The sequence below is a fragment of the Paracraurococcus lichenis genome (assembly GCF_030657435.1).
Classification (GTDB): Bacteria; Pseudomonadota; Alphaproteobacteria; order Acetobacterales; family Acetobacteraceae; genus Paracraurococcus; species Paracraurococcus lichenis.
Genome location: NZ_JAUTWS010000006.1, coordinates 166,983 through 222,098, shown reverse-complemented (window position 1 = coordinate 222,098; position 55,116 = coordinate 166,983). Strand labels below are relative to the sequence as shown.

The 55,116-nt window shown below is 71.9% G+C and carries 51 protein-coding genes (1 of these 51 cut by a window edge); 24 read left to right on the top strand and 27 right to left on the bottom strand.

The window, feature by feature from the left end:
* Window positions 1-2 precede the first annotated feature (2 nt).
* The 3 genes from recQ to Q7A36_RS08635 form a co-directional block, all read right to left on the bottom strand.
* Window positions 3-1,856, bottom strand: coding sequence for a DNA helicase RecQ (recQ, locus tag Q7A36_RS08645; protein WP_305103279.1), 1,854 nt, complete (start codon window positions 1,854-1,856; stop codon window positions 3-5).
* Window positions 1,857-1,907: 51 nt separating this feature from the next.
* Complete coding sequence (locus tag Q7A36_RS08640; RefSeq protein WP_305103278.1) at window positions 1,908-2,309, bottom strand: OmpA family protein; 402 nt, start codon at window positions 2,307-2,309, stop codon at window positions 1,908-1,910.
* A gap of 90 nt (window positions 2,310-2,399) precedes the next feature.
* On the bottom strand, window positions 2,400-3,359 hold the full coding sequence (locus Q7A36_RS08635; RefSeq protein ID WP_305103277.1) for a radical SAM protein: 960 nt from the start codon (window positions 3,357-3,359) through the stop codon (window positions 2,400-2,402).
* A 188-nt stretch (window positions 3,360-3,547) separates the two neighbouring features.
* Here Q7A36_RS08635 and Q7A36_RS08630 point away from each other — a divergent pair, with 188 nt between their 5' ends.
* The gene (locus tag Q7A36_RS08630; RefSeq protein ID WP_305103276.1) at window positions 3,548-4,072 is read left to right on the top strand and encodes an Hsp20/alpha crystallin family protein; all 525 of its coding nucleotides are present in this window, start codon (window positions 3,548-3,550) and stop codon (window positions 4,070-4,072) included.
* Between the two features lie 12 nt (window positions 4,073-4,084).
* On the opposite strand, the gene Q7A36_RS08625 is transcribed toward Q7A36_RS08630, so the two are convergent.
* Window positions 4,085-5,689, bottom strand: a complete 1,605-nt coding sequence (locus tag Q7A36_RS08625; protein WP_305103275.1) for a hypothetical protein — start codon at window positions 5,687-5,689, stop codon at window positions 4,085-4,087.
* 96 nt (window positions 5,690-5,785) lie between these two features.
* On the opposite strand from Q7A36_RS08625, the gene Q7A36_RS08620 reads away from it, so the two are divergent.
* Window positions 5,786-7,624, top strand: a complete 1,839-nt coding sequence (locus Q7A36_RS08620; RefSeq protein ID WP_305103274.1) for an adenylate/guanylate cyclase domain-containing protein — start codon at window positions 5,786-5,788, stop codon at window positions 7,622-7,624.
* Here Q7A36_RS08620 and Q7A36_RS08615 read toward each other — a convergent pair.
* The 6 genes from Q7A36_RS08615 to cydD all read right to left on the bottom strand — a co-directional run bounded on the left by Q7A36_RS08615 (window position 7,599) and on the right by cydD (window position 14,162).
* Entirely contained in the window at window positions 7,599-9,224 is a 1,626-nt protein-coding gene (locus Q7A36_RS08615) for an FAD-dependent oxidoreductase (protein WP_305103273.1), read from the bottom strand. The genes Q7A36_RS08620 and Q7A36_RS08615 overlap by 26 nt on opposite strands.
* Window positions 9,221-9,667, bottom strand: a complete 447-nt coding sequence (locus tag Q7A36_RS08610) for a hypothetical protein (RefSeq protein ID WP_305103272.1) — start codon at window positions 9,665-9,667, stop codon at window positions 9,221-9,223. Before Q7A36_RS08610 ends, Q7A36_RS08615 begins: the two co-directional genes overlap by 4 nt.
* The gene (locus Q7A36_RS08605; protein WP_305103271.1) at window positions 9,667-10,356 is read right to left on the bottom strand and encodes a phytochelatin synthase family protein; all 690 of its coding nucleotides are present in this window, start codon (window positions 10,354-10,356) and stop codon (window positions 9,667-9,669) included. Before Q7A36_RS08605 ends, Q7A36_RS08610 begins: the two co-directional genes overlap by 1 nt.
* Entirely contained in the window at window positions 10,356-10,697 is a 342-nt protein-coding gene (locus Q7A36_RS08600) for a c-type cytochrome (RefSeq protein WP_305103270.1), read from the bottom strand. The genes Q7A36_RS08605 and Q7A36_RS08600 overlap by 1 nt, the downstream gene beginning before the upstream one ends.
* 96 nt (window positions 10,698-10,793) lie before the next feature.
* A complete protein-coding gene (cydC, locus tag Q7A36_RS08595; protein WP_305103269.1) occupies window positions 10,794-12,440 on the bottom strand; it encodes a thiol reductant ABC exporter subunit CydC in 1,647 nt (548 codons plus the stop codon).
* Between the two features lie 45 nt (window positions 12,441-12,485).
* Window positions 12,486-14,162 carry a thiol reductant ABC exporter subunit CydD gene (gene cydD / locus Q7A36_RS08590; protein WP_305103268.1) on the bottom strand — a complete coding sequence of 559 codons (1,677 nt, stop codon included), beginning with the start codon at window positions 14,160-14,162 and terminating at the stop codon, window positions 12,486-12,488.
* A gap of 104 nt (window positions 14,163-14,266) precedes the next feature.
* Here cydD and Q7A36_RS08585 point away from each other — a divergent pair, with 104 nt between their 5' ends.
* The 3 genes from Q7A36_RS08585 (at window position 14,267) to Q7A36_RS08575 (ending at window position 16,027) form a co-directional block, all read left to right on the top strand.
* A complete protein-coding gene (locus Q7A36_RS08585) occupies window positions 14,267-15,172 on the top strand; it encodes a polysaccharide deacetylase family protein (RefSeq protein WP_305103267.1) in 906 nt (301 codons plus the stop codon).
* Entirely contained in the window at window positions 15,169-15,705 is a 537-nt protein-coding gene (locus tag Q7A36_RS08580; RefSeq protein WP_305103266.1) for a lipocalin family protein, read from the top strand. Before Q7A36_RS08585 ends, Q7A36_RS08580 begins: the two co-directional genes overlap by 4 nt.
* A 79-nt stretch (window positions 15,706-15,784) precedes the next feature.
* Window positions 15,785-16,027 (top strand): hypothetical protein, encoded by a 243-nt coding sequence (locus Q7A36_RS08575; RefSeq protein WP_305103265.1) that lies wholly within the window; start codon window positions 15,785-15,787, stop codon window positions 16,025-16,027.
* 8 nt (window positions 16,028-16,035) lie between these two features.
* Here Q7A36_RS08575 and Q7A36_RS08570 read toward each other — a convergent pair whose 3' ends face one another.
* On the bottom strand, window positions 16,036-16,848 hold the full coding sequence (locus Q7A36_RS08570; protein ID WP_305103264.1) for an enoyl-CoA hydratase-related protein: 813 nt from the start codon (window positions 16,846-16,848) through the stop codon (window positions 16,036-16,038).
* A gap of 126 nt (window positions 16,849-16,974) precedes the next feature.
* Between Q7A36_RS08570 and Q7A36_RS08565 the strand changes: the two genes are divergently transcribed.
* Window positions 16,975-18,672: an N-acyl-D-amino-acid deacylase family protein gene (locus tag Q7A36_RS08565; protein WP_305103263.1), complete on the top strand. Its 1,698-nt coding sequence runs from the start codon at window positions 16,975-16,977 to the stop codon at window positions 18,670-18,672.
* Between the two features lie 10 nt (window positions 18,673-18,682).
* Window positions 18,683-19,912: an MFS transporter gene (locus Q7A36_RS08560; RefSeq protein ID WP_305103262.1), complete on the top strand. Its 1,230-nt coding sequence runs from the start codon at window positions 18,683-18,685 to the stop codon at window positions 19,910-19,912.
* Here Q7A36_RS08560 and Q7A36_RS08555 read toward each other — a convergent pair.
* Window positions 19,894-20,397, bottom strand: a complete 504-nt coding sequence (locus tag Q7A36_RS08555) for a cupin domain-containing protein (protein WP_305103261.1) — start codon at window positions 20,395-20,397, stop codon at window positions 19,894-19,896. The two genes, Q7A36_RS08560 and Q7A36_RS08555, sit on opposite strands and share 19 nt — an antisense overlap.
* Window positions 20,398-20,480: 83 nt before the next feature.
* Here Q7A36_RS08555 and Q7A36_RS08550 point away from each other — a divergent pair, with 83 nt between their 5' ends.
* Window positions 20,481-21,473 carry an NADPH:quinone reductase gene (locus tag Q7A36_RS08550; protein WP_305103260.1) on the top strand — a complete coding sequence of 331 codons (993 nt, stop codon included), beginning with the start codon at window positions 20,481-20,483 and terminating at the stop codon, window positions 21,471-21,473.
* A gap of 3 nt (window positions 21,474-21,476) precedes the next feature.
* Here the strand turns inward: Q7A36_RS08550 and Q7A36_RS08545 are convergent, their stop codons facing one another.
* The 3 genes from Q7A36_RS08545 to Q7A36_RS08535 are packed head-to-tail and all read right to left on the bottom strand — an operon-like array spanning window position 21,477 to window position 24,594.
* Complete coding sequence (locus Q7A36_RS08545) at window positions 21,477-22,610, bottom strand: zinc-binding dehydrogenase (RefSeq protein WP_305103259.1); 1,134 nt, start codon at window positions 22,608-22,610, stop codon at window positions 21,477-21,479.
* Window positions 22,611-22,622: 12 nt separating this feature from the next.
* Entirely contained in the window at window positions 22,623-23,591 is a 969-nt protein-coding gene (locus tag Q7A36_RS08540) for a tripartite tricarboxylate transporter substrate binding protein (protein WP_305103258.1), read from the bottom strand.
* Between the two features lie 13 nt (window positions 23,592-23,604).
* Complete coding sequence (locus Q7A36_RS08535) at window positions 23,605-24,594, bottom strand: Bug family tripartite tricarboxylate transporter substrate binding protein (RefSeq protein ID WP_305103257.1); 990 nt, start codon at window positions 24,592-24,594, stop codon at window positions 23,605-23,607.
* Window positions 24,595-24,789: 195 nt separating this feature from the next.
* Here Q7A36_RS08535 and Q7A36_RS08530 point away from each other — a divergent pair, with 195 nt between their 5' ends.
* Window positions 24,790-25,356 (top strand): type 1 glutamine amidotransferase domain-containing protein, encoded by a 567-nt coding sequence (locus Q7A36_RS08530; protein WP_305103256.1) that lies wholly within the window; start codon window positions 24,790-24,792, stop codon window positions 25,354-25,356.
* A gap of 57 nt (window positions 25,357-25,413) precedes the next feature.
* Entirely contained in the window at window positions 25,414-27,018 is a 1,605-nt protein-coding gene (ggt, locus tag Q7A36_RS08525) for a gamma-glutamyltransferase (RefSeq protein ID WP_305103255.1), read from the top strand.
* A gap of 159 nt (window positions 27,019-27,177) precedes the next feature.
* On the opposite strand, the gene Q7A36_RS08520 is transcribed toward ggt, so the two are convergent.
* Window positions 27,178-27,822 (bottom strand): MBL fold metallo-hydrolase, encoded by a 645-nt coding sequence (locus Q7A36_RS08520; RefSeq protein WP_305103254.1) that lies wholly within the window; start codon window positions 27,820-27,822, stop codon window positions 27,178-27,180.
* A 110-nt stretch (window positions 27,823-27,932) separates the two neighbouring features.
* Between Q7A36_RS08520 and Q7A36_RS08515 the strand changes: the two genes are divergently transcribed.
* From Q7A36_RS08515 to urtE, 6 genes are all read left to right on the top strand, one after another.
* Complete coding sequence (locus Q7A36_RS08515) at window positions 27,933-28,850, top strand: DMT family transporter (protein ID WP_305103253.1); 918 nt, start codon at window positions 27,933-27,935, stop codon at window positions 28,848-28,850.
* Between the two features lie 229 nt (window positions 28,851-29,079).
* Window positions 29,080-30,324, top strand: coding sequence for an urea ABC transporter substrate-binding protein (urtA, locus tag Q7A36_RS08510; protein WP_305103252.1), 1,245 nt, complete (start codon window positions 29,080-29,082; stop codon window positions 30,322-30,324).
* A 56-nt stretch (window positions 30,325-30,380) separates the two neighbouring features.
* Window positions 30,381-31,949 (top strand): urea ABC transporter permease subunit UrtB, encoded by a 1,569-nt coding sequence (gene urtB / locus Q7A36_RS08505; RefSeq protein ID WP_305103251.1) that lies wholly within the window; start codon window positions 30,381-30,383, stop codon window positions 31,947-31,949.
* Window positions 31,946-33,040: an urea ABC transporter permease subunit UrtC gene (gene urtC / locus Q7A36_RS08500; protein ID WP_305103250.1), complete on the top strand. Its 1,095-nt coding sequence runs from the start codon at window positions 31,946-31,948 to the stop codon at window positions 33,038-33,040. The genes urtB and urtC overlap by 4 nt, the downstream gene beginning before the upstream one ends.
* Complete coding sequence (gene urtD / locus Q7A36_RS08495) at window positions 33,037-33,813, top strand: urea ABC transporter ATP-binding protein UrtD (RefSeq protein WP_305103249.1); 777 nt, start codon at window positions 33,037-33,039, stop codon at window positions 33,811-33,813. The genes urtC and urtD overlap by 4 nt, the downstream gene beginning before the upstream one ends.
* Before the next feature lie 3 nt (window positions 33,814-33,816).
* Complete coding sequence (gene urtE / locus Q7A36_RS08490) at window positions 33,817-34,509, top strand: urea ABC transporter ATP-binding subunit UrtE (protein ID WP_305103248.1); 693 nt, start codon at window positions 33,817-33,819, stop codon at window positions 34,507-34,509.
* A 14-nt stretch (window positions 34,510-34,523) separates the two neighbouring features.
* On the opposite strand, the gene Q7A36_RS08485 is transcribed toward urtE, so the two are convergent.
* From Q7A36_RS08485 to Q7A36_RS08465, 5 genes are all read right to left on the bottom strand, one after another.
* On the bottom strand, window positions 34,524-35,423 hold the full coding sequence (locus Q7A36_RS08485; RefSeq protein WP_305103247.1) for an MBL fold metallo-hydrolase: 900 nt from the start codon (window positions 35,421-35,423) through the stop codon (window positions 34,524-34,526).
* Window positions 35,424-35,495: 72 nt separating this feature from the next.
* Window positions 35,496-36,032: a GNAT family N-acetyltransferase gene (locus tag Q7A36_RS08480; protein ID WP_305103246.1), complete on the bottom strand. Its 537-nt coding sequence runs from the start codon at window positions 36,030-36,032 to the stop codon at window positions 35,496-35,498.
* An 83-nt stretch (window positions 36,033-36,115) separates the two neighbouring features.
* A complete protein-coding gene (locus Q7A36_RS08475; protein ID WP_305103245.1) occupies window positions 36,116-37,336 on the bottom strand; it encodes an amidase in 1,221 nt (406 codons plus the stop codon).
* Window positions 37,337-37,416: 80 nt separating this feature from the next.
* Entirely contained in the window at window positions 37,417-38,787 is a 1,371-nt protein-coding gene (locus Q7A36_RS08470) for an esterase-like activity of phytase family protein (RefSeq protein WP_305103244.1), read from the bottom strand.
* 83 nt (window positions 38,788-38,870) lie between these two features.
* On the bottom strand, window positions 38,871-39,026 hold the full coding sequence (locus Q7A36_RS08465) for a hypothetical protein (protein WP_305103243.1): 156 nt from the start codon (window positions 39,024-39,026) through the stop codon (window positions 38,871-38,873).
* A gap of 160 nt (window positions 39,027-39,186) precedes the next feature.
* Between Q7A36_RS08465 and Q7A36_RS08460 the strand changes: the two genes are divergently transcribed.
* The 3 genes from Q7A36_RS08460 (at window position 39,187) to Q7A36_RS08450 (ending at window position 43,334) form a co-directional block, all read left to right on the top strand.
* On the top strand, window positions 39,187-39,999 hold the full coding sequence (locus Q7A36_RS08460; protein ID WP_305103242.1) for a ferredoxin--NADP reductase: 813 nt from the start codon (window positions 39,187-39,189) through the stop codon (window positions 39,997-39,999).
* A 494-nt stretch (window positions 40,000-40,493) separates the two neighbouring features.
* Window positions 40,494-41,198, top strand: a complete 705-nt coding sequence (locus Q7A36_RS08455; RefSeq protein WP_305103241.1) for a hypothetical protein — start codon at window positions 40,494-40,496, stop codon at window positions 41,196-41,198.
* 468 nt (window positions 41,199-41,666) lie between these two features.
* Window positions 41,667-43,334, top strand: a complete 1,668-nt coding sequence (locus tag Q7A36_RS08450; RefSeq protein WP_305103240.1) for an MFS transporter — start codon at window positions 41,667-41,669, stop codon at window positions 43,332-43,334.
* Between the two features lie 38 nt (window positions 43,335-43,372).
* Here Q7A36_RS08450 and Q7A36_RS08445 read toward each other — a convergent pair whose 3' ends face one another.
* From Q7A36_RS08445 to Q7A36_RS08430, 4 genes are all read right to left on the bottom strand, one after another.
* Window positions 43,373-44,050: a 3'-5' exonuclease gene (locus tag Q7A36_RS08445; protein WP_305103239.1), complete on the bottom strand. Its 678-nt coding sequence runs from the start codon at window positions 44,048-44,050 to the stop codon at window positions 43,373-43,375.
* A gap of 55 nt (window positions 44,051-44,105) precedes the next feature.
* A complete protein-coding gene (locus Q7A36_RS08440) occupies window positions 44,106-45,926 on the bottom strand; it encodes a DUF294 nucleotidyltransferase-like domain-containing protein (protein WP_305103238.1) in 1,821 nt (606 codons plus the stop codon).
* 86 nt (window positions 45,927-46,012) lie between these two features.
* Window positions 46,013-47,707, bottom strand: coding sequence for a cation acetate symporter (locus tag Q7A36_RS08435; protein WP_305103237.1), 1,695 nt, complete (start codon window positions 47,705-47,707; stop codon window positions 46,013-46,015).
* Complete coding sequence (locus tag Q7A36_RS08430; protein WP_305103236.1) at window positions 47,707-48,012, bottom strand: DUF485 domain-containing protein; 306 nt, start codon at window positions 48,010-48,012, stop codon at window positions 47,707-47,709. Before Q7A36_RS08430 ends, Q7A36_RS08435 begins: the two co-directional genes overlap by 1 nt.
* Before the next feature lie 226 nt (window positions 48,013-48,238).
* Here Q7A36_RS08430 and Q7A36_RS08425 point away from each other — a divergent pair, with 226 nt between their 5' ends.
* The 3 genes from Q7A36_RS08425 to Q7A36_RS08415 all read left to right on the top strand — a co-directional run bounded on the left by Q7A36_RS08425 (window position 48,239) and on the right by Q7A36_RS08415 (window position 50,852).
* The gene (locus Q7A36_RS08425; RefSeq protein ID WP_305103235.1) at window positions 48,239-50,131 is read left to right on the top strand and encodes an AMP-binding protein; all 1,893 of its coding nucleotides are present in this window, start codon (window positions 48,239-48,241) and stop codon (window positions 50,129-50,131) included.
* 65 nt (window positions 50,132-50,196) lie between these two features.
* On the top strand, window positions 50,197-50,445 hold the full coding sequence (locus Q7A36_RS08420) for a hypothetical protein (RefSeq protein WP_305103234.1): 249 nt from the start codon (window positions 50,197-50,199) through the stop codon (window positions 50,443-50,445).
* Window positions 50,442-50,852, top strand: a complete 411-nt coding sequence (locus Q7A36_RS08415; RefSeq protein ID WP_305103233.1) for a putative toxin-antitoxin system toxin component, PIN family — start codon at window positions 50,442-50,444, stop codon at window positions 50,850-50,852. Before Q7A36_RS08420 ends, Q7A36_RS08415 begins: the two co-directional genes overlap by 4 nt.
* Before the next feature lie 3 nt (window positions 50,853-50,855).
* On the opposite strand, the gene Q7A36_RS08410 is transcribed toward Q7A36_RS08415, so the two are convergent.
* On the bottom strand, window positions 50,856-51,842 hold the full coding sequence (locus Q7A36_RS08410; protein WP_305103232.1) for a tripartite tricarboxylate transporter substrate-binding protein: 987 nt from the start codon (window positions 51,840-51,842) through the stop codon (window positions 50,856-50,858).
* A 70-nt stretch (window positions 51,843-51,912) separates the two neighbouring features.
* A complete protein-coding gene (locus tag Q7A36_RS08405; protein WP_305103231.1) occupies window positions 51,913-52,986 on the bottom strand; it encodes a tartrate dehydrogenase in 1,074 nt (357 codons plus the stop codon).
* Window positions 52,987-53,020: 34 nt separating this feature from the next.
* On the opposite strand from Q7A36_RS08405, the gene Q7A36_RS08400 reads away from it, so the two are divergent.
* On the top strand, window positions 53,021-53,716 hold the full coding sequence (locus Q7A36_RS08400) for a GntR family transcriptional regulator (RefSeq protein ID WP_305103230.1): 696 nt from the start codon (window positions 53,021-53,023) through the stop codon (window positions 53,714-53,716).
* A gap of 192 nt (window positions 53,717-53,908) precedes the next feature.
* Window positions 53,909-55,116, top strand: partial view of a glycerate kinase type-2 family protein gene (locus Q7A36_RS08395; protein ID WP_305103229.1) — the 5' portion only. It continues 91 nt past the right edge of the window; 1,208 of the gene's 1,299 nt are visible here — the first part of the coding sequence; the start codon lies at window positions 53,909-53,911; the stop codon falls past the right edge of the window.

The window sequence follows — 55,116 nt, the reverse complement described above, 5'->3', positions numbered from 1 at the left end:
GGTCAGTCGACCTCGTGGACGATCCGCAGCACGTCCTCGGCATAGCGCTCCAGCTTGCTCCGCCCGACGCCCGGGATCATCGCCAGGTCCTCGGCATCCTGCGGCCGCATCCGCGCGATGGAGGCCAGCGTCTCGTTCGAGAAGATCATATAGGCGGGCAGGCCCTGCACCTCGGCCTCCCGCTTGCGCCAGGTGCGCAGCGCATCGAAGAGCGGATCGCCCGCCATGGCCGGCGGGCTGCCGCGGCCGGCGCGCTCGCGCGGCGTCGCGGCGCTCACCGTCTCCTCGCGCAGCAGCACCTTCTCCTCGCCCTTCAGGATCGGCCGGGCCGCCTCGGTCGGCACCAGCTCGCCATGGTTCTCGATGGCGACGTCGAGCGCCCCACGCGCGACGAGCTGCCGCGCCACGCCGCGCCAGGCGGCATCCGAGAGATCGGCGCCGATGCCGAAGGTCTTGACCTTGTCATGCGCGAATTGCGCGACCTTCGGCGTCACCCGACCGCGCAGGACGTCCACCACATGGCCGAGGCCGAAATGCATCCCTGAGGGCAGGCGCGTGCGCAGCACCGCGCTCAGCAGCTTCTGCGCCGGCACCGTGCCGTCGAAGAGCCGCGGCGGATCGCGGCAGACATCGCAGGCGCCGCAGTTCTCTGGATCGCCCGGTCCCAGGGCTTCCCCGAAGCAGCGCAGCAGGATGCGGCGGCGGCAGGTGGCGGCCTCGGCGATGGAGACCATGGCTTCCAGCCGCGCCCGCTCGATCCGCTTCTGCTCGTCCAGCGCCGGGCTTTCCTGGATGCGGTGGCGGGCGAGCGCGATGTCGCCGGCGCCGTAGAGCAGCAGCGCCCGCGCCGGCAGCCCGTCGCGGCCGGCGCGGCCGATCTCCTGGTACCAGCTTTCCGGGCTGCGCGGCAGATCGAGGTGGCAGACCCAGCGCACGTCGGGCCGGTCGATGCCCATGCCGAAGGCGATGGTCGCGGCCATGATCACCGCATCGCCACGGGCGAAGCGGCGATGCGACTGCCGCTTCGCCTCCGGGTCCATGCCGGCGTGGAAGCAGAGCGCGTCATGCCCGTCGCCGCGTAGCCATTCAGCGGTCTGCTCGGTCTTCGCCCGCGTGCCGCAATAGACGATCCCGGCGCCGGTGCCGTCCGAGGCCGCCTTGACGAAGGCCCGCAACTGGCTGCGCTCGCTCTCCCGCGGGGCGGCACTGATGAAGATGTTCGGTCGGTCGAAGCCGCCGCGGAAGACCGGGCTCTCGGAGAGGCCGAGCTGCGCGCGGATGTCCTCGACGGTGCGCGGATCGGCGGTCGCGGTCAGCGCGAGGCGCGGGACGCTCGGGAAGCGCTCCGCCAGCAGGCCGAGGCCGCGGTATTCCGGCCGGAAATGGTGGCCCCACTGGCTGACGCAATGCGCCTCGTCGATCGCGAAGAGCGCGAGGTCCCGCCGCGAGAGGAAATCCAGCGTGCCGTCGAGCGTCAGCCGCTCCGGCGAGATATAGAGCAGCTTGACCTGGCCACGGCCGAGGTCGCGCCTGACCTCCCGTGCCTGCTCCTCCGGCAGGTCGGAATGCAGCGCCGCCGCCGCGACGCCCTGCTGGCGCAGCGCCGCGACCTGATCCTCCATCAGGGCGATCAGCGGCGAGACGACGATGCCGAGCCCCGGCCGGCAGAGCGCCGGCACCTGGTAGCAGAGCGACTTGCCGCCGCCCGTGGGCATGAGCACGAGGCCGGAACCGCCCGCCATGACGTGGCGGACGATCTCCTCCTGGCGGCCGCGGAAGGCGGGATGGCCGAAGACGCGGTGCAGGATCTCCTCGGGCGCCTCGCCCGCGATGTCCTGCCTCGGCTGGTCGAGCATCCCGCGCCTATAGCACGGCGCGGCCGATTCCCAGTGGGCAAGCGCCCGGGATCAGCCGCCGATCAGGATCTCGACGCGCCGCGCCTCGGTCGGGAAGGACGGGTCGCTCGGCGCGAGGGCGCCGCGCGGCTCGATGCGGATGCGGGAGCGCTCGACGCCGGCCTCGGCGAGGTGGTCGGCGACATGCTGCGCCCGGGCATTCGCGAGCGCCTGGTTGAAGCCCGGCGTGCCGGCGGTGCTGGCGGCGAAGCCGCGGACCCGCACGGCTTGGCCCGGCCGCTCCTTCGCCAGGGCGGCGGCCTGCGCCACCACGGCGGCGCCGCTCTCGTCCAGCGCCGCGCTGTCCTGGTTGAAGAAGACCACGCTCGCCGGCGCGGCACCGACCGCGGCGGGCTGCTGGCAGGCGGCGAGCGCGAGCAGCGGCAGGGCGAGAAGGGCGAGGCGACGGCGCATGGCGCAACTCCGGATCCGGCAATCCGCCGATTGGTCCGGCAATCGCCCGGCCCCGTCAACCGCATCCCGGACGGGAACGGCGAGCGCCGGTCAGCGTGAACAGGCGGCGCCGCCGAGGACACAGAATCTGGCGCAATGCGGATGGTTGAGCGGTACCGGCCGGGAGGCCTCGGCCAGCGTCGCGCCGAGCTCGAATTGCGGGTCGTAGGGCAGCAGGGTGCAGGCCAGCACCGCGGGCCGCTCGGCGCCCCTGCGCTTCACGACCATGCGGGCGGAGGCGCACATCAGGCTGTCCGGGCTCTTCTTCAGGATGCCCCAGCAGGCCGTCGTGATCTCCGGCACGTCGGCCGCCGCGTCCATCTCGGGGAAGAGCATCAGCGCGACCGGGTCCCGCGCATCGACCGGGATGCCGCGTTCGGCGAAGAGGCGCGCGAAGCCCTCGCGCATCGCCGCCTCGCCCTCCGCGCCGAAGGCGGCGCGGCCGGCGACATGGACGCGGAAGCCCTGCCGCGCCAGCCAGTCCAGCCCCTCCAGCGCCTGGGCGAAGCTGCCCTCCTGCCGCTCCAGGTCGTGGATCAGCGGCTCGTGGTGGTCGAGGCTGACACGGAGCGTCAGCCGCTCGCCGAACTCGCGCTGCAGCGCCAGCAGCGCGGCGGCATGGTTGCGCATCGGCTTCATGGCGTTGGTCAGCACCAGGGCCCGCAGCCCGCGGGAGAGGACGTCGCGCAGCATTTCCGGCAGCTCGCGGTTCAGGAAGGGCTCGCCGCCAGTGAAGCCGACCTCCTCCACCGGCAGCGCGTCCCGCGCGATCTCCTCGAGGTACCCCCGCAGCTCGGCGGCCGTGAGGTAGGCCAGCGCATCGTTGCGCGGGCTGCTCTCGATGTAGCAATTGCGGCAGGTGATGTTGCAGAGCGTGCCGGTGTTCACCCAGAGCGTGCGGAGGCCAGTGAGCGCGACGGTCGCCCGCGTTTCCCCCTTCGCCGTCACCAGGGGGTCACGGAATTTCAGCGGGTCGAGCGGGCGGGTCGCGGGGGCGGCGATGACGGACACGCGGCTTGGCTCCTGGCGGCTGAGGACCGGTACGCGGGGCCGGTACCGGCGGTTACGGGTCAAACCCTGTCACAGATGATTGTCGGTGCATCGCCGCCTTCCGCAAGGCGCTTGATCCGACGCAAGGCACGGGCGGCCGTGCCCTGCGACCCTGGCAACGGGGCCCAAGGCGCCCCGCCGATTCCACGATGACGGAGAAGTCCATGCTCTCCCGCTTCCTGGCATCCCGCAACGACCTCACGCGCGGCGACGACCCCTTCTTCCAGCTCCAGCGCGAGCTGAGCCGCGCGGTGGACGACGTGTTCCGCGGCGTCGCCGCGCCGCGCGCTCCCTTCGGCACCGGCTTCGCCCCCAGCCTCGACGTGAAGGAGACGCCGCAGGGGCTGGAGCTGACGGCCGAGCTGCCGGGCGTCGCCGAGACCGACATCGACCTGTCGCTCGAGGGCGACATGCTGACGCTGCGCGGCGAGAAGAAGGCGGAGACGACGACCGAGGAGAAGGGCGTGCACGTGCAGGAGCGCAGCTACGGCAGCTTCCAGCGCAGCCTGCGCCTGCCCTTCGCGCCGGAGCCCGGCAGCGTCTCCGCCAGCTTCGACAAGGGCGTGCTGCATGTGACGCTGCCGAGGCCGGCACAGGCGCAGGCGAAGGAGAACCGCATCCCGATCAAGGGCACGCCGCCCGGGGCGACGACCGGCAACGCCGCGACGGGCTGAGCGGCCCTCCCCCTACCTTGCCGTGGCGAGGACACCTCTGGCCGCGACGATCTCCGGGCGGTCCGCATCCGCATCGCCGGCGATCGCCAGCAGCAGGCGGTAGCGCGCTATGGCGAGTGGCGGCCTGCCCGCCGCGGCGGCCGCGCCGGCGAGCGAGCGGAACCGCTTCGGCTCGCTCGCCAACACGCGAACGAAGGCCGCTTCGGCCTCCGCGGGACGGCCGAGGGAAAGCAGCGCCTCGCCCAGAAGTTCGCGCAGCGGGGCGACGGGGCCGGGTATGACGACATCCTTCGGCACGGCCTCCTCGGCCTCCGCCGCGGCCCGGAGCTCGGCGAGCCCGGCCTCGACCTCGCCCTGCGCGATGCGCGCGAGCCCGGAGGCGCCGGCGGCCTGCGCCGCCAGCCGCGCCGCCCATTCGGGTTCGGACCCGGCCCGCAGCGCCGCCTCGTGCTGCCGGAGCGCGGCGATCTCTGGCGCTGCCTCGCCCGTGCGGCCGCTGCGGATCAGGCCGATCGCGCGGGCGAAGCGCGGCAGCGCCGCCACCTCCGGCCGGTCGGACCCGACCAGCGGCAGCGCGGCCGCGGCTGCCCAGTCACCGGCTTCCAGCGCCAGCCGCGCCGGCATGGCGGCGGCGGCATAGGGCCCGCCGAGATGCGCCCGGTTCATCCGCGGCAGCAGCGGCTGCGCCTCCTGCCACACGGCCTGGGCATCCCGCATCCGGCCGAGTTGCAGGAGGGCGTAGACGAGGTAGTCCCGCGCATGCAGTTCGTCGTTCACCAGGCCGGAGCGGCGGGCGAGGTCGGCCGAGCGGCGATTGGCACCGACGGAGTCCTGCCATTCGCCGAGACGCGTGAAGATGTGCGAGGGCATGTGCAGCGCATGCGGCGAATCCGCTGCGACCGCGGCATAGCGGCGGGCGGCCGGCAGCCCGCGCGGCGCCAGCGCCGGCACGTCATAGGCATGGATGAGGTAGTGCATCACACCGGGATGCTCGGGCTGGCGCATCCAGATCGGCTCCAGGATCGCCGCTGCCTCCTGCTGCGCGGCAGCGAGGGCATCGTCGGCAGGCGCCGCCATCAGCAACGCCAGGGCGTGGAAGACCTGCGCTTCCTCATCCCGTGGGTTCGCCAGGGCGTTGTCGCGCATCGCCGCGGCGAAGCGCGGCAGGCGCTCCGGCCAGGGCCTGCCGGGCGCGACGAGATCGGCGAGCGCGGCGATCCAGGCATTGCGCGCCGCAGGCGGTATGGCCGCATCCGTCAGCAGCGCGCGCGCCTCGGCCTGCGCGCCCTCGTCCGGCGTGGCGAAGAGGTTGTCGAGCCGGGCGAGCGCCATGCCCCAGCGCGCCATGGCGCAGGCAGGCTCGGCCTGCAGCGCGGCCCGGAACCTCTCCGTCGCCGCGTCATGGCCGAAGGAATGCTGGTGCAGCAACCCTTCGTCGAACAACGCCTGCGCCGCTTCGCTGCATGGTATCGGCATATGCACCTTGCCGAGCGCAGGGCCATGCGCGGCATGCTGCGCCGTGACCGGCCCGGCGAGCAGCGCGCCGAGCAGGAGCGCCGGAAGGCGATGCGGCGCGCATCGCCCCGGCTTCGATCCGGCAGTCCGACATGGCATCATCGGCACACCCTTCTGCACCGTCGCCTTGCGGCGGCCTTGTTGCTTGGCACGGCCCGCTGCACTGCGGTAGCCTGCATCGGAAGTTCCCGGACCACAATGATCGAACGCCGCTGCGCCGCGATCCTGGCCGCCGATGTGGTAGGCTACACAGCCTTGATGCAGGCGGACGAGGAATGGACGTTCCGGCGGCTGACCGGAGCGATGGAGGAAGCTTTCGCCCTCGTGCACGCGCATGGCGGCGAGGTGGTCAGCCGTGCCGGCGACGGCATCCTCTGCGTCCTGCCGAACAGCCTCGCCGCGCTGCGCGCCGGGCTCGACATGCAGCTCCGCATGGCCGAGGCGGCGCGCGGCGAGCAGGAGGACCGCCGCCTGCTCTTCCGCATCGGGCTGAATGCGGGCGAATTCCTGGTCAGCGGCACGGATGTCTTCGGCAGCGTGGTGAACGTCGCCGCAAGGCTGCAGAACCTTGCACCGCCCGGCGGCGTCCTCATCTCCGGCGCGGTGCACGAGGCAGTGCGCGGCGTGGTCGCCTGCGGCTTCGAGGATCTCGGCGGGCTCGAGGTCAGGGGCCTCGAGCAGCGCGTGCGCTGCTTTCGCGTCATCGGCGATGACTGCGCGAAGCCGCGGCCGCATCCGCCACTGCCCGCCCGCCCCTCCCTCGCCGTGCTGCCCTTCGCCAATCTGAGCGGCAATCCCGAACACGACTTCTTCGCCGACGGCATCGCGGAGGACGTCATCAACGCCCTGTCGCAGGTGCGGTCCTTCTTCGTCATCGCGCGCAGTTCCTCCTTCACCTATCGCGGTCGCGCCGTGCCGGTCAGCCAGGTGGGACGCGAGCTCGGGGTGCGCTACGTGCTGGAAGGCACGGTGCGGCGCGCCGCCGACCACCTGCGCATCACCGGCAGCCTGGTGGAGGCGGAGACGGGCCACCAGCTCTGGGCCGGCCGCTTCGACGGCAGCATCGGCGAGGTCTTCGAGCTGCAGGACCGCGTGACCGAGAGCGTGGTGGCTGCGATCGAGCCGCGGCTGCTCTTCGCCGAGGTCGAGCGCGCGACGCGCGCCCCGCCCGAGAGCATCCAGGCCTACGACCTGTTCCTGCGCGCGACCGGCCATTTCTACCGCATGACGCGCGACGACATCGAGCGGGCGAAGGAGCTGACCGACCGCGCGCTGCGGCTCGACCCGGATAGCGCGCGCAACCTCGCCCTCGGCGCGCGCTGCCGGCTGCACCGCAAGGTCCAGGGCTGGGTTCCGCCAACGCATCCCAGCATCGCCGAGGGCGCGCGCATGGGCCGCCGCGCGGCGGAACTGGCCAAGGACGATCCGGAAGTGCTCTGGATGGCCGGCATCACCGTCGCGCTCGCGGGTGGCGATGTCGCCGGCGGCGTGGCATTGATCGACCGCTCGCTCCGGCTCAATCCCAACTCCGCCGATGCGCTGACCTATAGCGGCATGGCCCGCGCCTATCTCGGCGAGGCCGATGTCGCGCTCGCGCATCTCGAGCGCGCGCATCGCCTGAGCCCGCTGGATGCGCAGACCTACAACAAATTCCTCGCCGCCGCCTTCGCCACCTTCGCCGCCGGCCGCTACGAGGAGAGCCTGGGCTGGAGCAGCCGCGCGCTGAACGAGAAGGCCGACTATGTCCCGGCTTGGCGCATCCGCGCCGCCTGCTTCGGCCTGCTCGACCGGGCGGAGGAAGGGCGGGAGGCGGTGCTGCGCCTGCTCGCGCTCAGCCCGAAGGAGACGCAGGCGAGCCTGCGGATCTACTACGGCGTTTCCTTCAAGGCGGCGGGCGCGGTGGACCGGCTCGTCGCCGGCCTCGCGCGCTCCGGCCTGCCGGAGGCGGAGAGCGAGCGGCCGCCGCCGCCGCGCTGGACGCGGGACGAGACCAACCTGCCGGAGGCCGCCGTCAGCTCATACCGCCAGGGGCCGTGAGCCGATCTGCGAGCCGATAGGCCAGCGCGGCGATGGTCAGGCTCGGCGCATTCACCGGCGCCGTCACATGCGTCGAGGCGCCGAGGATCGAGAGATTGGCGTGCTCATGCGTCCTGAGATCGGGCGCGACGACCGAGTGGCGCGGATCGCGCCCCATGCGCGTGGTGCCGGCGATGATGGCGTTGGAGAGGTAGGGCGGTTTCGCGGTGACCTCCGTCGCCCCCATGGCCCGGAAGATCCGGCGATTGATGTCGAGCGCCTTAGCCAGGCCGTGCCTCGTGTAGTCGTCGAGCGCGAAGGTGACGCGCGGCCGCGGGATGCCGGCGGCGTCGCGCAGCACCGGGTCGAGCTCTACCCGGTTCTCGCGCCGCGGCAGCGTCTCGGCCGAGGAATTCAGGCGGAGGTGGCGCGAGACGCGGTCGTTCAGCGCCCGGACCAGCGCCGCGCCCTTCAGGCCGCGGCCGATCAGCGCCTTGGCTTCCTCCGTGGCGTCGCTGTTGCCGGACCAGCCGCTGTTCATGAAGGAGGTGCCGACCGCCGCCTCGCTGCGCCGGAACGGACCATCGCGCAGCTCCTGGATGCCGCTGGTCTGCTGCGGACCGCGATAGGGCAGCACCGGCTTCGGCGTCAGGCCCTGCGTGTCCTGGTTCGCCTGGGTCAGCAGCCAGCGGCCGACATTGTCGCTGCCATTGGCGACGCCATGCGGCGCCAGGGGCTGCTTGCTCGCCAGCAGCAGGCGCGGCGTCTCGATGGCATGGCAGCACAGCACGTAGTGCCGCGCCGTCACCGCCAGGACGCTGCCATCCGGCCGGCGCGCCAGCAGCCGCGCGACGCGGCGGTCGGGACCGAGCTCGACGAAATCCACCCGCGCCCGCTCGATCAGCCGCGCGCCCGCCGCCTCGGCCTTCGCGACATGCACCGAGGCATCGTATTTCGCGCCGATCGGACAGATCGGCACGCAACTGTTGTTGCCGCAGCAGGCGGGGCGGCCGTCGAAGGGCTTCGAATTGCGGGCATGCGAGAAGAGCCCGGCGCTGAGCCCGAGCGAGGCGAGCGCCGGGGCGAGCGCGCGGTCGAGCGTGGTCGCCGGGATCGGCGGCAGCGGAAAACAACTCCGGCGCGGCGCGCCCCAGGTGAAGTGCAGGTCACCGGCGACGCCCCATTCCCGCTCGGCGACCTCATAATAGGGCTCGAGGTCCTCGTAGGTGACGGGCCAGTCCTCGGCCACGCCATAGGTGCTGCGCATGCGGAAATCCACCGGGCGCAGACGGTCGGCGAAGCCGGTCCAGTGCCAGGAGGTACCGCCGACGAGGCGGAGATAGGCGCCGATGAACTTCATCGCGCCGCCCTGGACATAGAATTCGTCGTAGTGGTCGTCGTCCGGGAAGGGCGCGAAGGGATCGGGCGGATAGGCGGATTGCGGGCCCTTCGACGGATTGTCGTAGAAGGTCCGCGTCAGCTCGGCGCGGGTCCGCCTCTGTCCCGCCTCCAGCACCAGGACGCGCGAGCCCTTCCGCGCCAGCGCATAGGCGAGATGCGCCCCGGCGACGCCGGAGCCGACGATGGCGACGTCGCAGTCCTCGGTCGCGGCGGTGGTCATGTCCGGTTCCACTGTCCGAAGCCGGGGCCGCAGATGCCCGGCGCCTTGGCGAAGCCGAGCTGCTGCCAGGCGAGCGCCCATGGATAATGGCCAGCGCGCGTCCGCGGGTCGGGGCCGTCCGTCTCCCCGGTATAGAGGATGACGAGCAGCCGCTGCGCGATCGGCTCGATTGCGCGCGGCAGCGGTTCGCCCGGGCGCCAGGCCGCGACCGCCTTGACCAGCGCGTCGATGCTGCCGAAGCCGAACTGCGTCTCGATCATCCGGCGTGCATTGGCCAGGACGAAGTCCGGCACTTCGCCGCCGCCGGCCAAGGCGAAGGCGGCGCGCAGGAAGGGATCGTCGGAGACGGGTGCCGGCGCGCCGAGCGGCGCCGCGCCGGCCGGCCGGGCCAGCGTCGCGGCGGGCGCGGCCGCGGCGCCGGCCAGCAGGTCGCGGCGGCGCATCACGGCACCGTCAGCAGCAGCAGGCCGCGCGCCTTGCCGGCATCGGTGTCCACCGTCTGCATGGCCTGCAGCAGCTCCGGCACCGGCACCCAGACCGGCGGATACTTGTAGCGGGCGACGTCGAGGATCAGCACGCTGTCGCTCGCCGCGTCGAAGGCGCCGATGGGGGAGAAATGCCCCTCCCCCTCCTGCCCGATCGCGCGCCGCGAGTAGTTGGCGATGACGCGCTGCCTGCTGTCGGCCTGCGCGCGCTGCAGCAGGCCGCGGAGATCCGCCTCGGTCAGCACGTCGCCATGCAGCGCCTTCGCCTCCGCGCCGAGGTTGTGCGCGAAGTCGAGGAGCTGCTCGAGCGTCATGCCCGCGCCCTGCACCTGCGCCAGGCTCTTCACCGCCAGATTCTTGGGCGTGAAGACCGAGGCCTGGGTGACGCGGTGATAGGGGTAGAATTCCGGCGGCGAGGGATCGCGGATGCCGAGCGAGTTCAAGGCGGTGGCGAGCGCGGCGGGCCCGCAGAAGGTCAGGTACATCTCGGTCTCGAGATGCGCCATCAGGCCGAAGCCCTGCGGGCCGACCCCGGCCTGCAGCAGCCGCTCCGACCCCGCCTCGGTGTCGAGGGCGAGGGTCTCGGCGCGCAGTGGCGTGGCGAGGAGCAGGGCGGAGAGGAGGAGAACCGGTCGCAGCCCGCGCATCATCGTGCTCCTTTCACCCCGGCGAAGAAGGCGGCGAGCGCCTCGGCGGCCGCGTCCGTCATCCCCCGCATCGGCTCGACCATCATCTTGGACGGGTCGCCGCCGCGCAGCCCGTCGCGATAGGCCTTCATGGCGCCGGAGAGATATCGCGCGTTCTGCCCGGCGATGATGGGGATGAGGGGCGAGGTGGAGACGCCGAGCGGCCCGTGGCAGGTGAAGCAGGACTTGGCCATGTCCTGCACCGCATCCTGCGCCGAGGCAGGCGCCCCCGCCGCCAGCAGGGCCAGCATGGCCAGTGCGGCGGGCGTCCGATTGTCTGCGAGGCGTCCCGCTCCCGTCACCGCAAGCCTCCTCCCGCGCCATGGCGGAAGTATGAGGGTCGATGCGGGGACATTCCAACGACGCCGTGCGTGCCCGCTATGCGCGGGCGCACAGACTCAGCCGGCGGCCGGCAGCGCCCGCCCGCCCGCCAACCGCAAGATGCGCGTCGGCTTCTCCACCCCGACCAGCCGGTGCGTGATCAGGATCACCGTGCGACCCGGCGTCACCTGCTCCAGCGTCTCGAGAAAGGCGCGCTCGGTCTCGGCATCCAGCCCGGCCGTCGGTTCGTCCAGCACCAGCACCGGCGCGGCCGAGAGCAGCACGCGGGCCAGTGCGAGCCGCCGCGCCTGCCCGCCGGAGAAGCGCGCGCCGCCCTCGCCGCAGCGGGTCTCGAGACCTTCCGGCAAGGCGCGCACCAGCTCGCCGATCCCGGCGCGGTCCAGCGCCCGCCAGAGCGCGGCCTCGGGCGCGCGCGGCGCGGCGATGCGCAGGTTGGCGGCGATGCTGTCGTCGAAGAGCCGCGCATCCTGCGTCAGGCAGGCGATGCGCCGGCGCAGCACCTCGGCCGGGAGGTCGGCGATGTCCACGCCGCCGAGGGTGATCCGGCCGGCCTGCGGCGCGGCCAGCTTCAGCAGCAGCGCGGCGAAGCTCGACTTGCCGATGCCGGAGGGACCGAGCAGCGCCAGCCGCGTGCCTTCCGGGATGTCGAGATCGAGATCCTCGAAGACCGGGGCGCGGTCCGCGCTCCAGGCGAAACGAAGCCCCTCGACGCGGATGGCGTGGCCGGCCGGTTCCCCGGCGGGCTGGGCGGGCTCGGCGACCGGCGGCGGGGCATCGGCGAGTTCGAAGAGCCGCCGCGCGCCGGCGGCGGCGCCGGCCAGCGCGATGCCGGCGCGCGGCAGCAGGCCGAGGGATTCCGCGGCGGCGACGGCGAGGAAGAGGCCGAGCACGGCCAGCGCCGCGCCGCCGGCGCCCGTCGCCAGCCCCCAGGCGAGTGCGCCGAGCAGTGCCACCTGCACCAGCAGCGTCCCGGTCGCGCCCGCCCAGGCCGCGCGCAGACCAAGGCCGCGCTGGGCCCGCGCCAGGGCCTCGCCGTCGCGGGCCAGGGCATCGCGCGCGGCCGCCTCGGCATTCGCCGCCAGCACGTCCTCGACGCCGAGCAGCGGGTCGATGGCGGCGGCGCGCAGCCTTCCCTGCGCGGTCGCGGCGCGCGATGCCGACCGCGCCGCGCCGGGGGCGAGGAGCAGCGGCAGCAGCAGCGCGACAGCGAGCGGCAGGGCGACGGCGGCGGCCAGCAGCGGCGCGCCGGCCAGCAGCGCGGCCGCCACGGCGACCACGGCCAGCGCCGAGAGCGCCGGGACCATGGCGCGCAGGTAGAGCCCGTCCAGCGCATCCACGTCCGAGACCAACCGCCCCAGCAGGTCGCCCGAGCGGCCGAGGCCGATGCCGGCGGGCAGGCGCTCGGCCAGGCGACGGAAGAACCAGATGCGGGTATCGGCGAGCGCCCGGAAGGTGGCGGCGTGGGTGACCATGCGCTCGGTCCAGCGGGCGGCGGGGCGCAGCAGGACCAGTGGGCGGAGCAGCAGGAAGGCCAGCCCGCCGCCGAGCGCGGCGCCGCCCAGTGCGGCGGCGATGCCCTGGCCTGCCAGCGCCAGCAGCGCCATGCCGAGGAGGGTCGAGCCGGCCGAGACGGCGATGCCGAGGACGAGCCAGCCGGCCTGGGCGCGCCAGAGGGAGAGGACGCGGCCAAGGTCACGCAGCATGGGATGGCCGTCCTGCCGCACGCCGAGGAAGAGACGAGCCGCGCATCATCCCGCCGCCCCCACCCGCGGCGCCCCGGCCACGCGCCCGGCCTCGATCTCCAGCACCCGTCCCAGCCGCGCCCGCGCGCCGCTGTGGCTGGCGATGATGGCGGTGCGGCCGAGGCAGAGGCGTTGCAGGCTCTCGATCACCAGGCTCTCCGTCCCGGGGTCGAGATGCGCGGTCGGTTCGTCCAGCAGCACGAGCGGCGCGTCGCGCAGGAAGGCGCGGGCCAGCGCCACCCGCTGCGCCTGGCCGCCGGAGAGGCCCCAGCCCCCCTCGCCCACCAGCGTGTCGAGGCCCTGCGGCAGCGCCTCGGCGAAGTCCAGGACATGCGCGGCGCGGGCCGCGGCCTCGACCTGCTCCGGCGTCGCCTCCGGCCGGGCGAAGCGGATATTCTCCCGCAACGTGGCGCGGAACAGGTGCGGCTTCTGGCCGACATAGGCACTGAGCCGCCGCAGCTCGGCCGGCCGCAGCGCCATGGCGTCCTGGCCGTTGATCGCGACCCGCCCCGCCTCCGGCCGCACGAAGCCCATCAGGATGCGTAGCACGGAGGATTTCCCGGCGCCCGAGGGCCCGGCCAGCACCAGCGTCTCCCCGGCATTGGCGCGGAAGGAGAGGCCGTCGAGCGCCGGCGGCCGCGCCGGGTCGTAGGACAGCCGGACATCGGTGAAGGTGACGACCACCCGCGGCGGCATCTCCTCCAGCAGCAGGCCGGGCGCCGACGGCTCGGCCAGCAGCGGCGCCAGGGCGGAGGCCGCGCCGGCGGCGTGCAGGCGGTCCTGGTAGGCGGCGGCGAAGGCGCGGAGCGGCGCGAAGAAGGCCGGCACCAGCAACAGGGAGAAGACCGCGGCGGTCGGGTCGCCGCCGCCCGAGAGCAGGTCCCGGTGCCGCCAGGCGAGGCAGGCCAGCACGCCGGCCGAGAGCAGTTCCAGCGCCGTGCCCGACAGGAACGCGACCCGCAGCACCTTCATGGTGTGCCGGCGCAACTCGGTCGCCGCGCTGCCCAGCGCCTCGGCCTCGGCCTCCTGTCGGTTGAACAGCACGAGCGTCGGCAAGCCGCGCATGCGGTCGAGGAAGCGGCCGGAGAGGCGCCCCAGCGCCTCGAATTGCCGCCGGCTGGCCTGGGCGGCGCCGATGCCGGTCAGGGCCATGGCGACGGGGTAGAGCAGCCCGGCGATGCCCAGCACCACGCCGCTGCCGGGATCGGCCCAGGCAACGGCGAGGCAGACCAGCGGCGGCCCGGCCATCGCCAGCGCCGCGGCCGGGATCCAGCGGGCGAAGTAGCCGTCCAGCGCCTCCACCCGGTCGACGACCAGGGAGGCGCGCTCTCCGATGCCGGAGGGGTCGGCCGGGCCGAGCTCGAGCAGCCGGGTGAAGGCGGCATCGCGCAGCCGCGCCCGCGCCGCCTCCCCGGCCGCGAGCTGGGCGCGTTCCTGGGCGAGCGCGAGGGCGGCGCCGAGCAGGGCGAAGGCGGCGGCGGCCGCGAGGTGCGGCCAGCCGGCCCCGCCATGGCCGAGCAACGCGGCGAGCAGCCGCGCCACCAGCCAGGCGCCGGCCAGCGTCACGCAGAGGGCGGCGAGGCCCAGCAGGATCGGCAGCACCACCTGCCGCCGCAGGGCGCGGGATTCAAGGCGCAGCAGCGCCCGGGCCGCGCGGTCCCGGCCGGCCGAATGAGAGTCCATGGTGCTTTCTAAGCCGGCGGATGGGGGCGCGTCACGCGGCCCGGCTTGCCGCGGGCTGAAACCGCGGTCACATGCAACCGCACCGTTCCGGAGCCCTGCCGCCGATGCTGCCGAACCATGGCCGCTACGCCTACCACCCCTGGCCCGAGCGGCCGCGCTATGCCTGGCCCGGCGGGGCGAAGCTGGCGGTCTATCTGGGCGTGAACCTGGAGCATTTCGCCTATGGCGAGGGGCTGGGGGCGGAGCTCGCCCCCGGTGCGAACAGTGGGGGCGGCCCGCAGCCGGACGTCCTGAACTATGCCTGGCGGGACTACGGCAACCGCGTCGGCGCCTGGCGGCTGCTGGAACTGCTGGATGCGCTGCGCCTGCCGGCGACGGTGCTGCTGAACAGCGCCCTCTACGACTACGCGCCGCAACTGGTCGCGGCGCACCGTGCCCGCGGCGACGAGATCGCCGGCCATGGCCGCACCAACTCCGAGCGGCAGAGCCTGTTGGACGAGGCCGGCGAGCGCGCGCTGATCGAGGAGAGCACGGCGGCGATCGCGCGGCACGAGGGCAAGCCGCCGCGCGGCTGGCTCTCCCCCTGGATCGCCGAGAGCCGGACGACGCCGGACCTGTTGGCCGAGGCCGGCTATGGCTACACCCTCAACTGGTGCATGGACGACCAGCCCGTCTGGATGGCGACCCGCGCCGGGCGGCTGCTGGCCATCCCCTATCCGCAGGAGGTCAACGACATCCCCGCGGTCATCGCCCGCAAGGACGGGGCGGAGCAGTTCGCCGCCATGGTCCTGGCGGATTTCGAGGAGCGGCTGGAGCAGGTGGCGCGCGACGCCATCCCCCAGGTGATGGGCATCGCGCTGCATCCCTACATCATCGGCCAGCCCTACCGTCTCAGGGCGCTGCGCGGGGCGCTGGCCGCCATAGCGGCGCGGCGGGAAGAGGTATGGATCACCACCGCCGGTGCCATCCTCGACCATGTCGGCGGGCTGCCGGAAGGAATGGTGCCATGAGAGGTTTCGCCCTCGCCGCCGCCCTGCTGCTGGCGGGCTGCGTCAGCCAGCCGGACGCGACCACGCCGCAGCCGGTCGCCGGCGTGGAGGTGCAGCGCTACCTCGGCACCTGGCTCGAGGTGGCGCGGCTGCCGATGTGGGCGCAGGATTCCTCCTCCGTCTCCTGCGAGGACGTCACCGCCACCTACACCCTGCGGCCCGATGGCCGCATCGGCGTGGTGAACCGCTGCCTGAACGTGCTGGACGGCGACCGGCCGCGCCAGGCGGAGGGCCAGGCCTATGCGGTGGAGGGCAGCCACAATGCCCGGCTGCGCGTCAGCTTCTTCTGGCCTTTCTTCGGCAATTACTGGGTCATCGGCCTCGACCCGGACTACCGCTGGGCGGTGGTGGGGGAACCGTCCCGGCGCTGGCTCTGGGTGCTGTCGCGGACGCCGAAGCTGGATCCGGCCGAACTCGACAAGGCGCTCGGCATCGCCCGGGCCAATGGCTACGACCTCTCCACCCTGAAGGTCGCCCGGCTGCAGAAGGGGTGATCGTGGCGCGGCCTACAGCGGGCCGCATCCAGGGGCCGCATCCTCCCCGGCGTCAGACGCCGAGGAAGGAGACCCGCCCATGCCGATCCTGCTCCGCCGCGCCCTGCCGGCCGCCGCCCTCATCGCCATCACGGCCGCCGCCGGCGCCCCGCCCGCCGCGGCGGGCAACCAGCGCGGCTACTCCACCAACAGCTACCTGGCGCCGTGGTGCCGGGAGGAGCTCGTCTACATCAACAACAAGCCCTACACGCGGAACACCTGCACGGGGCAGTTGCTGGCGGCGTCCCAGGGCTCGGGCGGCGGCGGCGGGGGCGTCCGGTAGGCGCCGACCTAGCGTCCCTTGAAGGCCGGCTTCCGCTTCTCGTTGAAGGCCGCGATGCCCTCCATACGGTCCTCGGTCGGGATGAGCTGGTAATAGGCCTCGATCTCGAAGAGCATGCCGCTGGCGCGGTCCATCTGCAGGCCCTGGGTGATGGACTTCTTCGCCTGCCGGACCGAGAGCGGCGCATTCGCCGCGATGGTCCGCGCCGTCTCCAGCACCGCGCCCAGCACCTCGCCCGGCGGGCAGAGGCGGTTGACCATGCCCCAGGCATAGGCGTCCTGCGCCGAGAAGGGCCGGCCGGTCAGGATCACCTCCTTCGCCCGCCGCTCCCCGATGGTGCGCGGCAGGTTCTGCGTGCCGCCCGCGCCCGGCATGATGCCGAGCGTCACCTCGGTCAGCGCGAAGCGCGCGCTCTCACTCGCATAGGCGAAGTCGCAGCAGAGGGCGAGTTCCAGCCCGCCGGCGAAGGCCGCGCCGTTGATGGCGCCCAGCAGCGGCGGCGGGCAGGCCAGCACGGCCCGCGCCATGCGCTCGAACAGGTAATGCTGCTCGCTGAACTGCGCGTCGGTCATGCCGTTGCGCTCCTTCAGGTCGGCGCCGGCGCAGAAGGCGCGGTCGCCGGCGCCGGTCAGCACCACGCAGCGATAGGCGCCCGGCGCGGCCTCGAGCGCCTGGAAGACCCCGACCAGTTCGCGGCCCATCTGGGTCGTGAAGGCATTGGCGCGCTCCGGCCGGTTCAGGGTGACCTGCAGGATGTGCTCCTCCGGCTCTTGCACCAGCAGGGTCTCGAAGGCGTGGTCGAGCGCGGCGAGGGCGGGCATGGCGGTCCTCCTGATCGGGTTGCCGGCTGCATAGCCCCTCCCCCGCCGAGGCGGGAGGGGAACGGTGCTTGGCCCGGCCGGGGAAAACCCCTAGCCTGCTATCCAAAGGGCAGAAGGAAACGGACCATGGCCGATCTCGTCATCCGCGGCGGCACCGTCGTCGACGGCAGCGGCGCCCCGCCCCGGCGGGCGGATGTGGCGGTGCAGGACGGGCGCATCCTGGCCGTCGGCGAGGACCTGCCGCGCGGCGCCGAGGAGATCGACGCGACCGGCCGCATCGTCACGCCCGGCTTCGTCGACATCCACACCCATTACGACGGCCAGGCGGTGTGGGACAGCCACCTCGCCCCCTCCGCCATCCACGGCGTCACCACCGCCGTGATGGGCAATTGCGGCGTCGGCTTCGCCCCGGTCCGCCCGGGCACCGAGGAGAAGCTGATCGAGCTGATGGAGGGCGTCGAGGACATCCCCGCCCCCGTGCTCTCCCAGGGCCTCGACTTCCGCTGGGAGAGCTTCGCCGAATACCTGGCGGTGCTGGAGCAGAAGCCGCGCGACATCGACATCTGCGCGCTCGTCCCGCACGCGGCCGTGCGGGTCTATGTCATGGGCGAACGGGCGCTGGCGCTCGAGAGCGCCAACCAGGGCGACATCGCCGAGATGCGCCGCTTGGTGGCCGAGGCGGTCGAGGCCGGCGCCTTCGGCTTCTCGACCAGCCGCACCATCAGCCACAAGACCCTGAAGGGCGACTTCACCCCGACGCTGCGGGCGCAGGAGGAGGAGCTGGCCGGCATCGCCGACGGGCTGCGCGGCATCGGCAAGGGCTTCATGGAGTTCGTCTCCGACTTCAACCAGCCCGACCCGGCGACCGAGTTCGGCCTGATCCGCCGCGTGGTCGAGCGCAGCGGCCGGCCCGCCGTCTTCTCCCTGACGCAGCGGCACGACCGCACCGAGGTCTGGAAGGAGCTGCTCGCCCTCTCCAACCAGGCGGCGCGCGAGGGCGTGGCGATCCGCCCGGTCTTCCCGCCGCGGCCGATCGGCATCCTGATGGGCCTGCTCGGCAGCCAGAACCCCTTCAGCGGCGCGCCCTCCTACAAGGCGATCGCCCACCTGCCGCTGGACCAGCGCGTCGCCGCCATGCGCGACCCGGAGGTTCGTGCCCGAATCCTCTCGGAGGACCGCTTCAAGGGCAGCAATTTCCCGCTGCTCGCCCGCCTCTCCTTCGAGCGCATGTTCCCCTTCGGCGACCCGCCGGACTACACGCCGCCGAAGGAGAGCAGCATCGCCGCCCAGGCGGCGCGCGAGGGCCGCAGGCCGGAGGAGGTCGCCTACGACATGCTGCTGGCCGATGACGGCAACAGCTTCATCTTCTGCGCCCTGACCAACTATGCCGACTACACGCTGGACGCGAGCGCCGAGCTGCTGCGCCACCCCAATACCATCGTCGGCCTCTCCGACGGCGGCGCGCATGTCGGCTTCATCTCCGACGGCAGCTTCCCGAGCTTCGTGCTGGCCTATTGGGGCAAGCAGCGTGGCATCCCCGTCGAGGAACTCGTCCGCCGCCAGACCAGCGACACCGCCCGCGCCGCCGGGCTGCCCGACCGCGGCCTGCTGAAGCCCGGGCTGCGCGCCGACATCAACGTCATCGACTGGGATGCGCTGGCACTGGAGCGGCCGGGGATGCTCTACGACCTTCCCGGCGGCGGCCGGCGGCTGATGCAGAGGGCGCGCGGCTACGACGCGACCATCGTCGCCGGCGCCGTCACCTACCGGAAAGGGGAAGCGACCGGCGCCCTGCCCGGCAAGCTGGTGCGCTGCGCCGCCTGAGCGCGGCGCCATGCCTTCCGGCCAGGCACGCAAGCTGCTGCTGCTGGCGACCATCGCCATGTTCGCCCAGCAGACCTTCGCCTCCATCGGCCGCGGCCTGCCGGCCGTGGTGGCGCCGGTGGTCATCGCCGACCTGAGGCTGGATGCCGCCTGGTTCGGCACCTATGTCAGCCTCTCCGCGCTGGCCGCGCTCACCTTCCAGCTCGGCTGCGGCAGCTTCCTCATCCGCCACGGGGCGCTGCGGCTGAGCCAGGTCGCGCTGGTCATGCTGGCCATCGGCCTCGGCGCCGGGGCCAGCGGCAGCATCCTGCTCTTCATCGTCTCGGCCGTGATCGGCGGCGGCGGCGCAGCGGTCTCCACCCCCGCCAGCTCCCACCTGCTCGGCCGCTACTGCCCGCCGCGCATCGCGCCGCTGGTCTATTCGGTGAAGCAGACCGCTGTGCCGGCCGGGCTGCTGCTCGGCGGCCTGCTCGGCCCGGCGCTCACCGCCTGGACCGGCTGGCGCGGCGCGCTGCTGGTCTCGGCCGCCGCCTGCCTTGCCCTGGTCCTGCTGCTGCAGCCGCTGCGGCGGGAGTTCGACTCCGACCGCACGCCCAGCCGCCGCTTCCATGTGAAGGATTTCGGCCGGACGATCGGCACAGTCACCGCGACGCGCGAGTTGCGCACCCTGTCGATGGCCTGCTTCGCCTTCAACGGGCTGCAGACCGTCTTCACCGCTTATTTCATCATCTTCCTGACGACGCATGGCCAGGACCTGGCTGCGGCCGGGGCGCTCTTCTCGCTGGCGATGCTGGTGGCGGTGCCCTGCCGCATCCTCTGGGGCTGGCTCGGCAGCGGGCTGGTGGCGCCGCGGGTGATGATGGCGGCGCTCGCCTTCGGCATGGCCGGCAGCACCGCGCTGCTCGGCCTCTTCGGCGACCGCTGGCCGCTGCCGGTGATCAGCGCCCTGGCCATGGTCCTGAGCGCCACCGCCATGTCCTGGCACGGCGTGCTGCTGGCCGAAACCGCGCGCCTCGCGCCGGACAACATGCATGGCGCGGCGACGGGCGGCGTCCTCTCCTTCGGCCAGGTCGGCGCCTTCCTGCTGCCGCTGGCCTATGCCGCCTGCCTCAGCCTGACGGGCCGGCACGGCACCGGCTTCGTCGTCTGCGGCCTGCCGGCGCTGCTGGTCGGGCTCGCCCTGCTGCGCGGCGGCGGCCGGCAGCAGGAACCCGCCGCGGCCTATTCCACCGCGACGTAGGGCTGGCGCTTTACCCGGTCCATGTTGATGCCCTCGATCCGGATCAGCTTGGTGGAGCCGTCGCGGCGGGGGGAATGCAGCACGCCCGGCTCGTAGAGATAGGCATCGCCGGGCTTCAGGACATAGTCGCGATTGCGCTTCGCCTTGCCGGGCGTCTCGCCCTCCGGCCGCGCCAGGCAGTCCCAGTCGGTCATGACCGTCTCGCCCGCGGCCTGGCCGTAGATCGCCCAGGAGGGACCGTGGTCATGCGGATTGCTGCCCTTCGCCCCGACATAGGCATGGGCGAGAATGGTGAAGCCCAGGTCGGGATCCTCGTAGAGCACCTTGCGCTCCGGCGTGCCCTCCGGCAGCGCCTCGGCGACGAAGGCAGGATCCTTCAGCGCCTCCTGCACCAGCTCGACCACAGCGACGCGGCCGGCCGGCCCGGGATCGGCCAGCAATGCCTCCCGGCACTGGTTGGCGAATTGCTCGACGGAGAGGGACATGGCGGGGACCTCCTTTTCGGTGCATGCAAGCCGGGCGGCGGCCAGGATGTCAAACCCCTGCCGTACCGGCCAGGGAGGGAAGGATGCGCGCAGTCTGGTACGAAGGCACGGGCCCGGCGCGGGAGGTGCTGCAATTCGGGGAGCGCCCGGTGGCCGAGCCCGCCCCCGGCGAGGTGCGCGTCCGCCTCTTCGCCTCCGGCGTCAACCCGGCCGATACCTACCGTCGCGCCGGGACCAGTTGGGCCAACGAGTTCCCGCTGATCATCCCGCACAGCGACGGCGCCGGCATCGTGGAGGCGCTCGGCGAGGGTGCCGATCCGGCGCTGCTCGGCCGCCGGGTCTGGCTCTACAACGCCCAGCGCTTCCGCCCCTTCGGGACGGCGGCCGAGAGCACCTGCGTGCCGCAGGAGTGCGCCCACGACCTGCCTGACGGGGTGCCCTTCGAGGTCGGCGCCTGCCTCGGCATCCCCGGCATGACCGCGCATCGCTGCCTCCTCGCCGATGGGCCGGTGGAGGGGTTGCGGGTGCTGGTCTCCGGCGGCGGCGGGGCGGTGGGGAACTATGCCATCCAGTTGGCGCGCTGGGCCGGCGCCGCGCAGGTGCTGGCGACGGCGAGCGGCGGCTGGAAAGCGGAGGATGCGCTGGCCGCCGGTGCCGGGCACGTCTTCGACTATCGCGCCCCGGACTGCGCCACGCGCATCCTGGAGGCGACCGGCGGCCAGGGCGTGGACCGCATCGTCGAGGTCGATGTCGGCGGCAATGTCGCGCTGTGGTCGGCGGTCATCGCGCTGAACGGCAGCGTGATCGGCTATGCCAGCAAGGGCAACCTGACGCCGGCCATCCCGGTCTCCGCCACGCTGATGCGGAAGAACGTCAACCTGCGCGGCGTGGTGCTGAACAGCGCGCCGGCCGCGGCGCGGCGGCAGGCGATGCTCGACATCACCCGCTGGCTGCGGGAGGGGCCGCGCATGCACCGCATCGCCGCCGCCTTCCCGCTGGCCGAATCCGCCGCGGCGCATGAGGCGGTTGAGGCCGGCACCAAGCGCGGCACGGTCGTGGTCCTGCCGCAGGCCTGAGCGCTACAGGTTCGGCCGCAGCACCTGCCGCAGCACATTGCCCTCGGCCAGGCGGTCGAAGCCGGCATTGATCTCGGAGAGCGGCAGGAAGCCGCTCTTCAGCGACCCCACCGGCAGCTTCCCGCGCCGGTAGAGGCCGAGGAAGCGCGGTATGTCCCGCTCCGCGATGCAGCTTCCCATGTAGCTGCCGAGGATGCTCTTCTCGTCCGAGACCAGGCCGGAATGCATGTAGGAGAAATTGGCGCCCTGCGCCGGCAGGCCGGCGCTGACCACGCTGCCGCCCCGCGCCGTGATGGCGTAGGCGAGTTCCATCGCCTTGATGTTCCCCGCCGTCTCGATGACCGTATCCACGCCGCCATCGGTCGCGGCCTTCACCTGCTCGACCACGTCCGTCTCGGTCGCCAGGAAGGTATCGGTCGCGCCCCATTGCCGCGCCAGGCCGAGCTTTTCGGCGTTCGCGTCCACGGCGATGATCCGCCCGGCGCCGCCAGCGACGGCGGCGAAGAGCGCGTTCATCCCGACGCCGCCGAGGCCGACCACCGCGACGACGTCCCCGGCGCGCATCCCCGCCGTGTTCAGCACCGCGCCGGCGCCCGTCATGACCGCGCAGCCGAAGATCGCGGCATCCTCGAGCGGCACGTCCGGGTCGATCTTCACCGCCGAGCGCCGCCCGACGACCGCGTATTGCGCGAAGAGCGAGAGGCCGCTGCCGTGGTTGATCTTCTCGCCGTTCAGCCGGCTGATGCGCTTCGCGCCGGAGAGCAGCGTGCCCGCCGCCCGCGCCGCATTGCCCGCATTGCAGATATTCGGCCGCCCGCGTACGCAATTGCGGCAGACGCCGCAGGAGGCGACGAAGACGGTGATGACATGGTCGCCCGGCCTGAGGTCGGTGATGCCCTGCCCGACCTCCCGCACGATGCCCGCGCCCTCATGCCCGATCACCACCGGCAAGGGCCGCGGCCGGATGCCCTCGATCGCCGAGAGGTCGGAATGGCAGAGGCCGGCGGCGGCGACCTCGATCAGGATCTCGCCGGGCCCGGGACCCTCGAGGTCCACTTCCTCGATCACCAGGGCCTGGCTCGCGGCATAGGGGCGCGGCTTGCCCTGCTCGAACATGATGGCGGCCTGCATGCGCATGGGCTGTCGTTCCTACTCGATATGGATGTCGGCGGCGCGCGCCACCTCGGTGTTGATGGCGATCTCGCGCGGGATGCGGGCGCGGAACTCGGCCGGCCCCTCGCCTTCCACGATGCCGCCGGCCTGCTCGATGCGCGCGATGATCTCGGGCTTCCTCAGCAGCGCCTGCACATCGGCGGTGATGCGCTGCACGATCGCCTCCGGCAGGCCGGCGGGGCCGACGAAGCTGTACCAGGGGGAGGTGTCGCGGATCGGGAAGCCCGCCTCGGCGCTGGTCGGCACGTCCGGGAAGGCCGGCGAGCGCCGCGGCGCCGCGACTGCCAGCGGCCGCAGCTTGCCGTCCCGCGCCAGGGCGATGGCGCCCGACAGCGTCGAGAAGGTGATCGGCACGCGCCCGCCTACCACGTCCTGCAGCGCCGGCGGCGCGCCGCGATAGGGCACATGCGTCAGCTCGATCCCCGCCTGGCGCATGAACATCTCGGTGGCGAAGTGCCCGGAGGTGGCGACGCCCGAGGTCGCCGCCGCCATGCCCGGCCGGCGCTTCGCCGCTTCCACCACGTCCCGCACGCTGCGGAAGGGCTGGTCCGGCCCGGTGAAGAGCACGGTCGGCGAGGAATAGATGACGATGATCGGCGTGAAGTCGGCGAGCGTGTCGTAGGGCAGGCGCGAGAAGACCGCCGGGTTCGAGGTCAGGTTGCTGGTGCAGAGGAAGAGGGTATAGCCGTCGGGCGGTGACTTCGCGACCGCCTCCGCCGCGATCACCTGGCTGGCGCCCGGCCGGTTCTCGATGACCAGCGGCTGGCCCCATAACCCCTGCAATGGCTCCTGCAGGATGCGCGCCGCGAAGTCGGTCGGCCCGCCGGGCGGGAAGCCGACCAGCAGGCGGATCGGCTTGTCCGGCCAGGCGTCCTGCGCCGCGGCCAAGCGCGGCAGCAGCGGCAGTGCGGCGAGCGCCGCGAATTCCCGGCGAGTCCGGTGCATCGCTGTCCTCCCCCTATTCGGCCTTCATGCCCGCGGCGCGGGCCACTTCCGCCCAGGCCCGCAGGTCGTCGCGGATGCGGGCGGCGAACTCCTCCGGCCCCAGCGGCAGCACGATGCTGGCCTGGCTCGCCAGCCGCGCCTCGACCTCGCGCGTCGCCAGCAGCGCCGCCATGTCGGCCGCCATCCGCTGCACCAGCGCCGGCGGCGTCGCGGCAGGCGCCAGCAGCCCGTACCAGACGCCCGTATCCACCAGCGGCCAGCCGAGCTCGGCCGTGGTCGGCACATCGGGCAGCTCGGGCGCCCGCTGCGGGGAGAGCACTGCGAGCGGCCTAAGCTGGCCATTGCGGTAGGGACCGATGGTGCCGACCAGCGTGCCGGCGGTGAGCGGCACCAGCCCCGCGACCACGTCCTGCATGGCAGGCGCGGTGCCGCGATAGGGCACATGCGTGAGCTGGATGCCAAGCGCGCGTTGCAGCAGCTCCATCCCGTAATGCCCGTTGCCGCCGATGCCGGTGGTGGCGACGCCGATCGCGCCCGGCCGTGCCTTCGCCTCCGCAATGAGTTCCGCAAGGCTCCGCCAGGGCTGCTGCGTGCCGCACCAGAGCACGTTCGGCGACACGGCGATGGCGTGCACCGGCGCGAAATCCACGACCGGATCATAGGGTAGCTTCGCATAGAGCGGCGGGTTCATGACGTGGTTGTTCGCCGCCAGCAGCAGCGTGTGCCCGTCCGGTGCGGCGCGCGCCACGGCCTCGGTGGCGATGGTCGCATTGGCACCGCCTCGGTTCTCGATGACGACAGGCTGGCCCCAGGCGGCCTGCAGTCCGGGCGCCACGGCGCGGGCGATGAAGTCGGTCGGCCCGCCCGGCGGAAAGCCGACGAAGAGCCGCACCGGGTGGTCCGGCCAGGCCGCCAGCGCCCGTCCCGCCATCAGCAGCGCCGGCGCGGCCAGCAGCGCGCGGCGGCCGGGCCTGGCCCGGGACAAGCCCGATCCGGATCGCATGGCATCCCTCCCCTGCCGCCAGCCTTGCCGGCCGGGGCGTGCAGCGGCTGACGATCCGGCGGCGGGGCAGGCCCGTCAAGGTCGCAACCGCCGCGCTGCCCGACCGTTGAGGCGGCACCGGGGACACGGCCCGCATGGCCGCGCGCCGCCCAGCGGCGACGCCCCGACCGACCCAAAGAGACGAGGATGCACCCGATGGCGAACGAGCTCAGCGGGAAGAAGGTTGCCGTGCTGGCGACCGATGGCGTGGAGCAGGTGGAGCTGACCGAGCCGGTGAAGGCCCTGAAGCAGGCCGGCGCGGAGGTACATGTGGTGTCGCCGACATCCGGCGCCATCCAGGGCTGGAACCACTTCGACAAGGCCGACCGGATCCCGGTGGACAAGCCGCTCGACCAGGCCGACCCGTCGCAATACGAGGCGCTGATGCTGCCGGGCGGCGTGATCAATCCGGACCAGCTCCGCCTGCAGCCGAAGGCGATCGACTTCGTCCGCCATTTCGTCGAGACGAAGAAGCCGATCGCGGCGATCTGCCATGGGCCCTGGACGCTGATCGATGCCGGCGGCGTCAAGGGCAAGCGGATGACGAGCTGGCCCTCCCTGCAGGCCGACCTGCGCAATGCCGGTGCGGAGTGGGTGGACGAGCAGGTCGTGACCGACAACGGCTTGGTCACGTCACGCAAGCCGGACGACATCCCGGCCTTCTCGAAGAAGATGATCGAGGAGTTCCGCGAGGGCCGGCACACCCGCCAGGCCGCGGAGTAGGCTTCACCGCCGGCGCGTGGCGTGCTGGCATGGCGGCGAGCAGAGAAGGATCCCGCCATGCACCCGGCGCTGCGCGCACACCGGCCGCTGATCATGGGGCGCCGCGGTGCGGTCGCCACCAACCATCCCGTCGCCACGCAGGCCGGGCTGGACGTGCTGCGCGCCGGCGGCACAGCGGTGGATGCGACGATCGCCGTCTCCCTGGTGCTGGGCGTGGTGGAGCCCGGCATGTCCGGCCTGGGTGGCGACGGCTTCTTCAACCTCCACCTCGCCGATGGCCAGGCGCTCTGCGTGAACGCGACCGGCGCGGCGCCGCTGGCCGCGACGCCAGAGGCCTACCGGGACGGCATCCCGGTCGCCGGGCCGCGCAGCGCCTCGACGCCCGGGCTGCTGGCGGGCCTCGGCCTGCTCTACGCGCGGCACGGCACGCTGCCCTGGGCACGGCTGGTGGCGCCGGCCAAGGCAGCGGCGCGCGAGGGCTTCGCCGTCACCCACCACTACCGCCATTTCGCCAATGACTGCCTGGCGAAGCTGCGCACGAGTCCCGGCAGCCGGGCACGCTTCCTGGCGGATGGCGCGGTGCCGGCGCTGGGCGACGTGATCGTGCAGCCGGAACTCGCGGAGACCCTGGCCGAGATCGCCGCCGAGGGCGCCGGCTGCTTCTACCAGGGCGGGCTGGCGCGGCGCCTCGCCGCCGGCATCGCGCGGGACGGCGGGCCGGTGGCGGAGGCCGACCTCGCCGCCTGCTCGGCGGAGCTGCAGGCACCCATCAGCGTGCCCTTCCGCGGCTTCGAGGTGCGGCAGACGCCGCCCAATTCCACCGGCTTCACCTTCCTGCAGATGCTGCGCATCCTCGATTGCTTCGACCTCGGGGCGCACGACCTGGACAGCGCCGCGCTGATCCACCTGATGGTGGAGGCGAAGAAGCTGGCCTTCCTCGACCGGGAAGTCTGGGGCGCCGATCCGCGCGGCCTCGACATCCCGCTGGAACGGCTGCTCTCCGCCGAGCATGCGGCGGCGCTGGCGGCGCGGATCGACCCGGCGCACGCCTCGGACCTGCCGGTGCGGCCGGAGCAGGCCGGCGACACCACCTATTTCTGCGTGGTGGATGCGGCGGGGAATGCGGTCTCCGCCATCCAGTCCATCAATTCGGCCTTCGGCAGCGGCGTGACGGCCGGCGACACCGGCATCCTGATGAACAACCGCATGGCCTATTGGCACCTGCAGGATGGCCACCCGAACCGCCTCAGGCCCGGGATGCGCGTGCGCCACACCATGAATGCGCCGATGGTCTTCAAGGACGGCAGGCTCTGGGCCGTCTTCGGCACGCCAGGCGCCGACAACCAGGTGCAGGTGAACCTGCAGGTCATGGTCGCCATGGCGGTCTTCGGGCTCGATCCGCAGCAGGCGCTGGAGGCACCGCGCTGGACCAGCAGCCAGCCCGGCCAGGCGGCCAACTACCCGCATGCCGGCGATGCGACCCTGACGCTCGAGGCCGGGCTCGGCGCCGCGGCCGAGCAGTTGCGGGCCTGGGGCCACAAGGTCGCGGTCGTCCCGCCGCTGGAAGGGCCGTGCAGCGTCGAGGCGATCCGCCTTCTCGAGAACGGCGTCCGCATGGCCGGCAGCGACCCGCGGCGGGACGGCTGGGCCGCTGCCTATTGAGGCGTTGAACCCAAGGCCCCGCATCGCTTTCCCACCCCGTCGTCCCGGGAGGTCAGCCGATGTGGATCCTGCTTCTGGCCGCGCTCGCGGTGCTGCTGCTGGTCGTGCTCGATCGCCTCGAGCTCTTCAGCGTCTTCCCGCGCCGCCGGCCGCGCGACGTCACGCGCCGCGAATGAAGGGGTTGGTCCGCCGCTCCTGCCCGAAGGAGGAGCCCGGGCCATGGCCGCAGAGGAAGGCGATCTCGTCGCCGAGCGGCAGCAGCTTGGTGGTGATGGCCTCGATCAGCGCGGCGTGGTCACCATAGGGGAAGTCGGTCCGCCCGACCGAGCCCTGGAACAGCACGTCGCCGACGATGGCGATGCGCTGCGCCGTGCTGACGAAGACCAGATGGCCGGGCGTATGCCCCGGGCAGTGCAGCACGTCGAAGTCCGCGGCGCCGATGCGGACCGTATCGCCCTCTGCCAGCCAGCGGTCGGGCGTGACGTTGCGGCATTCGAAGCCGTATTGCGCGCCTTGCGCCTCCAGCCCTTCCAGCAGGAAGCGGTCGCGCTCGTCCGGGCCGATGATGGGCGGCCTGCCCGGCAGCGCCTCCTGCAGCGCCATGGCGCCGCCGGCATGGTCCAAGTGGCCATGGGTCAGCAGGATCTGCCCGACCGTGATCTTCAGCTCGCCGATGGCGTGCAGGATCCGCTCCGGCTCACCGCCGGGATCGACGACCACGCCCTCGCCCGTCGTCTCCTCCCACCACAGGGAGCAGTTCTGCTGGAAGGGCGTGACGGGGACGATCGCTGCCTTCAGGCCCATGGGCTGCTTCCATTGCGCGGGGGATCGTCGAGCACCTCGGCCCGATGCGGCCCGGTGTCAAGCCGGCGGCCGGGCTGGACCGGTCGGCGCGATGGCGCCAGGGTGCGGGCATGCCTTCGCCCAGTCGTACCGATGCCGGTGGCGCCCTGCCGCCGGCCGCCGTCGCCCTCATGCTCCTGCTCTGCGGTGTCTGGGGGCTGAACCTGGTGGCGATGAAGGTGACCAGCGCGGGCATCCCGCCGGTGCTGCAGGCCGGGTTGCGGTCCGTGGTCGCCGCCGGCCTCGTGCCGCTGCTCTGCCGGCCGCTCGGCCTCACCTTCGGGGAATGGCGCCAGCCGCGCCTGCTGCTGCCCGGCATCGCGGCCGGGCTGCTCTTCGCGGTCGAGTTCATCGCGCTCTATGTCGGCATCGGCCTGACCACCGCCTCGCGCGGCGTCGTCTTCCTCTACGGCGCACCCTTCTGGGTGGCGCTCGGCACGCATTGGCTGGTGCCCGGCGACAGGCTGACGCGGGCCAAGGCGCTCGGGCTCTGCGTCGCCTTCGGCGGCCTGGTGCTGGCCTTCGCCGAGGGGCTGCGGGCGCCGGGCGGGCCGGACATGCTGGCCGGCGACCTGCTCTGCCTGATCGGCGGCGCGCTCTGGGCGGCGACGACGGTGCTGGTGAAGGCCTCGCCACTGCGGGAGGCCTCGCCCGCCTTCGTCCTGCAGGTCCAGCTCGTCGTCTCGGCGCCGCCGCTGCTGCTCGCCTCCGCGCTGCTGGGCGAGCCTTGGGCGATCGATCCGCAGCCGCTCGTGCTCGCCACCTTCCTCTATCAGGCAGCCGGCATCGCCGGCGCCAGCTACCTCACCTGGTTCTGGCTGGTGTCGCGCCACTCCGCCTCGCGGCTGGCCGCCTTCAGCGTGCTGACGCCGATCTTCGGCGTGGCGGCGGGCGCGCTGCTGCTGGGAGAGCCTCTCGGCGGCGGCTTCCTGGCCTCGGTCGCGCTGGTCGCCCTGGGCCTCTGGCTGGTCAACCGCCCGGCTGGCTGAGGAATGCCGGCGCGCATGGGTCGGCTATTCCGGCCCTGCTTCAATCGCTTGCAACTCACAGCCCTGCGCGGAGGCCTGCTGCTCGCTTCTTGGGCAAGCGTTGATCGCGGGGCTTTGAGCCGGCCGCCCTCCTGCTGGCACGCATCTCGCTTCGGAACCCGTGCGCCCGCGCACCCAAGGGGGGTGGTCCGGCGCGAGCCGCCAAGGCTTGATGAGGAACGACAGCCTGATGTCCACGACGTCCCTTACACTCACGCGCCGCGCGGCGCTGACGGGCCTCGGCGCCGCGCTCGCGCTGCCGGCCATCCGTCCCGCCTGGGCCCAGGGCGCCCCGATCAAGATCGGCGTGCTGCACTCCCTCTCCGGCACCATGGCGATCTCCGAGACCGCGCTGCGCGACACCGTGCTGATGATGGTGGAGTGGGCGAACAGCAAGGGCGGCGTGCTCGGCCGCAAGCTCGAGGCCGTCGTCGTGGACCCCGCCTCCAACTGGCCGCTCTTCGCCGAGAAGGCGCGCGAGCTGCTGCAGGTCCATAAGGTGGACGTGACCTTCGGCTGCTGGACCTCGGTCTCCCGCAAATCCGTCCTACCGGTCTTCGAGGAGCTGAAGGGCCTGCTCTTCTACCCCGTGCAGTATGAAGGCGAGGAGGAGAGCCCGAACATCTTCTACACCGGCGCCGCGCCGAACCAGCAGGCGATCCCGGCCGTCGAGTACCTGATGTCGAAGGATGGCGGCGAGGCGAAGCGCATCGCGCTGCTCGGCACCGACTACGTCTATCCGCGCACCACCAACCGCATCCTGCGCGGCTTCCTGAACTCCAAGGGCATCACGAATGCCGACATCATGGAGGAATACACCCCCTTCGGCCACAGCGACTGGCAGGGCATCGTCGCCCGGGTGAAGCGCTTCGCCTCCGAGGGCAAGAAGACCGCGATCGTCAGCACCATCAACGGCGACGCGAACGTGCCCTTCTACCGCGAGCTGGGCAACCAGGGCATCAAGGCCGAGGACATTCCCTGCGTCGCCTTCTCCGTCGGCGAGGAGGAGCTGGCCGGCATCGACACCAAGCCGCTGGTCGGGCACCTCGCGGCCTGGAACTACTTCATGTCCATCAAGGGCGCGCCGAACGAGGAGTTCGTCAAGCTCTGGCAGGCCTACATCAAGAACCCGAAGCGCGTGACCAACGACCCGATGGAGGCCACCTATACCGGCTTCCGCATGTGGATGCAGGCGGTGCAGAAGGCCGGCACCACGGCGGTCCCGCAGGTGACGCCGGCGCTGATCGGCCAGAAGCTGATGGCGCCCTGCGGCTACGAGGAGGAGATGCTGCCGAACCATCACCTCTCCAAGCCGGTCTTCATCGGCGAGGTGCAGGGCGACGGCCAGTTCAACATCGTCTGGAAGACCCCGACCGCGGTGAAGGCGGAGAACTGGTCGCAGTTCATCCCCGAGAACGCGAACCGCAAGCGCTGAAGCCTGACGGCGGCGGTGCCGGGTCCTCTCGGCGCCGCCTGCCTGCGAAGGGCACCATGACCCGTTTCATTCTCCGCATTGCCGTCCTGCTGCTGCTGGCCCTGCCGGCGCGCGCGCAGGACGCCTTCCTCGCCGCCCTGCCCGGCCTCGCCGGCGGCTTCGGCGACATCGCAACCTCCGTCGAGACCCTCGGCGCCGCCGGCGACCCGCGCGCCCTGCCCCTGCTGCAGGCGCTGCAGGAGGGCCGGCTGCAGAAGACGCCCGATGGTCGTATCCTGGTCCCGGAGGGCGGCGGCTTCGTCGATGCCGCAACCGGCCAGCGGGCCGATGCCGCCGGCGCCGAGGCGCTGCGCCTCAACAACCGCGTCCGCCAGGCGCTGCGCGGCGCGCTCGGCCGCCTGCAGCTCGTCTCGCCCGACCCGGAGGAGCGCGGCACCGCGGCCGATGCCATCTTCCGCAGCCGCAGCGCCGAGGACGTGCCGCTGCTGCAGGCCGCCATCGCGCGCGAGCAGGTGCCCGCCGTGCGCGCGCGGATGGAGCTGGCGCTCGCCGCCGCGCAGCTCGTCGCGCCGGATGAGGCGGCCAAGCGCGACGCCATCGCCCGGCTCGGCGCCGCCGGCACGGTCGAGGCGCGCGCCCTGCTGCTGGAGGCGCGCACGGCCAATCCCGGCCTCGTCGCCGCCATCGACGTCTCCATCGCCAGCATCGAGCAGACGCTGGCCATCCGCCGCGCGGCGGAGACGCTGTTCCAGGGCCTCTCGCTCGGCTCCGTGCTGCTGCTCGCCGCCCTCGGCCTCGCGGTCACCTTCGGCGTCATGGGCGTGATCAACATGGCGCATGGCGAGTTCGTCATGCTCGGCGCCTACACCACCTTCATGGTGCAGGAGCTCTGCCGCGGCATCCCCTGGCTGCTGCCCTGGTCCCTGCCGCTCTCGGTGCCGGCCGCCTTCCTGGTCGCCGCGGCCTGCGGCGCGCTGCTGGAACGCGGGCTGATCCGCCACCTCTATGGCCGGCCGCTCGAGACGCTGCTGATGACCTTCGGCGTCGGCATGATCATCCAGCAGGCCGTGCGCCTCGCCTTCGGCGCGCAGAACCGGGAGGTGCTGAGCCCGGCCTGGATGCAGGGCACGCTGATGCTGCCGGGCGGCATCGCGGTCACCCAGAACCGCCTCTGGATCATCGTCTTCGGCCTCTTCGTCCTCGCCCTGGTCTTCGCCGCCATCCGGCTGACCCGCTTCGGCCTCGAGATGCGGGCGGTGGTCCAGAACCGCCGCATCGCCGCCACCATGGGCATCCGCACGGGACGGGTGGACGCCATGACCTTCGCCTTCGGGTCGGGTCTCGCCGGCCTCGCGGGCGTCGCGCTGTCGCAGATCGACAACGTCTCGCCCAATCTCGGCACCGGCTACATCATCGACAGCTTCATGGTGGTGGTCTTCGGCGGCGTCGGCTCGCTCGCCGGCACGCTGGTCGGCGCGCTGACGCTCGGCGTGGTCAACAAGATGCTGGAGCCCTGGGCCGGCGCGGTGCTCGCCAAGGTCTTCGTGCTCGTCGCCATCATGCTGTTCATCCAGCGCCGGCCGAAGGGCCTCTTCGCGCTCAAGGGAAGGGCCGCCGAGTCGTGAGCGCCACCATCGCCTCCCCCGCGCCGGCGCGCGCCGGCCGCCTCACCATCCGCCTGGTGCTGATCGGCGCCGTGCTGCTGCTCGCCCTGCTGCCGCTGCTGAACCGGCTGCCGGCCGACAGCGCCCTCTACGTCTCCGACTTCATCGTCAGCATCACCGGCAAGTGGATCACCTACGCCATCCTGGCGCTGGCGATCGACCTGGCCTGGGGCTATGCCGGCATCCTCTCGCTCGGCCACGGCGCCTTCTTCGCCCTCGGCGGCTATGCCATGGGCATGCACCTGATGCGCCTCATCGGGCCGCGCGGCGTCTATGGCCACCCCACCCTGCCCGACTTCATGGTCTTCCTCGGCTACAAGGAACTGCCCTGGTACTGGCTGGGATTCCAGCACTTCCCCTATGCCATCCTCATGGCCATGGTCGTGCCGGGCGTGCTCGCGGCCATCGTCGGCTTCCTCGCCTTCCGCAGCCGCATCACCGGGGTCTATCTCTCCATCATCACGCAGGCGCTGACCTATGCGCTGATGCTGGCCTTCTTCCGCAACGACATGGGCTTCGGCGGCAACAACGGCTTCACCGACTTCAAGGAGCTGCTGGGCATGCCGCTGAACACGGACATGGCCCGCGCCGCGCTGTTCTACGCATCGCTCGCGCTGCTGGTGGTGGCCTTCCTGGTCTGCACGCGCATCACCCGCTCCAAGCTCGGCCGCGTGCTGGTGGCGATCCGCGATGCCGAGAGCCGGGTGCGCTTCCTCGGCTACGACGTGACGCGGCACAAGCTCTTCGTCTTCGTGCTCTCGGCGGTCATGGCGGGCCTCGCCGGCGCGCTCTACGTCCCGCAGGTCGGCATCATCAACCCCGGCGAGTTCAGCCCGGGCAACTCGATCGAGGCGGTGATCTGGGTCGCGGTCGGCGGGCGGGGCTCGCTGGTCGGCGCGGTGCTCGGCGCCTTCTCGGTCAATGCGCTGAAGACCTGGCTGACCACGGTCGCGCCCGACCTCTGGCTCTTCGCCCTCGGCGGGCTCTTCGTCGCCGTCACGCTCTTCCTGCCCCGCGGCCTCATCGGCCTGTTCCAGAAGGCCCGCTCATGAGCGACGAGATCAGCCCGCCGGTCGATCCTACGAAGGCCGCGGCGCCCGTCCTCTATCTCGACGGCGTCTCGGTGGTCTTCGACGGCTTCCGGGCACTGAACAACCTCTCCCTGGTGGTGGATCCGGGGGAGCTGCGTGCCATCATCGGCCCGAACGGCGCGGGCAAGACGACCATGATGGACGTCATCACCGGCAAGACCCGGCCGACCGAGGGTGTCGTCCGCTTCCGCGACCACGACCTGACGAAGCTCGATGAGGCGACCATCGCCAATCTCGGCATCGGCCGGAAGTTCCAGAAGCCGACGATGTTCGACGCGCTGACGGTCTTCGAGAACCTCGAGCTCGCCCTGAAGGCGCCGCGCGGGCCTTTCGCCTGCCTGCGCTGGGCGCTGACCGGCGAGGCAAGGCGGCGGATCGAGGCGGTGATGGAGGAGGTCGGCCTCTCCGCCCGCGCACATGACCGCGCCGGCGTGCTGAGCCACGGCCAGCGGCAGTGGCTGGAGATCGGCATGCTGCTGATGCAGGACCCCGAGCTGCTGCTGGTGGACGAGCCGGTCGCCGGCATGACCGACCAGGAGACGGAGCACACCGCCGCTCTGCTGGTCCGCATCGCCGGCCAGCGCAGCGTCGTGGTGGTGGAGCACGACCTGGAATTCGTCCGCGCGCTGGGCAGCAAGGTCACCGTGCTCTGCGAGGGCTCGATGCTCTCCGAGGGCAGCATCGACCATGTGCAGAACGACCCGCGGGTCATCGAAGTGTATCTGGGACGGTAGGCGATGTTGCGCGTCGAACAGATCGACCTCTCCTACGGCGCCTCCCGCTGCCTGCGCGGCGTCAGCATCGAGGCCAATCCCGGCCAGATCACCTGCGTCCTCGGCCGCAACGGCGTCGGCAAGTCCAGCCTGATGCGCGCCATCGTCGGGCTGGAACGGATCCAGGGCGGGAAGATCCTTTGGGAGGGCAAGGACGTCGCCGGCATGGCGCCGGCCGACCGCGCCCGCGCCGGCATCGGCTATGTCCCGCAGGGGCGCGAGATCTTCCCCTTCCTGACGGTGCAGGAGAACCTGGAGACCGCGCTCGCCGCCGCGCCGCGCGGCGCATCGGTGCCGGAGGAGGTCTTCACCCTCTTCCCGATCCTGAAGCAGTTCCTGCGGCGGCGCGGCGGCGACCTCTCCGGCGGCCAGCAGCAGCAATTGGCGATCGCGCGGGCGCTGACGGCACGGCCGCGGCTGCTCATCCTGGACGAGCCGACCGAGGGCATCCAGCCCAGCGTCATCAAGGACATCGCCCGCGTCATCCGGCTGCTGGCGCGGGAGAAGAACTTCGCGGTGGTGCTGGTCGAGCAGTACTACGAGTTCGCGCGCGAGCTGGCCGACCGGATCGCCGTCATGGTCCGCGGCGAGGTGGCGCTCGGCGGCCCGATCGGCGATCTGGAGGACGAGGCGGTGCGGCGGCTGCTGACGGTCTAGCGCCGCCGCAGCGCTCAGGCGCCCGGCGCGGCGCCCAGCCCGCCCTTCATCCGCACCGGGATGCGCATGTAGCGCACGCCGTTCGCCTCGGCCGGCGGGAAGCGGCCGGCGCGCATGTTCACCTGGATCGAGGGCAGCAGCAGGACCGGCGCCGCCAGCTTGGCGTCGCGTTCGCGCCGCATGGCGACGAACTCCTCCTCCGTCATGCCGTCCCGCACATGCGGGTTGCGCGCCCGCTGCTCCGCCACCGTGCTTTCCCAGGCGAAGCGGTCGCGCCCCGGCGCCTTGTAGTCGTGGCAGGTGAAGAGCCGCGTCTCCGGCGGCAGCGCCAGCAGGCGCTGCACGCTGCGCCACAGCACCCGTGCGTCGCCGCCCGGGAAGTCGCAGCGCGCCGTGCCGTAATCCGGCATGAAGAGCGTATCGCCGATGAAGGCGGCGTCGCCGATCAGGTAGGCGACGCAGGCCGGGGTATGGCCGGGCACATGCATCACCCGCACCGGCAGCGTGCCGATGGCGAACTCCGCCCCGTCGCCGAAGAGCACGTCGAAGTCGCCGCCCTCCGGCGCCACGTCCTCCGCCCCGAAGACGGGACGGAAGATCTGCTGGACGTCCCGGATATGCTCGCCGATCCCGATCCGCCCGCCGGCCTTCGCCTTGATGTAGGGCGAGGCCGTCAGGTGGTCCGCATGCACATGGGTCTCGAGGATCCAGTCGACCCGCAGCCCTTCCTCCGCCACCGCGGCCAGCAGCGCGTCGGCGCTCCTCGTCTCGGCCTCGCCGCTGCGGTTGTCCCAGTCCAGCACCGGGTCGATGACGGCGGCGCTGCGGGTCGCCGGGTCCCAGACCAGGTAGCTGACGGTGTTCGTCGCCTCGTCGAAGAAGGCCCGCATCGCCGGGCCCGCCTGACCACCCATCGCATCCTCCCGCGCAGGCGGCGATGATGCGCCGAATCGGGCGGGGCGGTCAGCGCAATTCGGCGCGGCGGCTCATTGCGGCACGTCGCGGTCGCCCTGGCCCATGCTGCGCTGCATGAAGACCACGTCGAGCCAGCGGCCGAATTTCACCCCGGCCGATTTCAGCACGCCCGCGCGGTGGAAGCCCAGCGACAGGTGCAGGCCGATGGAACCGACATTGTCGCTGTCGCCGATCACCGCCAGCATCTGGCGGAACCCGGCCGCCTCCGCGCGCTCCAGCAGCCTCGCCACCAGCGCCTTGCCGACGCCCATGCCGCGCACGTCGTCACGCACATAGACGCTGTTCTCCGCGCAGAAGCGATAGGCGGAGCGGGCGCGGAACTGCGCGAAATAGGCATAGCCGATCAGGCCGGCCTGCTCGCCCGGCAGGTCCTGCCCTTCCGCGACCAGCCAGGCCCAGCCCTTGCCCTGCACCTCCGCCATGCGCGCGGCCATCTCGGGCTCGGTCGGCGGCACTTCCTCGAAGGTGCCGGTGCCGTGCAGCACGTGGTGCGCGTAGATCGCGGTGATCGCCGGCAGGTCGGCCGGCACGGCATCGCGGATGAGCATTCGGCAATTCCTGTGTACAGTCCGGCCGGGTCGTCACCCCATAGCCGCCGCCCTCCCGCCGGACAAGGCCGTGCGCCGCCGTGTCATTCCGGCAGGCCGAGCGCCGCCGCGGCCCGCCGCGCCAGGGCCAGCAGCGCCCGGTCGCGGCCCGGTCCGGCGACCAGCGAGAGGCCGACCGGCGCGCCGCCGTCCTGGCCGGCGGGCAGCGTCACCTCCGGCAGTCCGGCGAGGCCGGCGATCGCCGTCACGCCCATGGTGAGTTCGCGCACCGCATTCTGCTCGGCCTGGGTCGCGGTCAGCTTCGGCGCCGGCGCCGGGCTGGTCGGGAAGGCCAGCACCGCGCCGCCCGCCAGCAGCGCACGGATCCGCGCCGTGAAGCCGCGACGGAAGGCCCGCCCGGCCGCCGCCTTCGCGGGGTCCATGGTGCGGGCGATCTCGAAGCGCTCCCTCACGCCGGGGCCGAATTCCGGCTGCGTCGCGGCGATCCAGCCGCCGAGCGTCGCCCAGGCCTCCTCCGCCTGGGCGCAGCGGAAATGGTCGTAGAGCGCCGGCAGCCCCTCCGGCGCGATCCCGATGCGCATCGCCGGGCCGAGGAGCGCTTCGAGCCTCTGGAACGGCTCGGCCAGCGCCAGCACCGTCGAGGGCAGCGCATTGAGCCAGGGCTCCTCCGGCTTCAGCAGCGGGCCGAGAGTCGCGCCGGGCATGGCATCCTCCGGCAGCAGCACCGCGCCGACGCGCTCCAGCACGCCCGCCTCCGCGGCGAACCAGCCCGGCGTGTCGAAGCTCGGGCCGAGGCCGCAGGCGCCGGCCAGGCTGATCGCCCCCCAGCTCGGGCGGATGCCGAAGGTGCCGCAATAGCTGGCGGGGATGCGGACGGAGCCGCCGGTATCCGACCCCATGGCAAAATCCACCAGCCCGGCCGCGACCGCCGCGGCCGAGCCGCAGGAGGAGCCGCCGGGGAAGCGGTCCGGCGCCTTCGGGTTCACCGGCGTGCCGTGCCAGACGTTCTCGCCGGTCAGGCCATAGGCCAGCTCGACCGTCTTGGTCTTGCCGCGGAGCTCGCCGCCGGCCTGCAGCAGCGCCTGCACCACCGGCGCGGTCGCCGCCGCCACCGGATGGGTGCGCGCCCAGTCGGGATTGCCGTAGGTCGTCGACCAGCCCGCCAGGTCGTAAAGGTCCTTGATGGCGAAGGCGAGGCCGGCGAGCGGCCCCTCCCCCGCGCCCCGCAGCACGGCGCGGGGCCCCGGCACGAAGGCCCCCACGCTGTCGATCAACCCGTCATCGCCGGAGCCTGTCGCCGCCATGATCCCGCCTGCCTGCTGTCGCGGGAGCATGGGCCGAGTCCGGCGCGGCGCACAACCGGGGATCCGGCTGCCCGCCGCCCTCAGCGGGCGCGCAGCAGCTCCGGCACCCGCAGCAGCATGAACTCGTTGTCGTCGGCGCGCGTCAGGTGGCGGCCGGCGCTGAAGGGCAGGTTGTTGTCGTTCGCGACGATGATGTGGTCGGCATCCACCACGGCCACGTTCTCGATGGTGAAGAAGGGGAAGTTGAAGCGCTCGCGCGGCACGCCCTCGCCGAGGTCGCCGCGCTGGCGCGCCAACCCTTCCGGGTCGCGGATCGCCATCAGGTCGACATGGCCGATCTTGCGCACGAAGCCGTCGCTGTCGGTCGCGCCGAGGTCGACGAGGTAGATGCGCTTCAGCCGCGCCGGCATGGGGAAGCAGGCGGGCGGCTGCTGGCCGGACGCGCAGGCGCGGGAGGGATCGCCCTCGCCGTCGTCGCGCTCGATGATCAGGGCGCGGCGGTCATCGACCATGTTGAAGTCGCCGATCGAGACGCCGCCTTCCTCGAAGCGGTACTTCATGCTCCGGCCGGTCCAGTCCCCCTTCGCGGTGTCGAGCTCGAGGATGCGGAGAAAGCTCCCCTCCGGCTTGCCGTCGGGCTGCAGCAGCGGCTTCTCGAGCAGCGCATAGGCGCGGCTGCCATCGGGCGAGAGGGCCATGCCCTCGAAGCCGCCGCTACGCTGGGCGCGGAAGGCGACGGTCTGGGCCGGGCTGGCGGGAAGCTGCAGCGCCGGGTTGTCGGGGCCGCGGATCTCCTCCTCCCCGAGCTTCGTCGCGACCACCTTCCGCACGCGCCCCTCGGTGTCGAGCCTGATCAGGAAGGGGCCGAACTCGTCGCCGATCCAGAAGCCGTCGGCCACGGGCTGGATGCTCTCGATGTCGAAGTCGACGCCCGTGAGGTAGCGCGTCGGCGAGGGATCGGTGGCGATCGGGAAGGGCACGACCCGGTTGGGGTCGGAGAGGAAGATGGTACGCTCGACCGCCACCGTGCCGGCGCGGAAGTCCGGCCGGAGCTTGTGGATCATCAGCATGGCGTCGCTGCTGTTGCGCCTGGCGCCGAAGCCGTTGTCGGTCAGCACCCAGTAGGCGCCGGGCTCGCCCGCCACCGGCTTGATTCCGGAGAAGCCCTGCACGGGCTGGCCGCGGAAGGGCAGCGACAGGCCGGTCGGGCGGCGGCCATGCATCGCGCCGGTATCGCCCGGGATGGCGCCGACCTGCTCGACGCGCAGGTTGCCCGGGCCGGTGAAGCGGCCGGAGACGGCGAGGCCGGGCGGCGCATCCGCCGGCGGCTGGGTGAAGCTGGCGGCCGGCAGGATGGCATGGCCGGCGAGCGTGGCCTCGAAGCGCTGGTCGGCCCGAGCCGTGCCGGCGACCGCGGCAACGAGTCCGGCGGCGAGCAGGAGTGCGCGCATGCGGAAAACCCCCCAAGTGTTACGCGCGGGGGCTTTACCGGCGCCGCGTTGCCGTCGCGTGACAACGCCGTGACGCTCCCGCGTCAGCCGAGCTCGAGCAGCAGCGTCTTCGTGGCGAGGCCGACCAGGGCGGCCGACACCGCGGCCACGGAAACGCCGCGGGCCTCCAGGATGGCATAGGCGATGCCGCCGAAGATCAGCCCCCAGGCGGCAGCCTCGGTCAGCGACATGTCCGGCATGATGGCCTCCCCCTTTTCTGTCCGATCAGCAATATAGTGTCCATTTTCGGTTCATGAAGGGGGAATGCGGGTCCGGGGAGGCCGGGCTTGCGCCAGTGCAAGGCTGGGATGCGGCATCTCCTGTTGCACTGCGGCGCACAGTTCCGCATCTAGGCTGGCCATGGACGCCCTCCCCATTACCCCCGCGAAGCCCGCCATCCCGCCCGCCTTCTTCGGTGAGACGGTGACCTGGGTCCATCACTGGACCGACAAGCAGTTCTCCTTCCGCTGCACGCGCGACCCGGCGCTGCGCTTCGTGGCGGGCCAGTTCGCCATGATCGGGCTGATGGTGAACGGCAAGCCGCTGGTGCGGGCCTATTCCATGGTCAGCCCGCCCTGGGACGAGGAGCTCGAATTCCTCTCCATCAAGGTGCAGGACGGCCCCCTCACCTCCCGCCTGCAGCACATCCAGGTCGGCGACACGGTGCTGATCGGCAAGAAGCCGACGGGCACCCTGCTGATCGAGAACCTGCTGCCCGGCCGCACCCTGTGGATGGTCTCCACCGGCACCGGCATGGCGCCCTTCATGTCCCTGGTCCGGGAGCCGGAGGTCTACGAGAAGTACGAGAAGGTCGTGCTCATGCACGGCGTGCGGGAGGTGAAGGAACTCGCCTACCACGACTACCTGCAGAAGGACCTGCCGGAGCACGAATTCCTGGGCGAGATGCTGCGGGACAAGCTGCTCTACTACCCGACCGTGACGCGGGAGGCGTTCAGGACCCAGGGCCGGGTGACCACCCTGCTCGATTCCGGCCAGGTGAATGCCGATCTCGGCCTGCCGCCGCTCTCGCCGGAGCATGACCGGGTGATGCTCTGCGGGTCCGAGGCGATGAATGCCGACGTGAAGGCGCTGCTGGAGGCGCGCGGCTTCGTCGAGGGCTCGAACAACGAGCCGGGCACCTATGTGCTCGAGAAGGCCTTCGTCACCAAGTAGGCGCCGGCCCCGTCCCGGCGGGCGGCGGCTGGCCCTGTCCCTGCCAAAGCGCCATACCTGCGGGCCCGCCGGTGCGATGGCCACCGCAACCGGCCGCTGATCGATGGACGGAGTCAGGAAGGCGGCGTCCGGTCGCCGCCATCCGTCCGGCACCGCCCGGCCTCGTCGTTCGGTTGCTGCTTCACCCGCCTCGCCGCCCTGACCGCCCCAGGCCCGTGGCGCGCCGTTCCCGTCCGCTCACGTCCAGCGGGACACGGCGCACCCTTGTCATTGCCCGCGACGGCAGGTCGGGCCGTCAGTCGCAATCCAGACTCATGGTGCTCTTGGCCTGATCCCGCCGCCCGGGCGGCGGGAATGACCGCACCGTCGCGGGACCATGACCGCGAAGCGGTTGCGGCGCGGGGATATGCCGCACGCATTTATGTGATACTCCGCACCCCGACGGCCGTGCCCGCGGCCTCGTCACCGCTTCGGCGACTGGGGAAGGTGGACCGATGGACGCAGCCCTGCGCGACGGCGCAGCCAAATGGCTGGCAGAGGCGCTGCAGACCGGCGGAGCACTCGCCCCGCTCCCGGCCCAGGCTACCCCGCGCAGCATGCTGGACGGCCAGAGGGTCGCCGCGCGGGTGCTGGAGATGCTGGACATGGCGCCCTGCGGCATGCGCCTCGCCTGCCCCGTCAATGAGAAGGTTGTCCCTGGACCGGTCCTGGAAAGCCGCGTGCTGAAGGACGGCGTCACGATCCCAATGGCCACGCTGCATCACCCGCATGCCTGCGCCGCCGTGATCGGCGTGCTGGCGGAGGAATTGCCGCGGCGCGGGGATGCGATGCCGGTCTTCGCCGCCCTGCGCCCTGCCATCGATATCGGTTGCTGGCGGCTGCCGGAGCCACCGACGACCAGCGCGCTCGCCGCCGCCGACCTTGCCGGCCTTGGCTACATCGTCGCCGGCAAGGCCAAGCGGATGCCGCCGATGCGGCTGCGCATCTCGCTGGCACCGACCGGCACCTGGCGCCGTGGGGAGGAGGTGGAGTTGGAGGACGCCATGCAGGCCGCCGCCCTCGCCGCCCGCCGGGCCGGCGGATTGCCGGAGGGCGCTCTGCTGGTGACGGCGCTCGGGCAACCCATCACGCCACAAGCGGGACTGGAACTGCATGCCTCCTTCGGCCGGCTCGGACGCGTGCAGGTCCGGTTCGAATAGGAGGGACCGCCAGGCGAGGCCGCAATGCGCTGCCGGCGGCGCCTGAGGCCGGTCCGGATGACCATAATATTAAGTATTTTGCATTTGTATTTTCCCTTGCGCCGCGCGGTGCGGGCGCGGTCCCCCAGGTGGGGCCATGCGACCCGGCAGTTTCGGGCAGCTTTCAGCCACATAGGGGACGGGCGACGCATCGCCGCAGGTTCATGCCGCAGGCGGCAGCATCGCATGGCTGCGGATTTGTGACAGGATTTTTATATAACATCGAAAAACTTGTGCGATTGCCGCATTGACCATGCGCTAACGTTCTGATTGAGGCAGGAGGCTGCCACCTGCCCACGCCCATAGGGCCCGGACGGGCGGGAGAGGAGGCGACTCCCGGCAGCGCAGCGGCATAAGCAGAATTCGGAACAGGGGCGAGGAATGGCCAGCCAGGCGACGATCCCAAGATCGGACTACGAGGTGCGTCCAATGACGCGCGAGGAGCGGAAGGTCATCACCGCCTCCTCCCTCGGCACGGTGTTCGAGTGGTACGACTTCTACCTCTACGGCTCCCTGGCCGCCGTCATCGGCGCCAATTTCTTCAGCCAGTTCCCGGAGGGTACCCGCAACATCTTCGCCCTGCTGGCCTTCGCCGCGGGCTTCCTGGTGCGGCCCTTCGGCGCGTTGGTCTTCGGCCGGCTCGGCGACCTGGTCGGGCGGAAATACACCTTCCTCGTCACCATCCTGATCATGGGCAGCTCGACCTTCGTGGTCGGCATCCTGCCCACCTCGGACACGATCGGGATCGCCGCGCCCGTCATCCTGATCGTGCTGCGCCTGTTGCAGGGCCTGGCGCTGGGCGGCGAATATGGCGGCGCCGCGACCTATGTGGCGGAGCACGCGCCGCATGGCCGGCGCGGCTTCTACACCAGCTTCATCCAGGTCACCGCGACCGCCGGCCTCTTCCTCTCCCTTCTCGTCATCCTCTTCACCCAGCTCGCGGTCGGGCCGGACACCTTCAAGACCTGGGGCTGGCGCATACCCTTCCTGGTCTCGATCCTGCTGCTCGGCGTCTCCGTCTGGATCCGGCTGCAGATGGAGGAGAGCCCGGCCTTCAAGCGCATGAAGGCGGAGGGCACGCATTCCAAGGCGCCGCTCACCGAGGCCTTCGGGCAATGGCGGAACGCGAAGGTCGCGCTGCTCGCCCTCTTCGGCCTCGTCGCCGGCCAGGCGGTGGTCTGGTACACCGGCCAGTTCTACGCGCTGTTCTTCCTCGGCAATGTGCTCAAGGTGGACAGCTTCACCACCAACATGCTGATCGCCTGGTCGCTGCTGCTCGGCTCCGGCGGCTTCGTGCTCTTCGGCTGGCTGTCCGACAGGATCGGCCGCAAGCCGATCATCCTGGGCGGCTGCCTGCTGGCGGCGCTGACCTACTTCCCGCTCTTCAAGCTGCTGAGCGCGGAGGCGAATCCGGCGCTGCACAAGGCGCATAGCGAGATTGCCGTGCAGGTGGTGACCGACAAGTCCACCTGCTCCTTCCAGTTCAACCCGACCGGCACGGCGAAGTTCACCGAGCCCTGCGATCTGGCGAAGGCGGCGCTCGCCCGCGCCTCGGTCAACTACTCGGTCGAGGACCGGCCGGGCGCGGCGGCCGCGGTGGTTATCCAGGGCGGCCAGCCGATCCCGGCCAATGGCCCGGGCTTTGCCGCCGACCTCGCCAAGGCGCTGACCGCGGCGGGCTATCCCTCCGCGCAGAACCCCTCCGTGGTGACGATGGCGAATCCCTTCGACATCTTCGGCACGCAGCAGCTTGTCTCCATCGCCGTCCTGACGCTGCTGGTGATCTACGTCACCATGGTCTATGGCCCGATCGCCGCGGCGCTGGTCGAGCTCTTCCCGACCCGCATCCGCTACACTTCCATGTCGCTGCCCTACCATATCGGCAATGGCTGGTTCGGCGGGCTGCTGCCGGCGACGAGCTTCGCCATGATCGCGCAGACCGGCGACGTCTATTACGGGCTCTGGTACCCGATCGTCATCGCCGCGGCGACGGTCGTCATCGGCCTGTTCTTCGTGCCGGAGACGAAGGACCGCGACATCTTCGCCGCCGATGCGGCGGAGACGCCGCACAGCCGGCCCGCGAGCGCGAGCATCTGAACCGGGAGGGCGCCGGGCGAGACACCCGGCGCCCTCCCTCAGCCGCCGGTCGGCGGCGGCGCGCCGCGCCCGGCCCGCTCGCGCGGGATCCGCACGCCGCGGGCCTTCATGTCGCGCAGCGCCAGCCAGGCCATGGCCGCCATGACCGCGTCGTTCAGCGCGTCATGCGCCGCGAGCGGCGGGATGCCGAGGTCCCTCAGCACGCTGTCGAAGCGCAGGTCGAAGACCGTGCCGGGCGGTGCATCCCCGTATTTCCTGTCGTAGTAGAGCGCGCTGACCTCGATCTGCGGGTTGGGCAGCTTCACCTCGATCAGGTCCATCGCATACTTGTCCAGCATGCGGACGTCGAAATCGATGTAGTAGCCGACCAGCGGCCTGCCGCCGATGAAGCGGAGCAGCTCCGGCAGGAGCTTGCGCATCGGCAGGGCATCGGCAACGTCGCGCCGGCGGAGGCGGTGGACCTTGATCGACTCCGCGCCGGGCTGGCTGTCCTCCGGCCGGACGATCGCCTCGAATCGCTCGCTGGTCAGGATGCGGTTGCCGCGAATGCGCACGGCGGCGACCGCGACGATGTCGTCGCGCCTGGGGTCGAGGCCGGTGGTCTCGCAGTCCAGCGCGACCGCCTCGTCCTCCGGCCCCGGCTCGAACAGGAACTTGTAGGCGTGGTCGCCGAGCGAGGCCCGGTAGAACAACCGCCAGAGCAGGCCGCGCGTCATCGATGCCTGCCGCGGCAGCCGACCGGCCGTCGGGAAGGCGGGTCCCGGTCAGCGGTCATCCGAAGGCGGCCAGGGCGTAGCGGTTGCGGAGCATCTCGCGGAACTGGCGGACGATGCGCAAGCCGTCGCGCAGGATGTCGCGGTCGGCCGCGGAGAGCTCGCCCGGCTCGACCAGCGCCTCCCGCTCCAGCGTGCCGCGCCGCACCGCCTCGAGCTGCGCGCGCAGGCGGTACTCCATGAAGACCCGCAGCGCCGAGAGCAGCTCCCGCCCGAAGGCGGCGCTGAAGGCACCGGCCTCGACCAGGGCCTCGATCCGGCCGGCCGTCGAGGTGACCAGGATGCCGCGGTCCATCGCCATGGCCCGCATGCCGTGCACGATCGGGAAGATGCCGGCCTTCTTGATGTCGATGGCATCCGAGCCGACGCCGACCTTCTCCATCAAGGTCGAGAGCACGCCGAGCGCCGGCGTCTGGAAGGTCTCGACCAGGTTGGCGAAGCGGGCGATCAGGGCGCGCTCGCCGCGCATCGCCTCCGCCATGGCCTGCTTCGCCTCGGTCACCAGCCCGGCGCGGCCGGAGACGGCGACGGCGTCGAAGAAGATCGCCAGGTTCATCGCCGCCTCGGGCGTCCGCTCCATGATCCAGAGGCGAAGCTGCCGCACCAGGCCGTCCAGCGGCTGCGACCAGAGCGGGTTGCTGACCATGACCCTGCCCGGGCAGGGCGGGAAACCGAAGCCCGCCAGCGCCCCCGAGAAGGCCTCGCGGAAGGCGGTCAGGTCGGCTTCCGGCACCGGCGCGCCCAGCAGCAGGCCATTGTCCTGGTCGGTGCGCACGGTCTGCTCGCCGCGGCCCTCGCTGCCCATGATCATCAGGCAGCCATGATCGCGGATGCTGGCGGGCGCCAGCAGGTCGAAGAGCCGGACGAAGAGCCGGCGGTTGAGGTCGGAGGTGATCTCGGCGATCTGCTCGACCTTCACGCCCTGGCGGTGCAGCCTCTCCACCTGCGCCTGGATGTCCTGCGCCGGCGCGGCGAGGTCGGCGACGCTGCGGGCCCGGTCGATGCGGCCGGGGATGAGCTGGGAATTGCCGGCGACCAGGCCGAGGATGTGGATGTCCTCGAGGAAGCCGGTGTAGTCGCCGCCGCTGCGCACCGCGACCCGGCGCTTGGTGTGCCGGGTCATCAGCAGCAGCGCCTCGAAGATGAAGTCCTCGGCATCGACGGCGATGACGTCGAAATGGCAGACCTCGCGGACCGGCGTCTCATGCGGCAGCCGTTGCAGCAGCACGGCTTTCGCCAGGTTCATGCCGGTGACGACGCCGATCCGGCCGTCGTCGCGCACATAGGCAGCATTGATGCTGGCGTCCTGCATGCGCTGGGCGGCATCGGCGATGCTGGCGCTGCCCTCGATCATCAGGGCGGGGCCGCGGCTCGCCTCCCTCACCCGGGCGCGCAGCACGCTCTCCATGCCCTCGGGCCGGCGGGCGCCGGCGAAGGCGTCCAGCTTGGCCGAGACCTCGGAATAGAAGAAGGCCGCGAAGGCCGCGTTGCGGGCGATGAGGTCGAGGACGAGGCCGCGGGGGATGAGGTAGCAGAGCGTCTCCTCCGCCGCGATGAAGTCCTCGCCGGCCGCGCCATGCACCAGGGCGCGGCTGTCGAAGCTGTCCTTCGGGCCGAGCACGGCGTCGAGGGTGCCGTTGTCGCGGACCTCGACCGAGCCCTTGATGATGACGTGCAGATGCTCGGCCTTCTGGCCGGGTATCAGCACCGCCTCCCCCGGCCGCAGGTAGCCGATGTCGATCGCGGCGCGGAGCTCGGCGATCTCCTCCTGCGTCAGCCGGTCGAAGGGCGGGTTGGACGCGTCGAAGGCGCTGGGCATGGGGCAAACTCAGGCCGGTCCAGGCCCGGCTCCGGGCCTGGCGGGTTGGGGTCCGGGGAAGGGCAGCGCCCTTCCCCGGTACTCAGTCAGTGGATATGCGCCGAAGCCGCCCCGATGCCCGTCTCCGACCGCACATACTGCGCATCGTAGGAGGCGAGCTCCTCCTTCGCCCGCTGGCTGGCATCCAGCTTGGAGAAGGCCCAGATGCCGACGAAGGCGATGGTCATCGAGAAGATGGCCGGGTTGTCGTAGGGGAAGAGCGCGGTCTTGTTGCCGAAGGTCTGCACCCAGACCGCCTTGGACAGCACCACCATGACGACGGCCGAGGCGAGGCCGAGGAAGCCGCCCCACATGGCGCCGCGCGTGGTGCAGCCCTTCCACATCGTGCTCATCAGCAGGACGGGGAAGTTGCAGCTCGCGGCGACGGCGAAGGCGAGGCCGACCATGAAGGCGACGTTCTGGTTCTCGAAGATGTAGCCGAGGACGATGGCGACGATGCCGATCACCACGGCCGCGGCCTTGGAGAGGTTGACCTCGCTCTTCTCCGAGGCGCGGCCGCGGGCGAAGACCTCGGCATAGAGGTCGTGGCTGACCGCGGAAGCGCCGGCCAGCGTCAGGCCCGCGACCACGGCGAGGATGGTGGCGAAGGCGACGGCGGAGATGAAGCCGAGGAAGAAGCTGCCGCCCACCGCGTTGGCGAGGTGCACCGCGGCCATGTTCGTGCCGCCCAGCAGGCCGGCGATCTTGTTGTAGGCTCCGTCGGCACCGACCGTGTAGTAGGCCGGGTCCACCATCAGGAAGGTGATGGCGCCGAAGCCGATGATGAAGGTCAGGATGTAGAAATAGGCGATCAGGCCGGTGGCGTAGAACACGCTCTTCCGCGCCGCCTTGGCATCCGAGACCGTGAAGAAGCGCATCAGGATGTGCGGCAGCCCTGCGGTGCCGAACATCAGCGCGAGGCCGAGCGAGATGGCGGAGACCGGGTCGGCCACCATCTGGCCGGGCGCCATGATGGCGTCGCCGCGCGGGTGGACGCGGACGGCCTCGGCGAACATCGCCTCCGGGCTGAAGCCGAAATGCAGCATGACCATGAAGGCCATGAAGGTCGCGCCGCCGAGCAGCAGGCAGGCCTTGATGATCTGCACCCAGGTGGTCGCCTTCATGCCGCCGAAGGCGACGTAGACGATCATCAGCGCGCCGACGATGACGACGGCATAGAGGTAGTCGAGGCCGAAGAGGAGCTGGATCAGCTTCCCCGCGCCGACCATCTGCGCGATCAGGTAGAAGGCGACGACGACCAGCGTGCCGGTCGCGGACAGGATGCGGATCTGCGTCTGGTCGAGGCGGAAGGAGGCGACATCGGCGAAGGTGAACTTGCCGAGGTTGCGCAGACGCTCCGCGATCAGGAAGAGCACGATCGGCCAACCCACGAGGAAGCCGATGGAGTAGATCAGCCCATCGAAGCCCGAGGCGAAGACGAGGCCGGAGATGCCGAGGAAGCTGGCGGCCGACATGTAGTCGCCGGCAATCGCCAGGCCGTTCTGGAAGCCGGTGATGCCGCCGCCCGCCGCGTAGAAATCGGCCGCCGACTTGGAGCCGGCGGCGGCGCGGTAGGTGATGAACAGCGTGCCGAGGACGAAGAGGAAGAACATCGCGATGGCGGCGATGTTGAGCGACTGCTTTTGCACGTCGCCATCGACCGCGCCGGCGGCCCAGGCGATCGCATGCGTGCCGAGATAGCCGAGCAGGCCGGCGCCGAGCGCGAGAGGGAGGCGGCGCATCAGGCGATGTCCTTCTGCAGCTCGCGCGTCAGCGCATCGAAGCGGCCATTGGCGCGCTGCACATAGATGCCGGTGAGGAGGAAGGCCGAGACGATCACGACCAGGCCGAGCACGATGCCGACCGAGGTGACGCCGCCGCCGACCTTCGCGGCCATCAACCCATGCGCGAAGGCGACGAGGAAGACGAACCCGAGATAGATGACCAGCATGATGGCGGCCAGGGTCCAGGCGAAGCCGGAGCGGGTCCGCACGAGTTCCTGGAATTTCGGGTTCCGCAGGATCTTGTCCTGGTCGGCTGAGACCACGATGGTAACCTCCCTTTTCGGCACGCGGGTGCACCCTACCCTAGGCATGATCCGGCGCGCGCACCGTTGATCCAGCGCAAGGCGGCAACGGTCGCCGTCCCCTACCCCCGCCGGGCATGGACGCCAGCCCCCTCTTTGGTCTGGGATGGCGTCGTCTCGCGGCCGCAGCGTCTTGCCGCTCCACCATCGCCTTGCCAGTTTGCCGCTGACAAGAAGGGAGGCCCCGATGTCCGCCAGCACCTACGAGACGGCCTATGCCGCCTGGCAGCGTGACCCGGAGGGGTACTGGGCGGAAGCGGCCGGGCGGATCGACTGGGACCGCGCGCCGGAGCGGATCTTCGACCCGGCCTCCGGTCCCTATGGCCGCTGGTTCCCCGATGCCCGGCTGAACACCTGCCACAACGCGGTGGACCGCCATGTCGCGGCCGGGCGCGGCGCGCAGCCCGCAATCATCTGGGACAGCCCGATGACCGGGCGGGTCGAGACCATCACCTATGCCGCGCTGCAGGCTCGGGTGGCGAAGCTGGCCGGCGCGCTCAGGGCGCGCGGCGTCGCCGCCGGCGACCGCGTCGTGATCTACATGCCGATGGTGCCGGAAGCGGCGATCGCCATGCTCGCCTGCGCCCGGCTCGGCGCGGTGCATTCGGTGGTCTTCGGCGGCTTCGCCGCGGCCGAACTCGCGGCGCGCATCGCCGATGCCCGGCCGAAGGTGATCCTCGCGGCCTCCTGCGGGCTCGAGCCCGGGCGCGTCGTCGCCTACAAGCCGCTGCTGGATGCGGCCATCGCCCTCTCGCCGCACAAGCCGGATGCGGTGCTGGTGCTGCAGCGGGAACAGGCGGTGGCGAGCCTGGCCGCGGGCCGCGATGAGGACTGGCTCGAGGCGGAAGCGGCCGCCGCGCCGGCCGATTGCGTCTCCGTCGCCGCGACCGATCCGCTCTACATCCTCTATACCAGCGGCACGACCGGGAAACCCAAGGGGGTCGTGCGGGACAATGGCGGGCATGCCGTCGCGCTGCGCAATTCCATGGCCATGCTCTACGGCGTCGGGCCGGGCGACGTGATGTTCACGGCCTCCGATGTCGGCTGGGTCGTGGGCCATTCCTACATCGTCTATGCGCCGCTGCTGACCGGCGCGACGACGGTGCTGTTCGAGGGCAAGCCGGTCGGCACGCCGGATGCCGGCACCTTCTGGCGCGTCTGCGCGCAGCACGGGGTGAATGTGATGTTCACCGCGCCCACCGCCATCCGCGCCATCAAGCGCGACGACCCGGAGGGCAGGCTCCTCGCGCGCTACGACCTCTCGAAGCTCGAGGCGCTCTTCCTCGCCGGCGAGCGCTGCGACCCGCCGACCGCGGAATGGGCGCATGGCCTGCTGCGGAAGCCGGTGATCGACCACTGGTGGCAGACCGAGACGGGCTGGCCGATCAGCGGGAATTTCCGCGGCCTCGGCCTCTTCCCGGCGAGGTTCGGCAACGGCGGCAAGGCCAGCCCGGGCTACGAGGTGGCGGCGCTGGACGAGGCCGGCCAGGTCCAGCCGCGCGGCGAGAGCGGCACGCTGGCCATCCGCCTGCCGATGCCGCCCGGCTGCCTGCCGACGCTCTGGCAGGCCGACGACCGCTTCCGGGAGAGCTACACCACCACCTTCCCAGGCTGGTACAATACCTCGGATGCCGGGGTGGTGGATGCGGAGGGCTACATCTCCGTCATGTCCCGCACCGACGACATCATCAACGTCGCGGGGCACCGGCTGAGCACGGGCGCGATCGAGGAAGTGCTGGCGAGCCATGCCGACGTCGCCGAATGCGCCGTCATCGGCATCAAGGACAGCCTGAAGGGCCAGGTGCCGCTCGGCCTCGTCGTGCTGAAATCCGGCGTGACCAAGGCCGAGGACGCGGTCTGCCGGGACCTGGTCGCGCTGGTGCGCGACAGGATCGGCCCCGTCGCGGCCTTCAAGGATGCCAAGGTGGTGCCGCGGCTGCCCAAGACCCGCAGCGGCAAGATCCTGCGCGCGACGCTGCGCAAGATCGCCGATGGCGAGGACTATGTCGTGCCGCCCACCATCGACGACCCCTCGATCCTGGGCGAGATGGAAGGGCGGCTGCAGGGGATGGCGCGCTGACGCGCGCCGTCGCGCCTTGTTCTGGGATGCGCCGATCCGATATTGTTCGGTCAGGAAGGTCAGCCATGCCCGACACGGTCGATGTCGTTATCCCCGTTGAGGCCGCGGCCGCCGTGGCCCTCGCCGATGAACGGACGCGCGAAGCGATGGGCCGGCTGGTCAGCCGCGTTCTGCACCCACAGGCGGGCCCGAGCGAGCTGGCCCGGGCGATCGCCGAGACCAAGGCCGAGGCGCGCGCCGCAGGCCTGACCGATGCCATGATCGATGAGGAATTGGCTGCCTACAACGCCGAGCGCCGCGACGCCGGGACTTGATCGTCTTCGACGCCTCGACGGTCATCGGCGCCGCACTGCGCGCGGACAGCGTGCCGGAGCGGGCCCTGCTCCGCGCGGAGGAGACGGACCTTCTTGCCCTCTCGACATCCGTCGAAGCCGAGATTGCCGCGGTGCTGGGCCGGCCCCGTTTCGTCGAGGCCATACCGGCCGCCCGGCGCGCCCGCATACTGGACGTGCTGCGACGTCAGGCCGCCTGGTTCGAACCCGCCATGCGCGTGACCGACTGCCGTGACGCCAAGGACAACAAGTACCTGGAACTCGCCCTGGCCTCCCGCGCCGGCACCATCGTCAGCAGCGATCTGGACCTCTTGGTGCTGCACCCCTGGCGCGGCGTGCGAATCCTGCGGCCCGTCGACTACCTGGCCCAGGCTGCGCCGCCCGCCTGAGCCTCAATCCGCATATTGCCCGGCGGCCTGGATGATGGGCCGCCAGCGTGCGACCTCCTCGGCCAGGAAGCGCGTGTGGAAGGCCTCCGTCGCGCGCTCCGGGGTCGCGGGGTCGGTGACCAATTCGGCCAGCCGCGCCGTCAGCCGCTCCTCCGTCAGCGCCGAGCGCAGCGCGGCGGAGAGGCGGGAGCGGGCCTCCGGCGGGGTCGCCTTCGGCGCATACATCCCGTGCCAGGTGCTCATCTCGATCGTCGGCGCGCCGGCCTCCTCCGTCGTTGGCAGGTCGAGCCCCGCCACGCGCCGGCGCAAGGTCACGGCATAACCCTTGATCCGGCCCTCCCGCAGGAAGGGCGCGGTATTGGTCGCCTGGTCGCAGAAGAGGTCGATGCGGCCGGCCATGAGTTCCGTGATCGCCGGCGCGCTGCCGCGGAAGACCACGGTGGTCAGCGCCGTGCCGGCGGCGTGCTGCAGCAGCATGCCGCAGAGGTGGTTGGCGGCGCCGAGCCCGGAATGCGCCAGGGTCAGCCGGTCGCCGTCGCGCTTCATCGCCGCCAGGACCTCCGCCAGGTCCTTCGCCGGAAAGTCCGGCCGCGCCACGACAGTCATCGCGGCATCGGAGGCGAGGCCGAGCGGCGCGAAGCTGCCCAGCACGTCATAGGGCAGCTTGCGGTAGAGCGTCGCCGCGCTGGCATGGCCGATATGGTGGAAGAGCAGCGTGGTGCCGTCCGGCTTTGCCTGCGCCACCCGCGCCGCAGCGATGGTGCCGCCGGCGCCGGTCACGTTCTCCACCACCACGGCCTGGCCGAGGTCGCGGCCCATGCCCTCGGCGACGAGCCGGGCGATCACGTCGGTCGGCCCGCCGGCGGCGAAGGGGACGATGAGCGAGACGGGCCGGTCCGGCGCCCAGCCTCCCTGGGCGGTCCCCTGGGCATGGGCAACAGCGGGCAGGGCAAGTCCGGCGGCTAGCAGGCCGCGGCGCGACAAGGTCATTCTCGTTTCCTCCGTGATGGCGCGCGGCGGCTGCGCCAAGGCGCGCCGCCGCCTTAGGATACCCGCGGGCCTATTCGTTGGCGCCGCGGATCGCCGCGATGACCGCTTGCGTCACCTGCTCGGTATTGGCCGTGCCGCCGACATCGGCGGTCAGCACGCCATCGGCGCAGACCCGCTCCACCGCCGTCATCAGCCGCGCCGCCGCGGACGCCTCGCCGATGTGGTCCAGCATCATCGCCGCGGTCCAGAAGGTGGCGACCGGGTTGGCCGCCCCCTTGCCGGCGATGTCGAAGGCCGAGCCGTGGATCGGCTCGAACATCGAGGGGAAGCGGCGCGAGGGGTCGAGGTTGGCGGTCGGCGCGACGCCGAGCGAGCCGGCGACGGCACCGGCGAGGTCGCTCAGGATATCGGCATGCAGGTTGGTGGCGACCACCGTGTCGATGCTGCGGGGGCGGCGGACCATGCGGGCCGCCATGGCGTCCACCAGTTCCTTCTCCCAGGTTACGGAGGGATAGTCGCGGGCGACCTCGGCGGCGATCTCGTCCCAGAAGACCATGCCGTGCTTCTGCGCGTTGGACTTGGTGACCACCGTCAGCAGCTTCCGCGGACGCTTCGCCGCGATCTCGAATGCCGTACGCATGATCCGCGTAACGCCGGCACGGGTGAAGATCGCGGTCTCGGTGGCGATCTCCTCGGGGTGGCCACGATGGGCGCGGCCGCCATGGCCGGCATATTCGCCCTCGGAATTCTCCCGCACGATCACCCAGTCGATGTCGCCGGGCGCCACCTCCCGCAACGGGCTGGTCAGGCCGGGCAGCACGCGGGTCGGGCGGATATTGGCGTACTGGTCGAAGCCCTGGCAGATGCGCAGCCTGAGGCCCCAGAGCGTGATGTCGTCCGGAAGGTGCTGGTCGCCGACCGCGCCGAAGAAGATGGCATCGAAGCCCTTCAGGGTCTCGAGGCCGTCCTCCGCCATCATCCTTCCGGTCTGGCGGTAGTAGTCGCTGCCCCAGGGGAACTCCGTAACGTCCAGGCGGAAGCCGCCGTCGCGCCCGGCCAGCGCCTCCAGCACGCGGAGGCCGGCGGGGATGACCTCCTTGCCGATGCCGTCAGCGGGGATGGCGGCGATGCGATGGGTGCGCATGGGAACTCCTTCAGGCTGTGGTATGGTAGCTGGCATGGAAGACGGGACAGGGCTGCGCGTGCGGCCGGCGCCACCCCCCGGGCCGAAGCGGGAGAGCCTGGCGCAGTCGGCCTATGCCGCGCTGAAGGCGAGCATCCTCGAGAGCCTGCTGCCCCCGGGGCACGAGGCGACGGAGCAGGCCATCGCCGACCAGCTCGGCATGAGCCGCACGCCGGTGCACGAGGCGGTGCTGCGCCTGCAGCACGAGGGCTTCCTGCGCGTCCTGCCGCGCCGCGGCGTCCGCGTCCTGCCGATCGACCCGACCGACCTGGGGGAGACCTATGACGTGCTGATCGCGCTGGAAGGCGCGGCGGCCGCGCTGCTCGCCGGCCGCGGTGGGGCGGCGGTAGAGGGCATGGCGGCGGCGACCGAGGCCATGGAGCGGGCGCGGGAGGCCGGCGACCGGAAGGCCTGGGCCGCGGCGGATGACAGGTTCCATCGCCTCCTCCTTGAGGGTTGCGGCAATGCCAAGCTGGCTGGCCTGGCGCAGACCATGGCCGATCAGGCGCAGCGCGCCCGCAGCGCCACCGCGGCGCTGCGGGCCGATTCCGGGACCTCCGCGACCGAGCACGCGGCGATCCTCGCCGCGCTCCGCGCCGGCCGGGCCGAGGCGGCGCGGGCCGCGGTGGCGGCGCATCGCCGCCGGGCGAGCGCGGAGATCCTCCGTGTGCTGGGCGCCGTTCCGGCCTGATCGACCGTGGTTTCCGTCCTCGGCACCTCACTTGCGTGGCTTCTTCCATACCACGAGGTGTTTTACAAGCCAGGGGCGGGCGCCGCGGCCTCACGCCGCCGGCAGCCGCCGGGACGCGGACAGGTCTGCCGCGCCGCCCCCCTTCCCTGGCGGGCCGCGGGGCGGGACAAGGGATATGCGAGGGAGGGCATGATGGCTGGCACTTGGGACGACGCATCGGCGCGGGCGGCGCTGCTCCGGCTCTTCGAGGCGGGGGTGCGCGCCGCCGACCCGCTGGCGGTGCTGGCGGCCCATCTGCCGGCGCCGCCGAAGGCCGGCCGCGTCGTCGTGGTCGGCGTCGGCAAGGCGGCGGCCAAGATGGCGCTCGCCGTGGAGCAGGCCTGGCCGCAGGTACCGCTCTCGGGCCTCGTCATCGCCCCGCATGGCGCCGACCTGCCCCACCCGCCAGCGCGGCGCCGCATCCCCGTGCGCTTCGCCAGCCATCCGGTGCCGGACGCACAGGGCGCCGCCGCGGCGGCGGAGATCCTGGCCGCCGTCCGTGGCCTCTCGGCCGGGGATCTGGTCCTCTTCCTCGTCTCGGGCGGCGGCTCCGCGCTCTCCACCCTGCCCGCCCCCGGGCTGACGCTCGACGACCTGATCGCGGTGAACCGGGAACTGCTGCGTTGCGGCGCCCCGATCGACCACATGAACTGCATCCGCAAGCACCTCTCCGCCTTCTCGGGCGGCCGGGTCGCGGCGGCCGCCCATCCGGCCGAGGTGCTGACGCTCGCCATCTCCGACGTGCCCGGCGACGACCCGGCGGTGATCGCCTCCGGCCCCACCGTCGCCGATCCCACCACCTTCGCCGAGGCCCGGGCGCTCGTCGCCCACTACCGCATGCGCCTGCCGGAGGCCGCGCTGCGCCACCTGGAGCGGGCCGAGGAGGAGACGCCGAAGCCCGGCGACCCCCGCCTCGCCGGGGCGGTGCTGCGGATGATCGCGACGCCGATGATGGCGCTCCGCGCCATGGCCGAGGAGGGCCGGGCGATGGGCCTCGCGCCCCTCGTCCTCGGCGATGCGCTGGAGGGCGAGGCGCGCGAGCTCGGCAAGGCGCTGGGCGGCATCGCCCTCTCCTGCGCCACGCATGGGGTGCCGGTGGCGCGGCCGGCGCTGCTGCTTTCGGGCGGCGAGACCACGGTGACCATCGAGGGTGCGGCCGGCGAGGGCGGACGCGGCACGGAGACCCTGCTCGGCCTGGCGCTGGCGCTGAACGGCGCGCCCGGCATCTGGGCGCTCTGCTGCGACACGGACGGGATCGACGGCAGGTCGGAGGCAGCCGGCGCCATCGCCACGCCGGATACCCTGGCGCGCGCCCGCGCGCTCGGCCGCGACCCGCGGGTGGCGCTTGCCGGGCATGACAG

Coding starts and splice junctions, on each gene's coding strand:
- Q7A36_RS08485 (WP_305103247.1), bottom strand. CDS start 35,423: ATGGGTGGTCAGGCGGGCCCGGCGATGCGGGCCTTCTTCGACGAGGCG.
- Q7A36_RS08480 (WP_305103246.1), bottom strand. CDS start 36,032: ATGCTCATCCGCGATGCCGTGCCGGCCGACCTGCCGGCGATCACCGCG.
- Q7A36_RS08545 (WP_305103259.1), bottom strand. CDS start 22,610: ATGCGCATGCAGGCCGCCATCATGTTCGAGCAGGGCAAGCCGCGCCCC.
- urtE (WP_305103248.1), top strand. CDS start 33,817: ATGTTGCGCGTCGAACAGATCGACCTCTCCTACGGCGCCTCCCGCTGC.
- Q7A36_RS08530 (WP_305103256.1), top strand. CDS start 24,790: ATGGCGAACGAGCTCAGCGGGAAGAAGGTTGCCGTGCTGGCGACCGAT.
- Q7A36_RS08620 (WP_305103274.1), top strand. CDS start 5,786: ATGATCGAACGCCGCTGCGCCGCGATCCTGGCCGCCGATGTGGTAGGC.
- urtD (WP_305103249.1), top strand. CDS start 33,037: ATGAGCGACGAGATCAGCCCGCCGGTCGATCCTACGAAGGCCGCGGCG.
- Q7A36_RS08615 (WP_305103273.1), bottom strand. CDS start 9,224: ATGACCACCGCCGCGACCGAGGACTGCGACGTCGCCATCGTCGGCTCC.
- Q7A36_RS08585 (WP_305103267.1), top strand. CDS start 14,267: ATGCTGCCGAACCATGGCCGCTACGCCTACCACCCCTGGCCCGAGCGG.
- Q7A36_RS08610 (WP_305103272.1), bottom strand. CDS start 9,667: ATGCGCCGCCGCGACCTGCTGGCCGGCGCCGCGGCCGCGCCCGCCGCG.
- recQ (WP_305103279.1), bottom strand. CDS start 1,856: ATGCTCGACCAGCCGAGGCAGGACATCGCGGGCGAGGCGCCCGAGGAG.
- Q7A36_RS08450 (WP_305103240.1), top strand. CDS start 41,667: ATGACGCGCGAGGAGCGGAAGGTCATCACCGCCTCCTCCCTCGGCACG.
- Q7A36_RS08555 (WP_305103261.1), bottom strand. CDS start 20,397: ATGTCCCTCTCCGTCGAGCAATTCGCCAACCAGTGCCGGGAGGCATTG.
- ggt (WP_305103255.1), top strand. CDS start 25,414: ATGCACCCGGCGCTGCGCGCACACCGGCCGCTGATCATGGGGCGCCGC.
- Q7A36_RS08535 (WP_305103257.1), bottom strand. CDS start 24,594: ATGCGATCCGGATCGGGCTTGTCCCGGGCCAGGCCCGGCCGCCGCGCG.
- Q7A36_RS08440 (WP_305103238.1), bottom strand. CDS start 45,926: ATGCCCAGCGCCTTCGACGCGTCCAACCCGCCCTTCGACCGGCTGACG.
- cydC (WP_305103269.1), bottom strand. CDS start 12,440: ATGCTGCGTGACCTTGGCCGCGTCCTCTCCCTCTGGCGCGCCCAGGCC.
- Q7A36_RS08470 (WP_305103244.1), bottom strand. CDS start 38,787: ATGCGCGCACTCCTGCTCGCCGCCGGACTCGTTGCCGCGGTCGCCGGC.
- Q7A36_RS08465 (WP_305103243.1), bottom strand. CDS start 39,026: ATGCCGGACATGTCGCTGACCGAGGCTGCCGCCTGGGGGCTGATCTTC.
- Q7A36_RS08640 (WP_305103278.1), bottom strand. CDS start 2,309: ATGCGCCGTCGCCTCGCCCTTCTCGCCCTGCCGCTGCTCGCGCTCGCC.
- Q7A36_RS08570 (WP_305103264.1), bottom strand. CDS start 16,848: ATGCCCGCCCTCGCCGCGCTCGACCACGCCTTCGAGACCCTGCTGGTG.
- Q7A36_RS08420 (WP_305103234.1), top strand. CDS start 50,197: ATGCCCGACACGGTCGATGTCGTTATCCCCGTTGAGGCCGCGGCCGCC.
- Q7A36_RS08575 (WP_305103265.1), top strand. CDS start 15,785: ATGCCGATCCTGCTCCGCCGCGCCCTGCCGGCCGCCGCCCTCATCGCC.
- Q7A36_RS08630 (WP_305103276.1), top strand. CDS start 3,548: ATGACGGAGAAGTCCATGCTCTCCCGCTTCCTGGCATCCCGCAACGAC.
- Q7A36_RS08520 (WP_305103254.1), bottom strand. CDS start 27,822: ATGGGCCTGAAGGCAGCGATCGTCCCCGTCACGCCCTTCCAGCAGAAC.
- Q7A36_RS08400 (WP_305103230.1), top strand. CDS start 53,021: ATGGAAGACGGGACAGGGCTGCGCGTGCGGCCGGCGCCACCCCCCGGG.
- Q7A36_RS08560 (WP_305103262.1), top strand. CDS start 18,683: ATGCCTTCCGGCCAGGCACGCAAGCTGCTGCTGCTGGCGACCATCGCC.
- Q7A36_RS08550 (WP_305103260.1), top strand. CDS start 20,481: ATGCGCGCAGTCTGGTACGAAGGCACGGGCCCGGCGCGGGAGGTGCTG.
- Q7A36_RS08625 (WP_305103275.1), bottom strand. CDS start 5,689: ATGATGCCATGTCGGACTGCCGGATCGAAGCCGGGGCGATGCGCGCCG.
- Q7A36_RS08565 (WP_305103263.1), top strand. CDS start 16,975: ATGGCCGATCTCGTCATCCGCGGCGGCACCGTCGTCGACGGCAGCGGC.
- Q7A36_RS08515 (WP_305103253.1), top strand. CDS start 27,933: ATGCCTTCGCCCAGTCGTACCGATGCCGGTGGCGCCCTGCCGCCGGCC.
- Q7A36_RS08540 (WP_305103258.1), bottom strand. CDS start 23,591: ATGCACCGGACTCGCCGGGAATTCGCGGCGCTCGCCGCACTGCCGCTG.
- Q7A36_RS08460 (WP_305103242.1), top strand. CDS start 39,187: ATGGACGCCCTCCCCATTACCCCCGCGAAGCCCGCCATCCCGCCCGCC.
- urtA (WP_305103252.1), top strand. CDS start 29,080: ATGTCCACGACGTCCCTTACACTCACGCGCCGCGCGGCGCTGACGGGC.
- Q7A36_RS08435 (WP_305103237.1), bottom strand. CDS start 47,707: ATGCGCCGCCTCCCTCTCGCGCTCGGCGCCGGCCTGCTCGGCTATCTC.
- Q7A36_RS08455 (WP_305103241.1), top strand. CDS start 40,494: ATGGACGCAGCCCTGCGCGACGGCGCAGCCAAATGGCTGGCAGAGGCG.
- Q7A36_RS08445 (WP_305103239.1), bottom strand. CDS start 44,050: ATGACGCGCGGCCTGCTCTGGCGGTTGTTCTACCGGGCCTCGCTCGGC.
- cydD (WP_305103268.1), bottom strand. CDS start 14,162: ATGGACTCTCATTCGGCCGGCCGGGACCGCGCGGCCCGGGCGCTGCTG.
- Q7A36_RS08605 (WP_305103271.1), bottom strand. CDS start 10,356: ATGCGCGGGCTGCGACCGGTTCTCCTCCTCTCCGCCCTGCTCCTCGCC.
- Q7A36_RS08580 (WP_305103266.1), top strand. CDS start 15,169: ATGAGAGGTTTCGCCCTCGCCGCCGCCCTGCTGCTGGCGGGCTGCGTC.
- Q7A36_RS08475 (WP_305103245.1), bottom strand. CDS start 37,336: ATGGCGGCGACAGGCTCCGGCGATGACGGGTTGATCGACAGCGTGGGG.
- Q7A36_RS08425 (WP_305103235.1), top strand. CDS start 48,239: ATGTCCGCCAGCACCTACGAGACGGCCTATGCCGCCTGGCAGCGTGAC.
- Q7A36_RS08410 (WP_305103232.1), bottom strand. CDS start 51,842: ATGACCTTGTCGCGCCGCGGCCTGCTAGCCGCCGGACTTGCCCTGCCC.
- urtB (WP_305103251.1), top strand. CDS start 30,381: ATGACCCGTTTCATTCTCCGCATTGCCGTCCTGCTGCTGCTGGCCCTG.
- Q7A36_RS08405 (WP_305103231.1), bottom strand. CDS start 52,986: ATGCGCACCCATCGCATCGCCGCCATCCCCGCTGACGGCATCGGCAAG.